Here is a 53,323-nt window from a genome sequence, read left to right on the forward strand (position 1 = left end):
CTGTCTCCTCGCACGTCAGCCAGGCGCCCCAGGGGGTGTGGCCGCCGCAGCAGTTGGTCGAGGTCCCGGCCAGCGACAGGTGCTGGCGGACTGTTTTGCGGGTCTCGAGGTCATAGACAAGGGTCGTCGTGCCGCCGGGCAGGGGGCGCCCGTCCTTGTAGGTGTCGTAGGCTTTTGACGCGTCCAGCAGGCCGAGGCGCTCATGATGGAAGCCGCCCGGCCCCATGTTGCGGTGAAGCGCCCGCCCGCCCTTCAGTTCGTGGTTGCGCACCAGGGCGACCGTGGTGGGGCTCAGCGCGAAACAGCCCATGCCGTCGGGCTGGCCGGGGACCAGCAGGCCGTCGTCCATGGTTTCGCCGCTCTGGGAGATGACCTGGTAGGAAAAGCCCTCGGGCAGGTCGAGCAGGCCGTTGGGATCGGTCTTCAGCGGGCCATAGCCCTCGACCTGATTGACGTAGGTCTCCTCGCCCGCCGATTGGGCGTGGACGTTGCGGGCGAAGCCGGCGAAGGCGAAGGCCGCAGCCCCGGTTGAGATCAGTTGGCGGCGTTGCAGGCGCATGAGGGACTCCGTTTGACGGCCGAGCTTAGACCGTTTGCGGACGACAGGGGCGATACGATCCTGTGACGGTTGCGTGGCGTATCCTTCTCCCCTTGCGGGAGAAGGTGGCCGAGCGCAGCGAGGTCGGATGAGGGGTTGCGCCGCTCTTCACCCGACTGCCTTGCTCAACTGTAGAGAGACCCCTCATCCGTCAGCCTCCGGCTGCCACCTTCTCCCGCAAGGGGAGAAGGAACAAGTCTATCCGCCTCGCGTGAACGCGGGCGGTGGAGAGCTGGGCGGGGCGCCGGGACCTCGCCCGGAGTGATTGAGTAATACCGTTTCGACGAAGGCCGACGCCCCGCGCGAAGAGTTGTTCATGAGCTCGGGCAGGCGCCGTTCTTTGCGGCTACCCCCGGCGCCCATGACGGGCAGGCTGCACCGGCGTGCAGTCCTGGAACGGTCCGCGTAACCCCCGCGACCCTGACCGGGACCTCTATGGCGGACAGGTCGAACGCCCCGTCGCTAGGCCCCTGCGGCGTCTCATCTGAAGTGTGGCCTACCGCGCTTCGCGCTACTTGAGGCCACGATTGGAGGAAGCGCGTTCGCGCCGCCTCGCTTCTCACTCCTGAACCCTCGCCCCGGCCTGTCGCCGCCTTCCGCTGGGTGCTCCCTTGCCCGGCGCGCGCGACAGGAGGCCGACGGTCCGACAAGACCCCCGTTCTCTTCGCCCCCGCCGCCGCTTCGGTTCGCCGGCCGAGCGAGCCCTCCCTTGCGACGGGACAGGGTAAGCATGGGGCAGGTTGCGGGTGGGGCGAGGAGATGGGGGATGGCGGGGCGCAATCCCGCTGATTTTCAGGGATTGGCGGGGCGAGTTGTGATGGCGCGCGCATTTTCCTTCTCCCACAAGGGGAGAAGGAAGATCAGGCTTACCCCACCTTCACCCGCGTGGCGGCTTCGGGCAGGTCCTCGCCGAAGGCGCGCTGATAGAACTCGGCGATGGTGGGGCGTTCCAGTTCGTCGCACTTGTTCAGGAAGGTCAGGCGGAAGCTGAGGGCCAGGTCGCCGCCGAAGATGATGGCGTTCTGGGCCCAGGTGATGACCGTGCGCGGCGACATGACGGTCGAGATGTCGCCGTTCATGAAGGCGTTTCGGGTCATGTCGGCGACGCGGACCATGGCGGCGATGCGGCGTTTGCCCTCGGCGTCGTTCCACTCGGGGATCTTGGCGGCGACGATCTCGGCTTCGACGTCGTGGTCGAGGTAGTTGAGCGTCGTCACGATGTTCCAGCGGTCCATCTGGCCCTGGTTGATCTGCTGGGTGCCGTGATAGAGGCCCGAGGTGTCGCCCAGACCGATGGTGTTGGTGGTCGAGAACAGGCGGAACCAGCGGTTCGGGCGGATGACGCGGTTCTGATCCAGCAGGGTCAGGCGGCCTTGCGCCTCCAGCACGCGCTGGATGACGAACATGACGTCGGGACGGCCGGCGTCGTATTCGTCGAAGACCAGGGCGACCGGGCGTTGCAGCGACCAGGGCAGGATGCCCTCGCGGAACTCGGTGATCTGCTTGCCGTCCTTCAGGACGATGGCGTCCTTGCCGATCAGGTCGATGCGGCTGATGTGACTGTCCAGGTTCACGCGCACCAGCGGCCAGTTCAGGCGGGCGGCGACCTGTTCGATATGGGTCGACTTGCCGGTGCCGTGATAGCCCTGAACCATGACGCGGCGGTCAAAGGCGAAGCCGGCGCAGATAGCCAGGGTGGTCTGCGGATCGAAGCGGTAGCTGTCGTCGATCTCGGGCACATGGCTGTCGCGCGTATCGAAGGCGGGCACGACCATGTCGGAATCGACGCCGAACGCCTCCCTGACCGTCACCTTGCGGTGCGGCTCCAGCGTGACCAAGGGATCGGGCGAGGCGTCGAGGGGGGAGGTCATGACAGGTCGATTAGCGCAGCACGACCGGGTGGTCGAGACCCAGACCGATACGGGCGACGCGTTCGATCAGGAAGGGCAGGCGGGTGACGACGGGAATAGCCGTGCGACGGGCCAGATCCGCCCCGGCGCCGGTGTTACGCACGAAGCTGGTCAGGGCGCGGACGCGGCGGACAACGGCCTTGTCCACCGGGCGACGCAGGCGGTCGTAGTCCTCGATTCGCTCAAGCTGGCCGCTGAGGAAGTCGGCGGCGCAGTCGGCGAAGACGTAGGCGTCCTCGATCCCCAGGTTCATGCCGCGCGCGCCGATGGGCGAATGGATGTGGGCTGCGTCTCCGCCCAGGGCGACGCGGCCCAGGCTCATGGCGGAGGCCATGCGGTGCGAGATGTGAAAGTCCGAGCGCCACAGCACGGCGCCGGCGCGCCAGCCCTCGGGCAGATTGTCCAGCATGGGCGGGCCAAAGCCGATCAGGCGAAAGCGCGTGCCGGAATAGGGCAGGCAGACGAAGACCGCGTCGTCGCGGAAGTCGATCCAGGCCTCGTCGGCTGGAGGGCCGTCCAACTCGACGTCGATCAACTGCCAGGGCTCGGCCCAGGCGTCGCCGGGGAAGTCGAGGTTCAGCGCCTTGCGCACGGTGGAATGGGCGCCGTCGGCGGCGAACAGCAGGGGCGTCCGCACCCGCTCGCCGGAAGACAGGGTCGTGATGACGGCCTCGGCGTCCTGCGACAGGCTGCTCAGGGCCTGGCCGCGTTCGACCGCTACGCCGCGCGCCGCCAGGGCCTCGGTCAGCAGGACCTCGGTGCGGGCCTGGGGCAGGATGGCCAGGGGGAAGCGGGCGCCGAGGTCGATCTGGTCCAGATGGACGGCGGCCAGGGTCTCACCGTGCCGGTGGATATGCAGGCGGGCGACGGTTCCGGCCTCGGCGAGGATGCGGGCGGTCACGCCGGTCGGCTCCAGCAGGTCGAGGGTGCGCGGATTGACGCCGAGCGCCTTGGAGGTGGCGGTCGGCGTCTCGGCCGCGTCGATGATCCGAACCGGAACGCCGCGCCGCGACAGGAAGAGGGCCGCCGCCAGTCCCGTGGGACCGGCGCCGACGATCAGGACCTGGGGCGCGGCGCTCATGGCCGCAGGCTCAGCCGGCGCTCAGCGCCACGTCGACGTTGCCGCGCGTGGCGTTGGAATAGGGGCAGACCTGATGCGCCTTGTGGATCAGATCGTCGATCACGGCCTGATCGAGGCCGTGATCGGTGACGTGGAGCGTGACATCCAGGTTGAAGCCTTCGCCGCGCGTATTCTTGCCGAAGCCGACGCCGGCGGCGACCTTGGTGTCCGGGCCGACCGGGGTTCCCGCCTTGCCCGAGACCAGACGCAGGGCGCCCAGGTAGCAGGCGGCGTAGCCGGTGGCGAAAAGCTGCTCAGGGTTGGTGCCGTCGCCGCCCTTGCCGCCCATTTCCGTGGGGACAGACAGGCGCACGTCGATCTTGCCGTCGTCGGTAGCGGAGCGGCCTTCGTCGCGGCCGCCTCCCGAGGCGGTGGCGTGGGCGCGGTACAGGACTTCCATGAGGCGACTCCTTTGTGGATCGAAGGACTCGAATATGGGGCTCAGTCGTTCAGAAACAACGGTTCTGTGATTCGTGTAATCCGCAAGGAGCGTGTTAACAATTTGGCCATCACTTCCGTCGGGGAAGAGGCCATGCAGACGCACGCGCAGTTCTTTTGCTATGTCTATGACGCGCCCGAAGGCACGCCGAACATGTATGCTCTGGATGCGGACAGTTGGCCCGAAGCCGTCAGCGAGACACGGCGCATGATGCTGGACGACGCCCGTAGCGCCTATGCCGAAATCTGGGACGGGGCGGGCGAGAGCGTCACGCGCATCGACGGGCCGCTGAAGCCGGGCGGGCTGCTGCGAAGCCTCAGGCGTGCCCGGCCTTTTTCAAGACTTTCCAGGCCTTGATGACGCTCTGAAGCTTGGCCTCCGCGCCCCGGTCGCCGCCGTTGGTGTCGGGGTGGAAGCGTTTGAGCATCTCGTGATAGCGGGCCTTGATCGCGGCCTTGTCCGCGCCAGGCTTGAGGCCGAGGTCGGTCAGGGCCGCCAGCTCGATCTTGCCGATGCGGTGGACCTCGGCGGCGGCCGGGCCGGCCTGTTCCTGGGTGCGGCGACCGAACAGGCCGAAGCTGTCGCGCCAGGAGCCGGCGCCCTCGGTGTTGGCTGTGCCCATCTTGGCGGCGAAGGCGGCGGCCTCGCGCGTGTTCTTGCCGGCCTTCATCTCCCAGGTCGGGCGCCCGCCGGTCATGGCCTCGTTTTCCTGAGCCGCGCGGATCTGGCCCTCGCTCATGCCCGCGTAGAAGTTCCAGCCCTTGTTATATTGGCCGGCGTGCGCCTGGCAGAATTCATAGAAGTCGGCCAGTTGCTCGCGCGACTTCGGCGCCTTGGCCGTAGCCGGCCGCGAGCAGTCCGGCCACTCGCAGGTCTTCTCGCCCTGTTTCCGATGGAGGACGTCGGCCTCGGCCTTTTCCTCGTCGGGCTTGGGCGGCTTCACGCGGATGTCGGTGAAGCGAGGCTTGTATTCAAATGACGCGGACATCGCCCCCAGTGTAAGCTCGAATTGGACAGCTTCAAGGAACGACCGATGTCTGATGGCCCCGTGGCGGCACTTATCCGCGAAAAACTGACGGCGGCCTTTGCGCCGCATCGGATTGAGCTGGAGGACGACAGCTGGAAGCACGCCGGCCACCATCACGAAGGCGGCATGGACGCCAAGGATGGCGGCGAGAGCCATTTTCAGCTGATGATCGTGTCCGATGCGTTTGAAGGACAGGGCCGTGTGGCGCGTCAAAGAGCGATCAACGCGGTCCTGAAGGATGAACTGGCGGGTCCCGTTCATGCCCTGGCGGTGCGCGCCATGACGGCGGCGGAGGCGGGGTAGAGACTGTTCGTGTCAATTTGATACGTACAAAGTCGTATTCACTTCGTCTTAGAACCTTCAACCTAGCGTTCGCCCCGACTGATTTGCAAAGGCGGGGGCTAGCGAATGGTAGGGTCTGACGGGATCAAGGGGTTGGACGGGCAGGCGCCTGGCGAAGCTGCCCAGGCGCTGACCGCGATCCTGCAAACCCACTACCTGCGCTATATGATCATCGTCAGCTGGGCCGTCGGCGTGGTGGCGACGGTTGGTCTGGTCCCCGGACTGCTCTGGTTCGCCGCCACCTTGGCGGCGGGCGCCTTGCGCGGCGAGGTCGAAAAGCGCGTCAGCCAGAGGGTCGGCGCAGGATGGGGCATGGTCTTTCCTGCCGTCGCGACCGCAACGACGGCGGTCTGGGCCGTGGCGCCTCTGCTGGCCTGGTATTCGCCGTCGCCGTTCGGACATGAGCTGGCCATCGCCTTGCTGGTGTCCGGCTATGTGCTGGTTTTCGCCCAACTGCGTAGTTCGCCGCGTCAGGCGATCATGATTTCGTCCCCCTATGGTCTGGCGGCGGCGATTATCGCCGTCAGCCTGATCGGCGGGCCGCTGTTCTGGCCGTTTGTGGCCCTGGTGCCGTTTACGGCGGCCAGCCTGTTCGTTCTGGTGACCATGACCATGCTGCGCGAGGATCGCATTCGCGCCTTCCAGGATCATCAGGCCCATCTGATCGAGGAACTGGAGGCGGCGCGCGACAAGGCGGACGCGGCCAACGAGGCCAAGTCCAGCTTCCTTGGGGTCATTTCGCATGAACTGCGCACGCCGATGAACGGGGTGCTGGGCGCGGCGCAATTGCTGAGCGCGACGCGGCTGGAAGGGACCCAGCGCGAATATCTGTCGATCATCCGCAACTCGGGCGACAATCTGCTGAGCCTGCTGAACGACATCCTCGACATGACCAAGATTGAAGCCGGCAAGATGAGTTTCGATGTGGTCGATGTGCAGGTGGACGACTTGCACCGCCGGATCACCGGGCCGTTCGAGGCCCAGGCCGAAGCCAAGGGGCTGACTCTGGTGTCGACCTTTGAGGGTGAACTGCCAGCGGTTGTGCGCGGCGATCCGCTGCGGGTCTGCCAGGTGGTGCAAAATCTGCTGTCGAACGCGGTCAAGTTCACTGACCAGGGCGAGATCCGCTACACTGTGCGCGGTCGGCGGATTTCGGATCGGCGGGTCGGCTTCGAGTTCTCGGTCAAGGACTGCGGGTCGGGCATTTCGCGCGACGATCTGGAGCGCCTTTTCCAGCCCTTTACCCAGGTCGACAACTCCTCGACGCGCAAGTTCGGCGGCACAGGCCTGGGTCTGACCATCGCCCAGCGCATGGCGCACATCATGGGCGGCGACATCGCCGTGACCTCTCGTCTGGGCGAGGGCTCGACCTTCACCTTGTCGATCGAGGGCGAGGTGGTCGAATGGAGCCGCGCCGAAGCCGTCGAGGCCGTCGATGCGGATGTCGAGGACGCTGATCATCTGGACGTGCTGGTGGTCGAGGACCATCCGGTCAACCGCATGATCCTGGAGGCCTGGATGGGGTCGGCCGGGCATCGCACCAGCACCGCCGAGAACGGCCAGCTGGCAGTCGATCTGGCCAGGAATCAGCGGTTTGACCTGATCATCATGGACGTGAACATGCCGGTGATGGACGGCCTGACCGCGACGCGTCTGATCCGCGAGGGCGGGGGCGTGAACAATGACACGCCCATCGTCGTCCTGTCGGCCTCGGCCCGGCATGAGGACCATGAAGCGGGTCTGGCGGCGGGAGCCGACGCCTATCTGAACAAGCCTATCGATTTCCGCAGTCTGGCCGGTCTGATGGTTCAGGTCCCCGGCGGACGCATGGCCTTGCGCCAGGCCGCCGCTTCGGGCGAGGAGGCGGCGGTCGCGGCCTGACCCGCCGCTATGAACTGATCGCCTGGCGCGCTTTGAGGCGCGTGGCTCCCCGTGGCGGAAAAAGCCTGCCCGCCGGGGCTTCCATTCCCGGGGGCAGACGCTAGACCCAAGGGCATGTCTATCCTGCACGAGACCCTGACCCAGACGGTCGCAGCCGGCGAAAAACGGCTGACCGTCGACGCCGCCATTCTGGCCAAGCTGGCCGACATGGCCGGCGATCTGGCGATCAACCTGACGATCGCCGCGCTGATCTTCGCCATCACCCTGTTCATCGCCCGCTGGGCGTCGGGCGTGACGCGGCGGGTGTTGGGCCGGTTGCGGGCCTTCCGTCACGACCAGACGGTGCTCAGCTTCGCCGCCCAGGTCGTGCGGGTGGTCATCATCATCATCGGCCTGATCGCCGTGCTGCAACGCCTGGGCGTGCAGACGACCTCGATCATCGCGGTTTTGGGCGCCGCCTCGCTGGCCGTGGGCCTGGCCTTGCAGGGCACGCTGTCGAACGTGGCGGCGGGGGTCATGCTGCTGATGCTGCGGCCCTATCGCGTTGGCGAGGTGATCGACGTCGGCGGCGCCTCGGGCACGGTGCAGAAGCTGGATCTGTTCACCACCCAGCTGTCGAACGCCAACAACCACAAGATCGTCATTCCCAATTCCAAGGTTCTGAGCGACGTCATCATCAATCTGACGGGGCAGAAGACGCGGCGCATCGAGATCAAGTTCACCGTCGGTTATGGCGAGAACCTGAAGGACGCCTGCGACGTGATCGCCGGCGTGGCCAAGGCGCACGTCAAGGTGCTGAAGGACCCGACGCCCTGGACCGGGGTGACGGCCCTGCTGGACAGTTCGGTCGAGGTCACCTTGCACGCCTGGGTCAATGTCGCCGACTGGTGGCAGAGCCAGGCCGATCTGATGCAGGGCGGCAAGGAAGCCCTGGACGCAGCCGGAATCGAGATACCCTTCCCGCACCAGGTCGAAGTGCCGGCCAAGGACGCCCAATTCGCCCGCATCGTCATGGCGCCGGCAGAACAACAGGAAGACTGACGCGTGCGTTACGACTTCGGATCGGACAATACGGCGGGGATGGCGCCCGCCGCGCTGGAAGCCCTGGCGAAGGCCAATGGCGGTTTCGCGCGGGCCTATGGCGCCGACGAGGTCACGGCGCGGGCGGCCGATCAGATCCGCCAGCGGCTGGACGCCGACGCCGAGGTGCGCTTCGTCTTCAGCGGAACGGCGGCCAACGCCATCGCCGTCTCCATGCTGGCTCGACCCTATGAGGCGGTGCTGACGCATCATGCGGCCCACATCTGCACCGACGAGACGGGGGCGCCGGGCTTCTTCGGCCAGGGCGTCGGCCTGATCGGTCTGCCGGGCTATTCGGGCAAGATCGACGGCATGGCGCTGCGGGCGGCGCTGGAGGAGCCGGTGGTCGGCCATCGCCAACCCGCAGCGGCGCTGAGCGTCACCCAGGCGACCGAGTATGGGGCGGTCTATTCCGAAGAAGAACTGCGCCACCTGATCGAGCCCGCCAAGCTGGCCGGGCTGGGCGTCCATATGGATGGGGCGCGGTTGGCCAATGCTGTGGCGGCCGGGTTCGAACTGAAGGACATTCCGCGCCTTGGCGTGGATGTTCTGGTGTTCGGCGGGGCCAAGGCCGGCGCGAACTGCGCCGAGGCCCTGGTCATCTTCGACAAGAGCCTGACGCGGCGGATCGACAACCGGCTGAAGCAGGCCGGGCAGACCGCGTCCAAGGGGCGGTTCCTGGCGGCGCCGATCCTGGGTCTGCTGGAATCGGGCGCCTGGGAGACGGGGGCGGCCCACGCCAATCTGATGGCTCAGCGCCTGGCCGAGGGCATCGAGGAGCGCTCGCCCTTTGTCCTGGCCCATCCGGTCGAGTCCAACGCCGTCTTCGTGCGCATGCCGGACGAGGCGCATCAGCGCCTGAACGCCCTGGGCTGGGCCTGTTACCAGTTCGACGACGGGTCCGTGCGGTTCGTCTGTTCCTGGGCGACGACCAAGGGCGCGGTCGATGAACTGCTCGAAGCCATCGCGAGCCTGAACTGAATGTCGGTCTCGCTCCGGCAAGGCGCCGACCCTAGGCTGGAGCATGACCATGCGCGGTGAACGATCGGGCCGACGGGGCGACTCCACGGTCAAGGCCATGGCCGCCGGGCAGGCCGAGGTGAAGCATGAGGCACCGCCGACCCTTCAGGCGCTGACCGACCTCTTGCGCGTGGTGGGCCGTTCGGGCGCGCCGCAATTGCCGTGGCGCATCACCGGAGCCATCGGCCTGACGCTGGCGGGCAAGGGGCTGGGCGTGCTGGCGCCTCTGATCCTGGGCGCTGCGGTCAACCATTTGGCGGCGGGACAGGGCGCGGCGGCGGCCGTGGGCTGGGGCTTCGCCGCCTTCGCCGTGGGCTGGGCCCTGGTGCGTTTCCTGTCAGCGGCGACGCCGCAGTTGTCGGACGTGGTCTTCGCGCCCGTGCGGGCGGCGGCCCAGCGCCGGACGGCGGCCGAGACCTTCGCCCACGCCCTCAGCCTGTCGCTGGACTTCCACCAGACCAAGCGGTCGGGCGCCCTGTCGCGCACCATGGATCGCGGCTCGCGGGCCGTGGACTTCCTGCTGCGGATTCTGGTGTTCAATCTCGGGCCGACCGTGGTCGAGCTGGTGCTGGCGGCGGCGGTGCTGAGCGGCAAGTACGACTGGCGTTTCGGCGCGGTGGCGATCGGGGTGGTGGCGGTCTATGCGGTCGCGACCTTCGCCATGGCCAACTGGCGGCTGGAGCATCGGCGGGCGATGAACGCCGCCGACAGTGAGGCGGCGGGCCTGAGCGTCGACGCCCTGCTGAACTATGAGACGGTCAAGTCGTTCGGGGCCGAGGGGCGGGCGGCCGAAGCCTATGACCGCTCGCTGTCGACCTATGTGGATGCGGCGCTGAAGGCCAATACGTCGCTGGCGACGCTGAACCTTGTCCAGGGCCTGATCATGAACGTCGGCCTCGGGATCATGGCCGTCATGGCCGGGTTCGAGGCGGCGGCCGGGCGGATGGGGCCGGGCGATGTGACGGCGGCGGTGCTGATCATGATTTCCCTGTATGCGCCGCTGAACATTCTGGGCTTCGCCTATCGGGAAATCCGCCAATCTTTCATCGACATGGAAGAAATGTTGAAGGTGACGCGACAGGCGCCGCAGGTGGCCGATGCGCCCGACGCCGTCGCCTTGCCGCGTCCCGCTGGCGCGTGCGGAGCCGAGATCGTGTTCGACCATGTGGGCTTCCGGCACGATGCCCGGGCGGCTGGGCTGGATGACGTCAGCTTCGTCACGCCGGCCGGGACGACCACGGCCCTGGTCGGGCCGTCGGGGGCGGGCAAGTCCACCATCGTCAAGTTGGCCCTGCGTCTGCTGGACCCGCAAGAGGGCCGCGTGCTGATCGACGGTCGGGACGCGCGGTCGGTGACGCAGGCTTCGCTGCGGGCGGCGGTGGCCCTGGTGCCGCAGGACGTGGCCCTGTTCAACGACAGCATCCGCGCCAACATCGCCTTCGCCCGGCCGGACGCCGACGAGGCGGCCATCTGGGCGGCGGCCGAGTCGGCGGAACTGGCTGACTTCATCCGCAACCTGCCGGAGGGCATGGAGACGCGGGTGGGCGAGCGGGGCCTGAAGCTTTCAGGCGGCGAGCGGCAGCGCGTAGGCATCGCCCGCGCCTTGCTGGCTGATCCCTGCATCCTGATCCTGGACGAGGCGACCAGCGCGCTCGACAGCCGCACCGAGGCCGCGATCCAGAAGACGCTGCGCAAGGCGCGGGCGGGCCGCACGACCCTGGTGGTGGCGCACCGCCTGTCCACCGTGGCCGACGCCGAGCAGATCCTGGTGCTGAAGGCCGGGCGTATCGTCGAGCGTGGCGCGCACCACGAATTGGTGGCGCGTCAGGGCGGGGAATACGCCAGCCTGTGGCGTAAGCAGACGCGCGGCGCGAAAAGCCAGGTTCAGTCGGACTGAGACGCGCCCGGAACCTTGGCCTTCAGCACGTCCTTGAGGCTGGCCAGGACTTGGGTCCGGGCCTCGGCGGCTTCGGCGGGCAAGGTCAGCAACAGGCGCAGGGCCTGGGCGTGGACGGTGACGATGCGCCAGTCGAAGGGCTTGTCTTCGGGCGCGGCGTCGATCAGGTCGCACAGATTGGCGGCGGCGGCGCACAGGTCCTTGAGCTCAAAGGGACCGGCGGCGTCGATCACGGCGCTGGAATGGTCATAGGCCCGATCGAGGACGCGAGCGGCTTCCTCGAGCGTACCGGCGGGTTGAAGCATGGCCAGGGCCGTGACCTGTTCCTCGATCACCGCCCGGCTGCGCGCCTCCATCTCGGCCAGATTGGCCTTGGCCTGGGCCAGGGCGACGCCGGCGCTGACGCCGCCAGGCTGGTCGATCAGGGTCGACAGGCGAGAGCGGCGGCGGTTGTGCGTGATGACGGTCATAGTTCGATCGACGCTCTGCGTTGAGATTCGAATTCCGCCTTGCGGATTTCCTCGGCGCGACGCTCGGGGCCGTCCCAGGGAACCGCATGGAAGCGACGATCAGGCCCGAAATAGTCGCCGACTTCAAGGAAGGGGCGGGCGTCGCGCGCGACCCAGACGATGCGCTCCAGAAGCACGCCCGCGCTGAAGGGCTTGGTGATCAGGAAGTTGGCGCCGCAGTCGCGGGCCTCGGACACCTTGGAGCGGCGCACGTGGGCGGCGGTCATGATGACGGGGGCGAAGGCGTTGGGCTCCAAACCCGAGCGGCGCAGCCAGCGCACGAACTCATAGCCGCTCATGCCGGGCATTTCGCAGTCGACCAGGATCAGATCGACTGGATGATCGCGCAGGATGGCGATGGCCTCGGCGGCGCTGGCGCAGGCGTGACGCACCTTGATGCCGAAGCCGAGAATGGCCTGGGCTGTCAGTTCCAGCGCGAAGGGCGAATCGTCGATGACCATGGTCACCGCGCCGGCAAAGTTGAACACTGCGCTTTCACGCAGGGATTCGCCGACCCCGTTCATGCCGCGCATGAAGAGGCCCCGAGCTTCAGGAGGGGCGAGAAACCGATTCGCATCGTGTCAGCTTCGGCGGCGCGACGCCGCCGTGCAATGCGTGATCAGCCCAGACGGCCGATGGCGTAAAAGCGATCGGCGCGGGCCTTGCGGATCTGGTCCGCCGACAGCGACGACAGCGCCTTCAACTCATCTTCCAGCACGTCGCCGACGGATTGGATGGCCGTTTCGCGCGCCGTGTGGGCGCCGCCCAGGGGCTCGGGGATGACGCGATCGACGATCTTCATCGCCAGCAGGTCCGGGCCGGTGATCTTCATGGCGTTGGCGGCGTCCTTGGCGCGGGTGCCGTCGCGCCACAGGATGCCGGCCGCGCCCTCGGGCGAGATGACCGAATAGATGGAGTGCTCCAGCATCAGCACGCGGCTGGCGGCGGCGATGGCGATGGCTCCGCCCGAACCGCCTTCGCCCGTCACGGTGGCGATGGAGGGGACGCCCAGGGTCAGGCCGCGCTCGGTCGAGCGGGCGATGGCCTCGGCTTGACCGCGCTCCTCGGCGCCCAGGCCCGGATAGGCGCCGGCGGTGTCGACGAAGGTCAGGACCGGCAGGCCGAACTGCTCGGCCATGTCCATCAGGCGGACGGCCTTGCGGTAGCCCTCGGGGCGAGCCATGCCGAAATTGTGGGTGATGCGGGTCTGGGTGTCGTGACCCTTTTCGTGGCCCATGACCACGACCGGCTGGCCGCGGAAGCGAGCCAGGCCACCCAGGATGGCCTGGTCGTCGCCGAACTGACGGTCGCCGTGCAGTTCGACGAAGTCGGTGAACAGGCCGTCGATGTAGTCGACGAAGTGCGGGCGCTGCGGGTGGCGCGCGACCTGGGTGCGCATCCACGGGTCAAGGCTGGCGTAGGTCTTCACCCGTAGGGCGTCGGCCTTCTTGCGCAGGGCGGCGATCTCGGTCTCGAACGAGCCGCTGGTCGGGGCCAGATGCGACAGCTCCGCGATCTTGGCTTCCAGCTCGGCGATGGGCTTTTCGAATTCGAGATAGTGCGTGGCCATAAGGCGTCCGTGAGGAGGAAGCGCGGTTGGCGCTACGGAAAGCGGCGGAAACTAGTGCGGGGAACGCCGTGGGGCAAGCGGGGTTCAGTCGTCCTTCGCCAAGGGGTGCTTGGAATGGACGACCTGGGCCAGGCGGTCGGTGGCGACGTGGGTGTAGATCTGGGTCGTCGAGATGTCGGCGTGGCCGAGCAGGGTCTGGACCACGCGCAGGTCGGCGCCGCCTTCCAGCAGATGGGTGGCGAAGGCGTGGCGCAGGACGTGGGGGCTGACGCGGGCTGGATCGATATTGGCCGCCAGCGCCGCCTGATCCAGCAGTTGGGCGAAGCGGCGAGGGGTCAGGTGGCCGGTCTTGCCGTGGGAGGGAAAGAGCCAGGGGCTGTCGGGCGTGTTCGGCTTGCGCGCGGCGTCGCGGGCGTCGAGCCAGGCCTTGATGGATTCGCGAGCGGCGGCGTTGAGCGGAGCCAGCCGTTCCTTGCCGCCCTTGCCGCGCACGATCAGATAGGCGGGATCGCGACGCACCGCCTCGACCTTGAGGCCTAGAAGTTCCGAGACACGCAGACCCGAGGCGTAAGCCATCTCGACCAGAGCGACGAGCCGCAAGCCAGCCGCGCTGTCGGCGGCTCCGGCGGCGGTCAGCAGGGCTTCGATCTCGTCGCGGCTGAGGGTCTTGGGCAGGCTGCGGCCCTGTTTGGGGGCGTCGATGCGGCGGGACGGGTCGTCGGTCCGCCAGCCTTCGCCCAAGGCGAAGCGATAGAACTGGCGCACGGAGGAGCGACGTCGGGCCGCCGTGGCCGCCGACAGGCCGCGCCGCGACAGGTCGGCGAACCATGCCTCCAGCGCGCCTTCGTCGGCGCCCATCAGGCCGCCCGCATCACTCAGCCAGACCTCGGCGTCGGCTAGGTCGCGGCCATAGGCGGACAGGGTGTGGGGCGAGGCGTCGCGCTCGACCGCCATCATTTCCAGAAAGGCCTCGACCTGGGGCGTCATGGGGCGCGCTCAACACAGGTGTGGAGCGAACGGCCGGGTCGTGTAGAGAATAACGGAACCATGCCTGCCGACGCCTCGCCCGATTCCTCGCCCTTGTCGCCGTCCTTGACGCCTGACCGCACCATAACCCTGGTGGGGCTGATGGGCGTGGGCAAATCGACGGTGGGGCGCAGACTGGCGCAGCGGTTGGGCTGGCCCTTCCACGACGGCGACCACGAGATCGAAGCCGCCGCCGGCATGAGCGTCAGTGAAATCTTCGCCAGCCGGGGCGAAGCCGAGTTCCGGGCGGGCGAGGTGCGAATCATGCGCCGCCTGCTGGAAGGCCCGCCCATCGTCCTGGCCACTGGCGGCGGGGCCATGCTGAACCCCGAGACGCGGGCCCTGATGAAGAAGCACTCGGTCAGCGTCTGGATGCGCGCCGATCTGAAGGTCATCGCCGAGCGGGTGCAGCGACGCGACACCCGGCCCTTGCTGCGCGGACGCGATCCGCTGGAGGCCCTGAGCCAGCTGGCCGAGGCCCGCTATCCCATCTACGCCGAGGCCGATGTGACGGTGGACGTTGGCGGCGGCTCGCACGGCCAGGCGGTCGAGGCGATTATTCGAGAACTGCGGCGTCACGCCCGCGAGGAGAGCCAGAAATGACGACGACGATCCCGGTCGGGGGCGAGGGCTTCGCCGCCTATGAGGTCGTGGTCGGACGCGGACTTCTGCAAGAGGCAGGGACGCGGGTCGCGGCCTTGAAGCCGACGCGGGCCTATATCGTCAGCGACGAGACGGTGGCGGCGATCCACGGCGAAACCGTGCGCGCCTCGCTGGAGGCGGCGGGCCTGGCGACCGGGATCGTGACGGTTCCGGCAGGCGAGACGTCCAAGTCGTTCGAGCAGTTGGAGGCGGTGCTGGACCGACTGCTGGCCGACGGGCTGGATCGCAAGAGCCTGGTCGTGGCCCTGGGCGGCGGGGTCGTGGGCGATCTGGCCGGACTGACGGCGGCCCTGTTCATGCGCGGCATCGACTTTGTGCAGGTCCCGACGACCCTGCTGGCCCAGGTGGATTCCTCGGTGGGCGGCAAGACGGCCATCGACACGCCGCGCGGCAAGAATCTGATCGGGGCCTTCCATCAGCCGAAGCTGGTGCTGGCCGACATCGAGGCCTTGGCCACCCTGCCGGTGCGGCAGGTGCGCTCGGGTTGGGCCGAGGTGCTGAAGCACGGTCTGATCTGCGACGCGGCCTTCTTTGACTGGCTGGGCGGCGAGGGGGCTGCGGGCGCCGAGGGCGACCCGGATGCGCTGGAGCGGGCGGTGATCCGCTCGGTCGAGATCAAGGCCCAGATCGTCGGCGAGGACGAGAAGGAGGCCGGGCGGCGCGCCTTGCTGAACCTGGGCCACACCTTTGGTCACGCGCTGGAGGCCGAGCTGGGCTTTGGTGACGCCCTGACCCACGGCGAGGCGGTGGCCCTGGGCTGCGCCATGGCGTTCCGATACTCGGCGCGTCAGGGGCTGTGCGCGGCGGCGGACGCGGAGAAGACGGAGGCCGGGATCAAGGCGGCGGGCCTGCCGACGCGGCTGGCCGACGTGGATCAGGTCTTCAACGCCGAGGCCCTGATCGGGCGGATGGCCGGGGACAAGAAGGCCGAGGGCGGGCGACTGACCCTGATCCTGGCGCGGGCTGTCGGCGACGCCTTCACCGACAAGGACGTGGACGCCGACGCCGTGCGGGCCTTCCTGATCGAGGAAGGCGCAGCGGCGTGAAGCTGAGCCCCGTCGTCCTCGAAGACCGTTTCGTCCGGCTGGAGCCGTTCACGGCGGCGCTGGAGGGCGAGGTGAGGGCGGCGCTGGACTGCGATCCCGAGGCCTGGAGCGGCATGGTCAGCGCCGCTTGCGGCCCGCATTTCGACAACTGGTGGGCGGCGGCGCTGAAGGCGATGGCCGGCGGTTCGCGCATCGCCTTCGCCGTGCGGCGGATCAGCGACGGGGCGGTGGTCGGCACGACCAGTCTCTATGAAATCAAGCCCGAGCATCGGCGCTGCGAGGTCGGCTCGACCTTCTATCGGCCGGATGCGCGGGGCGGGCCGGTCAATCCGGCGTGCAAGCGCCTGTTGCTGGACTACGCCTTTTCCAACGGCGCGGTGCGGGTCGAGATCATCACCGACGCGCTGAACGCCGCCAGCGCCGCCGCCATCCGCAAGCTGGGCGCGCGAGACGAGGGCGTGTTGAGAAAGCACAAGATCACCTGGACTGGTCGGGTGCGCGATACGGCCCAATTTGCGGTTCTGGATGAGGACTGGCCTGAAGTGCGGGCTCGACTGGACGCGCGACTGGCGGTTTTCGCCTAGTCCACCGCCCGGCATTCGGTCGGTTCACGACCGTCGGCGGTCCATGTCGCCTGGACGCCTTGGCCGCGCAGTTCATAGCCGCTGGCACGATACCAGATGCCGTCGGCGGCGCGTTCCTGGAACAGGTCGACGGCCTCGCCGGAAGAGTTGCGCACGGTCGCCATCTGGCGCGGATTGTCGAAGTCGACCGACAGGCGTTCGCTGTTGTTGCATAGATAGACGGTGCGGATGACCCGGTTCAGGGCGCGGTCCTGAACCTCGGCGCCGGTTCGGCGGCGGGCGGTCTGAGCCTCGACGGCGCGTTCGCGCACCGCATCGCCGTCGGTAGGGGCTTCGCGGGGCTCGGGGCCGCAGGCGGCGAGGAGGGCAGTGAGAGCGAGGAAGGGCGCGGCGCGAAGGATCAGGTGCGGCAAGCGAAGCGCCTCCAAGGTCAAGCTTGGGTTTTCAACGCCCCACGGCGGCGCGTGTTCCGCGACGCGCCCGGAAGAAGGCTCGCAGGGTCTCGGCGGCCGGTTCGGCCAGGACGCCGCTCTCAGTCGCGGGCCGCCAATGGCAGGTCGGTTGATCGAAGAAGCGGCCGCCGTGGATCACCGCGCCGCCCTTGGGATCGTCGGCTCCCCAGACCACGCGACCGATCCGAGCGTGGCTGATCGCGCCCGCGCACATGGCGCAGGGTTCCAGCGTGACATAAAGCGTGAGGTCGGTAAGGCGATAATTCTGCAACGTCGCCGCAGCATCGCGCAAAGCCACGATCTCGGCATGGGCCGTCGGATCGTGGGCGGTTATGGGGCCGTTTTGCCCACGGCCAACCACTTTGCCGGTCGTTTCATCGACAATTACCGCGCCCACGGGCACTTCGCCCGCTTGCGCCGCCGCTTGCGCCAAGTCGAGCGCCATGCTCATGAACCGCTCATCATGGATCGCCATCCCAAAGACAACGACAAGAAGCCCCGCTCCCGTCAAGACGACGGCCCGCGCGGCCCCCGTAAATTCGCCGACGCGCGCCCGGACAAGGGCGGCTTCGCAGACCGCAAAGGCCCGCCGCGCGGCGATCGCAAGGACGATCGCGGCGCCAAGCCTTTTGCCAAGGGCGCCGGCAAGGGCGGCCCGAAAACGGCTAAGGAACCGGCGGCGCCGCTGCGCAGCGAGCGAATCGCCAAGGCGATGGCCCGCGCAGGCATCGCCTCGCGCCGTGAGGTCGAGCGCCTGATCGGTCTGGGCAAGGTGGCGGTCAACGGCCGCATCCTGGACACGCCCGCGACCCTGGTGACGCGCGACGACGTGATCACCGTCAACGGCAAGCCTATGGGCGCGGCCCAGGCGACGCGCGTCTGGCGCTATCACAAGCCGGCCGGCCTGATCACCAGCCACAACGATCCGGCGGGCCGCCCGACCGTGTTCGACGCCCTGCCCAGCGGACTGCCGCGCGTAATCTCGGTCGGACGCCTCGACCTGAACACCGAGGGTCTGCTGCTGCTGACCAACGACGGCGAACTGAGCCGGGCGCTGGAAATGCCTGACACGGCCCTGGTGCGTCACTATCGCGCCCGCGCCCGTGGCCGCATCACCCAGGCCGAGCTGGACAAGCTGAAGACCGGCTGCACCATCGAGGGCGTTCACTACGGCCCGATGGAAGCGACCATCGACAAGGCCAAGGAAAAAGAGGACGGCGAGCGCAGCTCGGCCAACCTGTGGATCAGCGTCTCGATCACCGAGGGCAAGAACCGCGAGGTCCGCAAGGTCCTGGAGTCGGTCGGCCTGACCGTGAACCGCCTGATCCGTCTGGCCTACGGCCCGTTCCAACTCGGCACCCTGCCGGTCGGAGCAGTCGAGGAAATCGGTCCGCGCGTGATCCGCGAGATGCTCGCCGACCACATCCGGCCCGAGAACCTGCCGACCGGCAACAGCGTCTCGACCCCCGCGCCCATCCCCGGCCGCCGCACCTCGTCGCCGATCGTGACGGGCAAGTCGGGTTCGGCCATGTCGGACCCCTCGCGCAAGCCGAGCCGCGTCCGCGCGGCGACCGAGGCCCAGGCCGATGCGGTCGACCGTCGCGAGCGCCCGGCCAAGAAGGAGGGCTGGGCCAAGACTGGGCCGCGTTTCGAGCACACCAAGACCTTCAAGCCGCGTGCCCGGCCCGAAGCCGCCCAAGGCGGCGAGTGGTCGGAACGTCCGCGCAGGCCCTTCAATCGCTCCGAGCCGCAACTCATCGACGACCGCCGCGCACCCCGCGATGGCGCCAAGGGCGGCTTCAAACCGCGTGAAGGCGGCTTCAGCGACCGACCGAAGCGGGACTTCAAGCCGCGTGACGGCGCGCGCTCGGACGGCGACCGTCCGCAACGCGACTTCAAACCGCGTGAAGGCGGGTTCGGTGATCGACCCAAGCGTGACTTCCAACCCCGCGACGGCGCACCGCGTTCGGGCGGTGACCGTCCTCAGCGCGATTTCAAGCCGCGTGAAGGTGGTTCCAGCGACCGTCCCCAGCGTGACTTCAAACCGCGCTCAGGCGGCAAGCCCGGCGGCTTTGGCGGCAAACCGGGCGGCGGTTCGCGTCCCGGCGGCGGCAAACCGTTTGGCGGCAAGCCCGGCGGTCCGCGCGGCCGCAGCTAAGGTCTGGATGGGGGACTGACGATGGCCGAGGTCAAGGACGGCGCGCGTCTGGCGGGCCGTTGCCTGTGCGGCGCGGTGACATTCACCGCCGTGCCGCAGGGCGGGATGCACGCCTGCCATTGCGAAAGCTGTCGGCGGATCTCGGGCGGGGTCTCGTTGAGCGTCAACGCCGGCGATAGTGTCGAGGTCGCCGGCGCCATCGCCACCTACAAGTCGTCAGAGTGGGCGGAGCGTCAGTTCTGCCCGACCTGCGGCTCGGGCCTGTTCTGGCGGTTGAAGCCGGGTGGCATGACCATGGTGTCGGTCCAGGCCTTCGACGACCCGAGCGTCTTTGCGTTCGAGGACGAGATCTACATCGACTCCAAGCCCGCCAACTATGACTTCGCTGGCGACCGCCCGCGCCTGACCGGCGCTGAGGTCGAGGCCCTGTACGCGCCCGGAGCAGACTGAAAATGCGCATCGTCGCCGGCAGCCTGAAGGGGCGCGCCATCCTCGCGCCCGAGGGCCAGAACACGCGTCCGACCTCGGATCGGGCGCGTCAGGCCATCTTCAACGTGCTGGAACACGCCGCCTGGGCCGAAGGCCTGCACGAGGCGCGGGTCATGGACATCTACGCCGGCTCGGGCGCCTTGGGGTTCGAGGCGATCTCGCGCGGGGCGGCCTTCGCCCTGTTCGTCGAGATCGACGACGGCGCGCGCGGCGTGATCCGCGAGAACATGGACGCCTATGGCCTGTTCGGGCGGGCGCGCGTGCATCGTCGCAGCGCCATCGATCTGGGCGAGCGCCCCGGTTCGGTGGGCGAGGCCTTCGACCTGGCCTTCCTTGATCCGCCCTACGCCAAGGGCCTGGGCGAACAGACGCTGCAGCGGCTGCGTGAAGGCCAGTGGCTGAAGCCGCGCGCCATCGTGGTGTTCGAGCGCGGCTCGGACGAACCCGACATCGACACGCCGGGCTATGAGCGTCTGGATACGCGCGACTATGGCGCTGCGCGTGTCCTGTTCCTGAGAAGCGAACGCTGATACTTAAGGCGTCTGTCTCTGGGCGGACGCGGAGGGTGTCGTGTTTGGAACTGTCGCAAGACGCGCGGTGATCGGCGCGGCCTTGGCTATCGGACTAGCCCCCGGCGTCGGATGGGCCCAGGTCGCGTCTTCGGCCATTCCCGGCTTCCCTCACGCCCAGCTCTATGTCGAGGCGGGCGAAGGTCCGAGGCCGGTCGTGGTCATCCTGCATGGGGCGGACGGCGGGACCGAGGCGGGCGACCGGTTCGGCCCCATACTGGCCGGCATGGGCTATGCGGCGGTAGGGCTGCCCTATTATTCGCCGGACTGGGGTCAATATGGCCCGCCCAAGGCTCTGCCCGAGATCGCGGGCAGCTTTGTCGACATTCGGGTGGATCAACTGGCGGAGTTGCGCGACGCTCTGCGCGGGATGCCGGGCGTTGATGTCGAGCGGTTCGGCCTGTTCGGAGCTTCCAAGGGGGCGGAGTTCGCCCTGATCGCGGCCAGCCGCTACGACTGGATCGACGCTGTCGTCGCCTATGCGCCCACGGATGTCGTCTGGGAAGGCTGGGGGCTGGAGACGGTCGAGGCCGAGGGCACGCGGTCCTCGTTCTCGTTCGATGGCAAGCCGCTGCCCTTCATGCCTTATCGCGGCTTCGTTGAGGGGCTTCTGGCCGGTCCGGGCAAGGCCGATCTGCGCGCCATCCACGCCAACGGACGCGCGGACCATCCCGAGAAGGAGGCCGAGGCGCGCATTCCGGTGGAGGCCTACGCCGGGCCGCTGATCCTGATCGCGGGCGAGCGGGACGCCCAGTGGGATGCGGCGACGGCGGTGCGCGCCATCGTCGCCTCGCGTCAGGCGGCGGGGCGGGTAACGACGGCTCTGATCTATCCCGAGGCCGGTCATGATCTGGTCGGCGACGGCGGGCCGCGCGAAAGCCCGCGCAGCGGCGGCTCGCCCGAGGCCGATGCGGCGGCGCGTCAGGACGCCTGGTCGAAGGTGACGGCCTTTTTGGCGGCGGGCCTGAAGCCCTGACGGACGCGCGCGACGGGGATGTCGCGCGCGTCCTTTGAGGTCAGAAACCGCGGCCTGAGGTGCGGTTGTCCAACTGGCTGCGCATACGGGTCAGGCCGTCACGATTGACGACATAGGGGCCGCCGTTTCGCGACCTGATGACGCCCTTGCGCTTCAGGCTGCGCCATTGCTCGAGATTACAGCCGTCCAGCACCCAGCCTTCGCGGGTGAAGCAGCGGGCGGCGATGATGCGGCCTTGTTCGTCGCGCTCCAGCAGGATGCGACCGCCCTGGGCCAGGGCGTGGAGCGTGCGTTGTTCCGCACGGGAGATGTTCATTTCGGATTGTCCGGACAGGCGTCAGCGTGCGCCCTGCGTCGATCATTCAGACGCGGGGCGTTGCGTGCGGCCTCGGACGGGTTTCAGCGTCCGGGCCTCAGGCCGTGAACACATTCTCAGACATAAACAGTCCCAACAGGTGAGAGACGACAGATAGAGAGGGCGGGCGACGGTTTCAATCGCCCCGGCGCAGCTTGCGGGCCAGGCCGCGCGCGCCAGCGGTGACGTCGGCCCAGGTGAGGTCGAAACCGTCGTCCTCGCCGAAATAGGGATCAGCCACGGGCTGACCCTCGCGGCCCTCGACGTGATCCAGCAGCAGGCTGAGCTCGGCCGTGGCGTCGGCGGGGGCTAGGCGGCGCAGGTTGGCGAGGTTGTCCTCGTCCAGAGCGACGATGTGGGTGAAGCGACGGAAGTCGGCGGGCTTCACCTGACGGCCGCGCAGGGCGGAGATATCGACACCGTTCTTGCGGGCCACGGCCTGGGCGCGGGGATCAGGCGGGGAGCCGACGTGCCAGGCGCCGGTGCCGGCGGAATCGATCACTACGTCCAGTTTTAGGCGGCGGGCCTCTTCGCGAAAGGCGGCCTCGGCCAGCGGCGAGCGACAGATGTTGCCGAGGCAGACGAAGAGGACGGAGGGCGTCATCACCTGCGCCCGAACAGCTTCTCTAGGTCGTTGAGCTTTAGCTCCACATAGGTCGGGCGGCCGTGATTGCACTGACCGGAGTGGGGCGTGGCCTCCATCTGACGGAGTAGGGCGTTCATTTCGGGGGCCGAGAGGACGCGGCCGGCGCGGACGCTGCCGTGGCAGGCCATGGTGCCGCAGACCTCGGCCATGCGTTCCTTCAGCGACAGGGCGGCGCCGTGTTCGGACAGGTCGTCGGCGATGTCGCGGATCAGGCCCTGAACATCGGTGTCGCCGAGCAGGGCCGGGGTTTCGCGGACCAGAACCGCGCCGACCCCGAAGGCTTCGACGATCAGGCCCATCTCGGCTAGTTCCTCGGCCTTGGCGGCGACACGGTCGGCCTCGGCGGGGTCCAGTTCGACCACCTCGGGCGTCAGCAGGGCCTGACGGGTGACGGCGCCGGTCGCCATCTGGATCTTCATCCGCTCGTAAACGAGCCGTTCGTGGGCGGCGTGTTGATCGACCACGACCAGGCCGTCGCGGGTCTGGGCGACGATATAGGTGCCATGAAGTTGGGCGCGGGCGGCGCCGAGGGGGTAGTCGATCAGGTCCGGCGGCGTCTGGGCGCCGGGCGCGATCTGACCGGCGTGTTCGGCCTGGATCTGGCCCAGGGCGCGGAAGTCGGGGGCGGCGGCCTGTCCGTTCCAGGTGTGCTCGACGCGGGCTGAGCGTTCGTTCAGGCCCGGCAGGTTTTGGGCGGCGGCGGCCGGTTGCGACCAGCCCTGCCAGCCGCTCCAGCCCGGCGCGGCTTGGCCGAACGACTGGGCCGACGGCGAGGTGGGGCTGTAGAGGGCCTCGCCCGTGTGCGGGCGGAAACCCGACAGGGCGTCGGCGGCGACCGTGGTGGAGGCGCGGTGTCCGGCGGCGTGCAGGGCGTGACGCAGGGCCCCGACGATCAGGCCGCGCACCAGGGCCGGGTCGCGGAAGCGGACTTCTGCTTTTGCTGGATGGACGTTCACATCGACATAGAGCGGGTCGATGTCGAGGAACAAGGCCGCCGCCGGGTGGCGGTCGCGGGCCAGGAAGTCGGCATAGGCGCCGCGCAAGGCGCCTTGCAGCAGGCGGTCGCGCACCGGACGGCCGTTGACGAACAGGAACTGGTGCGCCGCATTGCCGCGCGAATAGGTGGGCAGGCCCGCATAGCCGGACAGGCGCACGCCGTCGCGCTCCTGATCGATCAGCAGGGCGTTGGCTTCGAAGTCGCGACCCAGCAGGGCGCCGAGGCGTTTCAGGCGGCCTTCGAAGCCGGGATGTTCGGCGGGCAGGCGCAGTGTCACCTTGCCGTCCAGCGACAGGGTGAAGGCCACGGCTTCGTGGGCCATGGCCTGACGCTTGATTTCCTCCGAGATGGCCATGGCCTCCGACCGCTCGGACTTCATGAACTTGAGGCGGGCGGGGGTGGCGTAGAAGAGGTCGCGGACCTCGACCCGGGCGCCGTGCGGACCGGGGAAGCCGGCGGGGGTGACCGGGCGCTGATCGCCGCCATCGACCGTGACCGCCCAGGCGTCGGCCTCTTCCCTAGCCCGCGTCGTGATGGTCAGGCGGGCGACTGAGCCGATGGAGGGCAGGGCCTCGCCGCGGAAGCCGAGGGTGTGGATCCGCAACAGGTCCACGTCGCCCGCATCGTCGGGCTCCAGCTTGGACGTGGCGTGGCGTTCAACCGCCAGCGGCAGTTCGTCCTTGGGGATGCCCTTGCCGTCGTCGGCGATCAGGATGCGGGTCAGGCCGCCGCCGTCCGCCTGGATCTCGACGCGCGAAGCCCCCGCGTCCAGCGCGTTCTCGACCAGTTCCTTGATGGCGCTGGCGGGGCGTTCGACCACCTCGCCGGCGGCGATGCGGTTGACGGTTTCGGGAGGGAGGCGACGAATGGGCATGTGAGTCGCAAGATAGGCGGGTGACGCGCAGGGCGCACCTCAATCCGCATTTTTGAGCGAACGGGGCTTGAAGCGCCGTAATCGCAACTTATACTGTTGCAGTCCGGGCGGCGCGCCGACGGACAGAGCAACCGTTTCTGGACCTCGTGTCCAGCCCTGAACATTCAACGAGGTCCTTCCATGAAGATCAAAGCCGCCATTCTGGCCGTTTCCGCCGCCGCCCTGCTGGCCGCCTGCAGCCCCGCCGCCGACAAGTCGGGCGCGCCCGCCGCCGACGCCGTCTCGACCGCCCCGGTCGAGCTGAAGGCCCCGGCTGGCGTCTATGTCATGGACCCGACCCACGCCTCGCTGCAGTGGTCGATCGGTCACAACACGATCTCGAACTACACGGCCCGCTTCAACAAGTTTGACGCCAAGATCACCTTGGACCCGGCCAACCTGGCCAACAGCACCGTCGAGGTCAGCATCGACCCGGCCTCGGTCGACGCCAACTATCCGGGCGATTACACCGGCACCCACGCTGGCTCGGGCTTCAAGAGCTGGAGCGAAGACATTGCGAAGAACAAGAACTTCCTGAACGCTGGCGCCTTCCCGCAGATCACCTTCAAGTCGACCAAGGTTGAGCTGACTGGCACGCGCACGGCCAAGGTGACGGGCGACCTGACCTTCCTGGGCGTGACCAAGCCGGTGACGCTGGACGCCACCTTCGGCGGCGAGATCGAGAAGCACCCCTTCATGCAGGTCCCGACCCTCGGCTTCGCGGCTGAAGGCAAGTTCAAGCGCTCGGACTTCGGCATGCCGGTCGGTCCGGTGGGCGACGAAACCACCATCCGCTTCGACGGCGAGTTCCTGCAGCAGGTGGCGCCGGTCGCCGCCGCGCCGGCCGCCTAAGTCAGCGTGAATGGACGGGCGGGGCCGGACGGTCCCGCCCGTTTTTCTTTGAGCATTTTGCGAGTTTCGCCATGACTTCGGTCGCCAGCCGCTACACCCCCGTCGCCATCGCCCTGCACTGGGCCATCGCGGTCGCCATCATCGCCATGATCCCGATGGGCTGGTGGATGAGCGATGCGATCAATGAGCCGGGCAGTCAGGCGCTGGCCTATCGCGTGTTCCAGATTCACAAGTCGATCGGCTTTTTGATCCTGGCGCTGACGGTCCTGCGGCTGGTCTGGCGACTGACGCACCGGACGCCGGGGATGCCGGCCGAGATGAAGACCTGGGAGACGTTCGCGGCGCGGGCGACCCATGCGGCCTTCTATGGCCTGATGCTGGCCCTGCCTTTGACCGGCTGGCTCTACGTCTCGGCGGGCTGGGCCGTGGCGACGGATACGCCGCTGGCCGTGGCGACCAGTTGGTTCGGCCTGTTCAGCGTGCCGCACCTGCCCTTCATTGGCGAAGCGGCGGCGGGCGTTCGCCGGGCCGTGGCCTATCAGGCCATGGGGGCGCACAGCCTGATGGCCTGGGGCGCGGTGGTGCTGATCGTGCTGCACGTCGGGGCGGCGCTGAAGCATCAGTTCATCAATCGCGACGGGGTTCTGGCCCACATGATCCCGGCGCTGAAGCACGGCGAGGGCCGGACGGCGCCGGAACCCAGGCCGCTGTTGCGTCGCACCGAACGTCTGGCGGGCCTTGGCTTCATCGCGGCCCTGGCCGTGGCGGGCGGCATTGCGGCCAAGCCCGCGCCTCTGGCCGAAGGGGCGGCGAGCGAAGCTCATGTCGCAGCGGCCCCCGCTCAGGCCGAGGCTGCGGTCACGCCGGGCACGGCGACGGCCTGGACCATCGACAAGGCGGCCTCCAGCATCGCCTTTACCGGGACCCACGCGGGCAAGGGCTTCATAGGGCGGTTCGAGCAGTGGGAGGGCCAGGTCTGGTTCGATCCGGCCGATCTGGCGGGCTCCAAGGCCGTGGTTCTGGTCCAGACCGGCACGGCCAAGACCGGCGACGCGACGCAGGAAGGCAGCCTGACCGGGGCCGAATGGTTCGATCCGAGCGCCTATCCGACCGCACGGTTCGAGGCGACGGCGTTCAAGGCCCTGGGCGGCAACCGCTATGAGGCGACCGGGACGCTGCGGATCAAGACGACGACGGTTCCCGTGGTCCTGCCCTTCACCTTTGACGAGGTGAATGGCGTGGCGACGGTGGCCGGCAAGCTGGAGTTGGACCGCGCGGCGCTGGATCTGGGCATGATGTCCGACGCGGGCGGTGACTGGGTGTCCAAGGCGATCGGGGTGGAGATCAAGGTGACGGCGAGGCGCTGACGCCTGCTCCCACCCGCCGTCATCCCGGAAGCGGCGCAGCCGCTATCCGGGACCCAGACGTCAAAGACATACAGGGCCTGTCGTGTTTGAGATCCGCCGCCTGGGTCCCGGATCGCCTCTGCGAGGCGTCCGGGATGACGGCATCAGGGGCCGGATGAGCGCTTAGGGGTTTGCTCGACTCCGCGCGGGGCGTTACAGCCTTCGGCTTCTTCCCGAACGTCCGAAGATTGACGCCATGCACGACATCAGAGCCATCCGCGACAACCCCGAAGCCTTCGTCGCCGGCTGGTCGTCGCGCGGGGTGGATGACGCCGCCGAGGTGGTGGCCCGCATTCTGGCGCTGGACGTGGACCTGCGCGCCGCCCAGACGACGGGGCAGGAAGCCCTGGCCAAGCGCAACGCCGCCTCCAAGGCCATCGGCGCCGCCATGGGCAAGAAGGACATGGCCGAGGCCGACCGGCTGAAGGCCGAGGTCGAGACCCTGAAAACCGACATCGCCGAGGCAGGCGAGGCCGAAGCCGCCAAGGGCGCCGAACTGCGCGACCTGCTGGCGGGGCTGAAGAACCTGGCGGCTGACAATGTTCCGGACGGCGAAGACGAGAACGACAATGTCGAGGTCCTGAAGTGGGGCGAGCCGCGCACGACCGGCCCGGCCAAGGACCACTCGGACCTGGGCGAAGCCCTGGGCCTGCTGGACTTTGAAGCCGCAGCGAAGATGTCCGGCTCGCGTTTCGCCGTGTTGAAGGGCCAACTGGCGCGTCTGGAACGCGCCATCGGTCAGTTCATGCTGGACCTGCAGACGGACACGCACGGGTATCTGGAAGTGAACCCGCCGCTTCTCGTCAAAGACGATGCGATGTTCGGCACGGGGCAGTTGCCGAAGTTCGAGGAAGATCTGTTCAAGATTCCCGACGTGGATCGCGAACTGTGGGACTCGATGCTTACCACGGATGCAATTTTCGATGCTGTCTCTGGCGACTGGCATCCGGGCTACGAAGACGCGATCCAGAGCAAGCAGCAGGCTGCAGTTTTTGTGCGCCAGCGGTTTGAAGAAGCGATGGCGACGCTTGCCCATGACGATCGCTTGATGAAACCGGCTGGGCGCTACCTCATCCCCACCGCCGAAGTCTCCCTGACCAACCTCGTGCGCGAGCAGATCCTGTCCGAAGACGAGGTGGCGACGCCACTGCGGATGACGGCGCTGACGCCCTGCTTCCGGGCCGAGGCCGGTTCGGCGGGGCGCGATACGCGCGGCCTGATCCGCCAGCATCAGTTTTCCAAGGTCGAGATGGTCTCCATCTGCCGTCCGGAGGATTCCGAGGCCGAGCACGAGCGCATGACGGGCTGCGCCGAGGCCGTGTTGCAGGCGCTGGAGCTGCCCTATCGCAAGGTGCTGCTGTGCAAGGGCGACATGGGCTTCTCGGCGCAGAAGACCTATGACCTTGAGGTCTGGCTGCCGTCGCAGAACACCTATCGCGAGATCAGCTCCTGCTCGAACTGCGGCGACTTCCAGGCCCGGCGCATGGACGCCCGGTTCAAGCGCGCGGGCGAGAAGAAGACTGAGTTCCTGCACACCCTGAACGGCTCGGGCCTGGCGGTCGGCCGCACCCTGGTCGCGGTGATGGAGAACTATCAGCAGGAGGACGGCTCGATCGCCGTGCCGAACGCGCTGCTGCCCTATATGGGCGGATTGAAACAGGTTGGCTGATCCTTCTCCCCTTGTGGGAGAAGGTGGGCCGCGTAGCGGCTCGGATGAGGGGTTGCTCAGACAGAAGATGATAGTGGCGAGTTCAGACGACATGATTTTCGGCCGGGGTGCGACCCCTCATCCGTCTGGCTGCGCCAGCCACCTTCTCCCGCAAGGGGAGAAGGACATTTTTGGCGCGCTATCGTCCTTCGGACTACTTGGGCGCGGCCTATGAGAATCCTCCTCACCAACGACGATGGCATCGAGGCGGAAGGCCTTGAATGTCTTGAGAAGATTGCTCGCACCCTGTCGGACGACGTCTGGGTTGTCGCGCCCCAGACCGAGCAATCGGCCAAGGGGCGGGGGATCACCCTGACCGAGCCGCTGCGGGTCAACAAGCTGGGCGACAAGCGCTTCGCCGTGACCGGCACGCCGACCGACTGCGTCATCCTGGCGGTCAACGACCTGATGCCCGAGAGGCCCGATCTTGTGCTGTCGGGCGTCAATCGCGGCCACAACGTCGGCGAGGACGTCAGCTATTCCGGCACCGTGGCGGGCGCGCTGCAGGGCATGGCCTTCGGCATTCGCTCCATCGCCCTGTCGCAGTCGCTGGAACGCTTCCACGACGACGTGGTGGCGCACTGGGAGACGGCTGAGGCCTTCGCGCCCGGCATCATCGCCAAGCTGCTGGAGCAGAAGTGGGAGGACGGCGTGGTCATGAACGTCAACTTCCCCAACCTGCCGCCGGAACTGGTCAAGGCGGTCGAGGTGACCAAGCAGGGCTTCCGCGACATCGGCGAGATGCACGCCATCCGTCGCACCGACCTGCGCGGTCGCGACTACTACTGGATGGCCTTCCGCGGCGCGCCGCAGGAGCACGCCGAGGGAACCGACCTGAGGGCCATGGACGAGGGTCGCATCTCGGTCACGCCGCTGCATATCGACCTGACGCATATGCGCAGCGTCAATGACCTGAAGAAGGTTCTGGGCGGCGCGCCCCCCAAAGGTCCCGCCGGATGAGCCTGTCGGACGACCGTGCGGGCCGGTTGATCCTGTCGCTGCGGCGCCAGGGCGTCACCGACGCGCGGGTGCTGAAGGCGATGGAGTCCATCGACCGCTCGCTGTTCGTCCACGAGAAGTTCCTGGATCAGGCCTGGGAAGATCAGGCCCTGCCGATCGACTGCGCCCAGACGATCAGCCAGCCCTATATCGTCGGTCTGATGACCCAGGCGTTGGAGGTAGGGCCGCGCCATCGCGTGCTCGAGATCGGCACCGGCAGCGGCTATCAGTGCGCGGTGCTCAGCCGCCTGGCGCGGTTCGTCTATTCGGTGGAACGCTACAAGAGCCTGCTGACCGAGGCGGAGGCCAAGCTGAAGGTGCTGGGCGTGGACAATGTCTTCACTCGCCACGGCGACGGCGGGCAGGGCTGGCTGGAACAGTCGCCTTTTGACCGGATCATGGTCACGGCGGCGTCTCCGCACGAGCCGACGGAACTGTTGAAACAACTGAAGCCCGGCGGGGTTCTGGTCGCGCCGGTCGGGCGCAGCTCGGTGCAGATGCTGAACCGCTACACCGGCCAGGAAGATGGCAGCTTCCGCCGCGAAAGCCTGTGCGAAGTGCGCTTCGTGCCTCTGGTCGAGGGCACGGCCAAGGAGGGGTAGGCACGCGCGTTTCGGCGCGCGGTTAACCTTTCCGCCCCACTTTGGCGCCGTTTGACGGGTTGGCTTGGCGGCGCTTCCGGGGCACACCGGGGGCAGACGCAATTCAAGGTTAAGAAGGAGGGGCGCATGGGCGGCTTCACGGGCTGGATCAGGGCGGCGGTCGTTGTCGGCGGGGCGCTGACGGTCACGGCGTGTTCGACCTATCCGAACGAGCCGCGCTATTCGACGCGCCCCATGCCGACGGGGCAGGGCGCCTATCCGGCGCAGCCGCAACAGCCGGGCGCCTATCCGAACAACAACCCCTACTACAGTCAGCCTACGCAGCCGCAGACGCCGCCCGCGTCGCGTCCCTATGAGGAGCAGGGGCCCCGCGCGCCGGCCGGCAGCATCGACGGGGGCGGTCTGCCGCCCGCTGGAGGGCCGGCCTATCCCTCGACAGGCGCGCCGGTCACGGTGACGCCCCCGCCGCCCGCAGGCTCGACCAGCATGCCGGGCGCGACCTATGTGATTCAGCAGGGCGACACCATTTCGGGCGTCGGTCGTCGCTTCCAGACTCCGGTGCAGATTCTGATCGACCTGAACGGCCTGGGGCCGCGCGGCGCCATCAGTTCGGGTCAGCGTATCATTCTGCCGGACAGCGCGGTGGACACCGGCTCCGACCCCTATGCGACCGGAGCCTCGCCCGTCGGCGTGAGGACGCCGAATAACGGCGTGGCGCCGCCGCCGCCGCCGCCGCCCAGCGGCAACGCCGCCCTGCCGCCGGCGCGCGCGCCAGCTGTGGCCGCCTCGACGCCGGCTTCGCCGGTTCAGGGGGCGGCCGTGGGTCAGGCCCTGGCGATGCAATGGCCAGTGCGTGGGGACATCCTGCGTCGCTTCGGTCCGGTGGGCATGGGCGAGCGCAACAATGGCATCAACATCGGCGCCTCGGCCGGAGCCGAGGTCAAGGCCGCCGCCGCCGGGCGCGTGGCCTATGTCGGCGATGATCTGGTGGGCCAAGGGCTGACGGTGCTGATCGTTCACCGTGACGGTTGGCGCACGGTTTACGGCCACCTGGGTTCGGCCACGGTGCGCGACGGCGCCGAGGTTCGCGCCGGTCAGGCCATAGGCACGGTCGGCCTGACGGCGGGCGACGGTCGGCCCTCCATCCACTTCGAGACGCGCCAGATGCGGGGCGATGATCCGGTCGCGGTTGATCCGTTGAGCGTCCTGCCGCGCTGAAACCGAGCCGCCCGGCGTGTCCGGGCGGCATCGCCTAGGATCAGAGACGTCAGGCCGCGTTGCAAATCGGCACGGCGCGCCCTAGGTTCCGCGCCTCATTTTAATGGGGCCCCCGTTTCGAGGTTGGCCCGGTTCGGGGAGTTTCCATGCCTACTGGTTCCGAAGGCGGCCTGATGGCCATCGTGGTGCAGATCGCGCCGATCGTCGCGATCTTCATCCTGTTCTACTTCCTCATGATCCGCCCGCAGCAAAAGCGGATGAAGGCTCACCAGGCCCTGATCGCCGGCGTCAAGCGCGGCGACGAAGTCGTTCTTTCGAACGGCATGGTCGGCAAGGTGACGCGCGTTGAAGACGCCGAGGCCATGGTCGAGATCTCGCAGGGCGTGAACGTCCGCGTGGTCAAGTCGATGATCGCCGAAGTGCGCAACCGCACCGCCATCGCCGCCAACGACAAGGGCTGAGCGGCTCTCGCCGCTGACGCCCGCCCGAAAAGAGCCCTGACATGATTCAGCTTGCGCGCTGGAAAGTCACCCTGGTCGTGCTGTCGCTCGTTGTCGGGCTGCTGCTGGCCTTCCCGAGCATGCTCAGCCAGGCGCAGCGCGACGCGCTGCCCGGCTGGCTGCCCAAGAACGGTCTGAACCTGGGCCTTGACCTGCAAGGGGGCTCCTACCTCCTGCTGGAGGTCGATGTGCCGGAGATGCGCAACAAGCGCGTCACCAACCTGATGGAAGATGTGCGGGTCGCCCTGCGCGAACAGCAGGTCAATATCGGCGCCCTGCAGCGCGAGGCCAGCGGCGTGGTCGTGACCATCGCTGATCCCGGTCAATTCGATACGGCGCTGACTGAGTTGCGCAAACTGGCCCAGACCGGCATTGCGGCCAATGGCCAGCCGGATCGCACGGTTTCGCGCCTGAGCGGCAATCGTATCCGGTTCGCCTATACTGACGCTGCAGTGAACGGCATGGGCGCGACGGCGGTGGATCAGTCCATCGAGGTCGTGCGTCGTCGCCTGGACAGCTCGGGCACCAAGGAAATCGCCATCACCCGTCAGGGCGCGGACCGCATCGTGGTCCAGGCTCCGGGTCAGAGCGATCCGGCTGAACTGGAGCGTCTGGTCGGCCGCACGGCCCAGCTGACCTTCCAGATGGTCGATACCTCGAGCACGGGCTTGCAGGACGCTATGGCCGGCCGCGTGCCGCCGGACGCTGAACTGCTGACCGACGATCAGGGCACGCCCTTCCTGGTGAAGAAGCGCATCCTGGTTTCGGGTGAAAACCTGACCCGCGCCGGCGTCGGCTCGGACCAGAACGGCCGCCCGGCCATCGACTTCCGCTTTGACGGCCAGGGCGCGCGTCGCTTCGGCGAAGCCACCGCCCAGAACATCGGCAAGCCCTTCGCCATCATCCTGGACGGCAAGGTCATTTCCGCCCCGACGATCCAGGGCGCCATCACCGGCGGCACCGGTCAGATCACCGGCAGCTTCTCGATCCAGTCGGCTTCGGAACTGGTGAACCTGCTGAACGGGGGCGCCCTGCCGGCGCCGCTGAAGGTTGAGGAACGCCGCGTCGTCACCGCCGAGCTGGGGGCTGATGCGGTTCAGGCCGGCATGGTCTCGACCATCATCGGCTTCATCCTGATCTGCGTTTTCATGATCGGCGCCTACGGCTTCCTGTTCGGCGGCGTGTCGGTGCTGGGTCTGATGCTGAACGGCATCCTGATCATCGCCGCCATGTCCCTGTTCGGCGCGACCCTGACCCTGCCCGGCATCGCCGGTCTGGTGCTGACCTTCGCCGTGGCCGTGGACGCCAATGTGCTGATCTTTGAGCGGATGCGTGACGAGGCGCGGGCCGGACGGTCGGTCATCGCTTCGATGGACGCCGGCTTCAACAAGGCCATGGGCACGATCGTCGACGCCAACCTGACCACCCTGGTGGCGGCGCTGATCATGTTCATGTTCGGCGCGGGCCCCGTGCGCGGCTTCGCCTGGACGCTGACCATCGGCGTCTTCACCTCCATGTTCTCCTCGGTGATGGTCGCCCAGGTCCTGCTTGGGTATTGGCTCAAAGTCGCCAAGCCCAAAAAACTGCCGATCGCGGAGTGATGGCGATGCGTGGATGGCCCCTCATCAAACTGCTTCCGCAGAAGACGAACTTCCGCTTCGTCAAATATGCGCCCGCCGCAGGCGTGATTTCGATCATTCTGTGCGTGGCCTCGATCGTCGGCTGCTTCTATCCCGGCCTGAACATGGGCATCGACTTCCGGGGCGGCGCCTCGATGGAAGTGTCCAAGCCCGCCGGTCAGGTGCTGGAACTGGACAAGGTTCGCGGCGCCGTCAGCGAACTGGGCCTGGGCGATGTCCAGGTTCAGGGCATCGACAGCGCCGCCAGCGCCATCGTTCGCTTCCAGATTCCCGAGGATGAAGGCCAGAGCGCCGTCGTCGCTCGGGTCGAGAAGGCGATCGACGAGGCTGTCGGCGAGGTGAAATACTCGGGCGTCAGCGTCGTGGGCTCCAAGGTCTCGGGCGAGCTGTTCACCAGCGGCCTTCTGGCCCTGGGCGCAGCCATCGTGCTGATGTTCATCTACATCTGGTTCCGGTTCGAGCCTCAGTTCGGCTTCGGCGCCGTGGCAGGGCTGGTGCACGACATGATCCTGACCTTTGGTCTGATCGTCCTGTTCCGGTTCGAGTTCAGCCTGAACACCGTGGCGGCCATTCTGACCGTCATCGGCTATTCGATGAACGACACCGTCGTGGTCTTCGACCGCCTTCGCGAGAACCTGCGCAAGTACAAGACCATGCCCCTGCGCGAGGTCATCGACCTGTCGCTGAACGAGACCCTGTCGCGCACCATCATCACCGGCGTCACGGCTGTGGGCGTTCTGGCGGTTCTGGCTCTGTATGGCGGCGAGGCCCTGTTCGGCTTCTCCATCGTGCTGATGATCGGCATCGTGATCGGCACCTATTCGTCGATCTATGTCGGCGCGCCGATCATCCTGCTGTGGGGCGTCAAGCGCGGCGGCTCCATCGACGAAGACGCCAAGCCGATCAAACTCGGCATGGCCAGCCGGCCCTAGGGTCTGGCTTCTACCTGAAATGGCTCCTCCTTCCCCCGGACGGGGAGGGAGGAGTAAGGTCACGCTTCCTGATTCCGACCCGGGGAGGGGCGCATGGCCAAACTGCTTTCAAACTTCAGAACGACTTTCCTGCTCAGCATCCTGCTGGCGGGCGTCATGATCTTCGCCTTCGGCCGCATCGCGCCGGGCGGTTTCGATCTCGGCTTCGCCCAGGCGGCCTTCCGCTGGGTCCACGTCGTGGCCGGCATCCTGTGGATCGGCCTGCTTTACTATTTCAACTTCGTACAGATCCGAGTCATGCCCGCGATCCCGGCCGAGCTGAAGCCCGCCGTCAGCAAGCATGTCGCGCCTGAGGCCCTGTTCTGGTTCCGCTGGTCGGCCCTGGTGACGGTGCTGGCGGGCATCGCCGTCCTGTTCACGCGCGGCCACGTCTATGCCCATGAAGTCCTGACCTTCGGCCTGGCCGGCGGTCTGAATGCGGGCGACCAGCAGTTCACCCTGATGGGGATCGGCGTCTGGCTGGCCATCGTCATGTTCCTGAACGTCTGGGGCGTGATCTGGCCGAACCAGAAGCGCGCCCTCGGCATCATCGCCGTGGACGACGACAAGAAGGCCAAGGCCGCGCGCATCGCCATGCTGGGCAGCCGCACCAACCTGTTGCTGTCGCTGCCGATGCTGACCTCGATGGCCATGTATCAGACCCTGTTCGGCTGAGACTTGCGCCGTTGCGCGCAATGGCCGATGGCCTTGCGTAATGACTGTTGATCTTGATGCCCAGGTCCGCGCCGCCGACCCCGACCGCTGGCTGTCCAGCCGGTTTGTGGCGGACATTCAGGCGCGCGCGGACCTGATCGCCCTCTACGCCTTCGAGGCGGAGTTGCTGACCATTCCCACCCGCGTCACCCAGCCCATGCTGGCCGAGATGCGCTATACGTGGTGGGCCGAGCAGATGGAGGGCGTCTTCGCCAACACCCCGCGCGTCGGCCATCCTGTGCTGGAGGCTCTGACCGCCGCTGTCGCCCGTCACGGGCTGGACCGCGCGCCCTTCGACGCCCTGATCGAGGCCCACATCGGCCGGGTGCATGGCGAACCGCACGATCTGGACGCCTTCTATGTCGGCCCCATGCAGGTCGCGGCGCGGATGCTGGCGGGCGAAGGGTATGACGCCGCCGTGGCCGAGGCCGGGCGTCTATGGGCGCTGTCGCAGACCGGCCGGGCGGATGAGGCGAGGGCCCAGCGGTCCTCCGCCAACGCTGCGCTCAAGGATCTGCCCCCCGCCGCCTTCCCGGCGACGGCTCATGCCGCCCTGGCGGGCTTTGACCACCCTGAGCCGGTCAAGCGGTTGCGCCTGCTTTGGGCGGTGCTGCGCGGACGCGTCTAGTCGCAGAGGCCGCCGATCAGGCGAGCCAGCAGGGCGTTCAAGGTCTTCTGTTCATCGAGCGACAGCGGCGCGAGGATGTCTCGCGCCGCTTCTTCGTGTTCGGGCATGATGGTTTCGATCAGGCCGAAACCCTTGTCAGTCAGCCGGACCAGGGTGGCACGACGGTCGGTCGGGTGAGGGCCGCGCGCGACCAGACCCGCCTTTTCCAGCCGGTCGATACGGGCCGTCATGCCGCCGGACGACATCATCGCCGCCTCGAACAGGGCGGTGGGCGTCAAGCCCTCAGGCGCGCCCGAGCGACGTAGCGTCGCCAGGGCGTCGAACTCGCCCTGTTGCAGGCCGTAGCGGGCGTAGAGCGGCGCCTGACGTTCCCGCGCGACCACGATGGACGCCTCGTGCAGGCGGCCCAGCGCCTCCATCGGCAGCATGTCCATTTCTGGGCGCTGGACGGCCCATTGGGCGGCGGCGCGGGAGGCTCTGTCGGGCATGAGTTATCTTGACATCGAGATACTTGAGGTCGAGAGACTAGCGCGAATTCTCAGTGGAGTCCCCTGTCATGACCGCACGGTCCGATGCCGAAGCGGCGCGCGGCGCGTCCTTGCTGCTGCTGGCGGCTATCTTCGCCCTGGCGCTGAACCTGCGCCCGGCGATGGCGGCGGTCGGGCCGCTGCTGGACCTGATCGAGGGCGCGACGGGGATGGATTCCACCGCCGCCAGCCTGTTGACGACCCTGCCGGTGCTGATGATCGGCCTGGGCGCCCTGTCGATCCGACCGCTGCGGCGGCGACTGGGCGAGCGACGCGGCATTCTGCTGGGCGCGCTGCTGATCGGCGGGGCCTGTCTGGTGCGGGCGGTGCTGAAGGATACGGCGGGCCTGATCGCCAGCGCGGCGGTCGTCGGCGTCGGCGTGGCCCTGATCCAGGCTTTGGCGCCGGTCGTGATCAAGCGGGCGTTTCCGACGCGGTTCGGCACGGTCATGGCCGTCTATACGACGGGCATCATGGGCGGGGCGGCCATCGCGGCGGCGACGGCGGCGGGGCTGGCCGAGGCGGTCGGCTGGGCCTGGACCCTGGCGCTGTGGAGCGCGCCGGCCTTTGTCGCGGCGGTCGTCTGGCTGACCGCCGCGCGCGATCCGGTGACGGAAGAGCCCGATCGGGCGGCCGTGGCGGAGGCGACGCACCCGGAAGTCCCCTTCTGGAAGCAGGGCCGGGCGTGGAGCCTGATCCTGATCATGGGGCTGGGGACCTCGGCCTATACGCTGGTTCTGGCCTGGCTGCCGCCCTTCTATGTCGATCTGGGGCAGGCGAGGGCGACGGCGGGCTATCTGCTCAGCGGCATGACCGGGGCCGAGGTGGCGGCGGGGATCATCGTATCCCTGGTGATCGCGCGTTTCCCGGACCGGCGTGTGCCGATCCTGACGGCCCTGGTGCTGGCCCTGATCGGTCTGGCGGGGATGGTGGTCGCGCCGGTGGCTCTGGCGGTTCCGGTCGTCGTGGTCATGGGGCTGGGCATCGGGGCCATCTTCCCCCTGACCCTGATCCTGGCCATGGATCAGATCGACGATCCGAGCCGATCCGGCGACCTGCTCGCCTTCGTTCAGGGCGGCGGCTACATCATCGCCAGCCTGTCGCCGCTGGCCGCTGGATTGCTGCGCGACCACATGGCCGACCTGACCGGCGCCTGGGTCCTGATGGGCGTCGGCGTCGTGGTTCTGGGCGTGATGACCCTGGCCTTCCGGCCGGGCCTGCCCAAGCTGCGCTGAGCCGACCCGGCCTTGCCGTCGGCTTTAGTATACAACGGCCTGATACGTTTGCAGCTTGCTCGGGGCGCGTGCTGCGTCTCAGTATGTGGCAGTCGTGACGCGGGTCGGGGATGCTCATGCTGCTGCTGGTCTATTTCGCGACCTTCGCCATCTTCTCGTTTATCTTCACGCGCGAGGTCATCGCACCCGCGTCCGGGGCATCGTGCGACAAGCGGTGGCGGCTCTATGCGGGAGGGCTAAACGTCGCCAATCTTGTCGTAGTCGTTTCGGCTGGGTTTCTTTTTAGGGGCTGGATCGACGGCCATTCGCTGTTGGCGCTTGGGGATCGCCTGGGCGTGGGATGGGGGAGCCTGGCCACCTTCCTGTGTGCGAGCCTCGTGGCCTATGGCTATCATCGCGCCGTGCACAGGTCAGACCGCCTCTGGCGCTGGGTCCATCAACTCCACCATAGCCCGACGCGGATCGAGGCGTTGACGGCCTTCTACGTCCATCCGTTCGATGCCTTGCTGGCGAGTTTGCTCAACGCCTTCGTCGCCTATGTGGTGCTGGGCGTTCATGCCCCAGCGGCGGGGTTGGCCCTGCTCTACGTGACCCTGTTCAACCTGATCGCCCACGCTGACCTGCGGACGCCGCGGTGGCTGGGCTTCTTCGTGCAACGCCCGGAGATGCATCGATTGCATCATGAACGGGGCGTGCACGCCAGTAACTATGGTCTGCCGATCATCGACATGATGTTCGGCACCTGGCGCAACCCAGGGATCGTCGACGTCGAGTGCGGCTTTCCAGACGACAAGGAGAGGTTGATCGGCCAGATGCTAATGCTCAAGGACGTCGACGGCTGAAGTCGATCAGCCCGCGTCGCGCCAGGCCTTGAGGGCGTCCATGGCGCGGATGCTCTGCAGGCGTTTCTTGGCGCGGCCGCGTTCCTTGGGATGGATGCGCTTGCCCTCTTCGTCGACCTTGGGCGCTTCCAGCGGCGGCAGCAGGCCGTAGTTGATGTTCATGGGCTGGAACTTGGAGCCAGCCAGGTGGCCCCCGGTGATGTGCTCGACCAGAGCGCCCATGGCCGTTTCCGGCGGCGGGGCCGACAGGTCGCGGCCCAAAGCCTGAGCGGCGGCCAGACGGCCGGTCAGCAGGCCCATGGCGGCGCTTTCGACATAGCCTTCGACGCCCGTGACCTGACCGGCGAAGCGCAGACGCGGCATGGCGTTCATCCGCAGTTGCTTGTCCAGCAACTGGGGGCTGTTGAGATAGGTGTTGCGGTGCAGGCCGCCCAGACGCGCGAACTGGGCGTTCTGTAGGCCCGGGATCATGCGGAAGGTCTCGGCCTGGGCGCCGTGCTTCAGCTTGGTCTGGAAGCCGACCATGTTGAATAGGGTGCCCAGGGCGTTGTCCTGGCGCAGTTGGACGATGGCGTAGGACTTGACCTTGGGGTCGCGCGGATTGGTCAGGCCGACGGGCTTCATCGGGCCGTGACGCAGGGTCTCGCGGCCGCGCTCGGCCATGACCTCGATGGGCAGGCAGCCGTCGAAGTAGGGGACGTTCTCCCACTCCTTGAACTCGGCCTTGGGGCCGCCCAGCAGGGCGTCGATGAAGGCCTCGTACTGCTCCTTGTTCATCGGGCAGTTGACGTAGGCGGCGGCGTCGCCGCCCGGGCCTTCCTTGTCATAGCGCGACTGACGCCAGGCGATGTCGAAGTCGATCGAGTCAGCGTGGATGATGGGGGCGATGGCGTCGAAGAAGCTGAGGCTTTCCTCGCCCGTCATCGTCAGAATGGCTTCGGCCAGGGCGGGCGAGGTCAACGGGCCGGTGGCGACGATGACATTGTCCCAGTCCTCGGGCGGCAGGCCGGCGATTTCCTCGCGCACGATGGTCACCAGCGGGTGGGCTTCCAGCTTGGCCGTCACAGCCTCGGAGAAGCCGTCGCGGTCGACCGCCAGGGCGCCGCCAGCCGGGACCTGATGAGCGTCGCCGCATTCCATGATGATGGAGCCGAGCGCACGCATTTCCGCGTGGAGGAGGCCGACGGCGTTGAACTCCCAGTCGTCCGAACGGAAGGAGTTGGAGCAGACCAGTTCGGCCAGACCGTCCGTCTGGTGGGCGTCGGTCTTGATGCCCGGCACGCCGCGCATTTCGTGCAGGATGACGGGCACGCCGGCCTGGGCGATCTGCCAGGCTGCTTCGGAACCGGCAAGGCCGCCGCCAATGACGTGCACAGGGGTGAGAATGGGCTGGGGAGTGGAAGCTGCGTTCGACATGGCGGCCTTCTAGCCGTCCGGAAGGCTTCCGTCAGCCTGTCATTGCGATGGGGTGGCGGACTGCCTGCAGTCTGGCTTATGACGGCGGCCAAGAGGAGCAGTCATGACCACGGCGTTTTCCATTGGCGAGGCTCTGGCCTCCGGTTTCAAGTTGACGCGGCGCCGGCCTTTGCGGGTGTGGGCCTGGGGCGTTCTGGCGGCGGCGCCGTCGCTGCTGTTCGGGGCGCTGACGCTGCGGTTTTTCGGCGCGATCTCCATTGAGGAGCTGGCGGCGCGCGAGCCTTCGGCGACCGTGATGGCGCAGATCGTCCAGTTTCAGGCCTGGTCCGGCCTGTTGAACCTCCTGCAGGCCCTGATCGCCGTGGTCATCGCAGCCGCCGTATTCCGGGCTGTCTTCTTTCCCGAACGTCCGGTGCGTTTCGCCGGGTTGAAGGTCGGGATGGACGAGGTGCGTCTCGCTATTATCGGGGTGGCGATGGTCGCCGGCCTCTATGCCGCGGCGATCGTGATTGGCCTGATCGCTTTTGCTATCGGGGTGTCGCTGTGGTTCGTGTCCGAGGCGGCTGCGGTGGCCCTCGGGCTGCTGGTGGCGGTTGCGGCGGGTCTGGCCATCTGGGGCGTGGCGCTGCGGGCCTGTCTGATCGTGCCGGCCAGCGTGGGGTTGAACGACTTCGCCTTTGTCGCCGGCTGGCGACTGGGTAAGGGGCAGGTCCTGCGGCTTCTGGGGTTGAGCCTCGCCATCATCACTGTTGTGATCGCAATTGAGTTGGTGCTGATGGCCCTGGTTGCCGTGGTCCTGTTCCTGGCGGCGGGCGTCAATGTCTTCACTATAGCCGCGATGCTGCAACATGGCGCGCCGCCGGAGGTGGACTGGCCCGCCTTTGTCGGCTGGGGGCTGGCGGCCTTTGTGCCCCTGTCCTGGCTGCAGGGCTTTCTGGGGACGGTGATGCTGGCGCCCTATGCCGAGGCCTGCCGGTCGCTGCTGGCGCAAGCGCAGCAGGACGAAGCGCGTCCGGTTGCGCTAGGCTGAGCAGGAATCGAGGACGACCGCATGACCTTTTCCGCCACTGACTGCGCCTTTGAAGGCTTCCGCCTGACGCGTCGCGCCCCTGTCGCCGTCCTGCTGTGGGCGGCGGCCTACGCTGTCTTCTTCAGCTTGATGTTCCTGCTGGTTGGGCCGCACTTCGTCACCGTCCTGGCCGTGATCACGGAAATCCAGGCGCAAGCGCGGAGCGAGCCGTCCTTGGAGGAGATGGAACGGCTGGGGCAGGCCTATCTCGCCATCGTCGCCTGGGGCGCGCCGTTGGGATTGCTGTTCGGCTCTGTGATCAGCACGGCTATCGCTCGCTCGGTCGTTCGTCCTGACGATAGCAAGTTCGGCTATCTGCGCCTGGGCAAGGACGAACTGCGGGTGCTGGGGGCCAGTCTGATCGTCTCCCTGATCATGTTCGTCGTCTTCATGGCGGGTTTTGCGGTCATCACCCTTGTCGTCGCTGGGGCGGTGGCTGTTCCAGCGCTGTGGCTGGCCGTGGTGCTGGTGTCGTTGGCTCTGGTCGCCCTGATGGCCTGGCTGTCGGTGCGCTTCAGTCTGGTCGTTCCGGCTACCTTGGCGGAAGGCCGGATCGCGGTGAAGTCGGCCTTCGCCATGACCGCCAAGAAGGTCTTCTGGCCGTTGTTCGGGATGGCGATCATCGCCTGGGTCATGGCTATGCTGGTGGGCCTGCTGGGCTCGGCCGTGGCGGCGCCGTTCACTCTGATGGTCGGCGGGAGCGAGCGCCTGATCGCGATGCAGGGCGCCGGCGTCCCCAGCCTGCTCAGCGCCCTGGGACCCATGCTGGCCGTGTCGTTGGTGGTCAACGCCGTCATGACGGCGGCCCAGGTCGTCATCATGTATGCGCCGTTCTCGGCGGTTTATCTGCAACTGAAGGGCGCGCCGCGCGGCTGACGAGGCGAGACGCCTGACCGGATCGGTCAGGCGCTCTTGCGGGCGCGGGGCTTCTTCTCAGTCTTCTGCACTTCAGGCAGGGCGGCCACGCGCGCCTTGCGGCGCTCTTCGTGGCGGTCCAGCACCTCCTTGAGGTATTTGCCGGTCCAACTGGCGGGGTTGTCGGCCACCTGCTCGGGCGTGCCGAAGGCCACGATCTCGCCGCCGCCGTCGCCGCCCTCGGGACCGAAGTCCAGCAGGTAGTCGGCGACCTTGATGACATCCAGATTGTGCTCGATGACGACGATGGTGTTGCCGTTGTCGACCAACTCCTGAAGCACCTCCAGCAGCTTGCGCGTGTCCTCGAAATGCAGGCCGGTCGTCGGCTCGTCGAGGATGTAGAGGGTCTTGCCGGTGGCGCGGCGGGCCAGTTCCTTGGACAGCTTGACCCGCTGGGCCTCGCCGCCCGACAGGGTGGTGGCCGGCTGACCGACCTTGACGTAGCCCAGGCCCACGCGTTCCAGCGTCAGCATCTTGTCGCGGATCGAGGGCACGGCGTTGAAGAAACGCGCGGCCTCTTCAACCGTCATGTCCAGAACGTCGGATATGCTCTTGCCTTTGAAGACAATTTCCAAGGTTTCGCGGTTGTAGCGCTTGCCCTTGCAGACGTCGCAGGTGACATAGACGTCGGGCAGGAAGTGCATCTCGATCTTGATGACGCCGTCGCCCTGACAGGCCTCGCAGCGGCCGCCCTTGACGTTGAAGCTGAAGCGGCCGGGACCATAGCCGCGTGCCTTGGATTCCGGCAGGCCCGCATACCAGTCGCGGATCGGGTTGAAGGCGCCGGTATAGGTCGCCGGGTTCGAGCGCGGGGTACGGCCGATGGGCGACTGGTCGATGTCGATGACCTTGTCGAACTGCTCCAGTCCCTCGATCCGGTCGAAGTTGGCCGGGGCGTCCGAGGCGTTGTGCAGGCGACGCGCGGCGGCCTTGTAGAGGGTCTCGATGGTGAAGGTGGACTTGCCGCCGCCGGACACCCCGGTGACGCAGGTGAACAGGCCGACGGGGATCTCGCCGGTGACGTTCTTCAGGTTGTTGCCGGTGGCGCCGCTGATCTTCAGCATCCGCTTGCGGTCGACCGGACGACGCCCCTCAGGCGGCAGTTCGATCTCGCGTGCACCGGTCAGATACTGGCCGGTCAGGGAGTTGGGGTTGGCCATGACCTCGGCGGGGGTGCCCTGGGCACAGATCTCGCCGCCGTGGACGCCGGCGGCCGGACCCATGTCGATGACGTAGTCGGCGGTCAGGATGGCCTCCTCGTCATGCTCGACCACCAGGACCGAATTGCCGAGGTCGCGCAGGCCCATCAGGCTTTCCAGCAGACGGGTGTTGTCGCGCTGGTGCAGGCCGATCGAGGGTTCGTCCAGCACATAGAGGACGCCGGTCAGGCCCGAGCCGATCTGCGAGGCCAGGCGGATGCGCTGGCTCTCGCCGCCGGACAGAGTGCCGGAACTGCGCGACAGGCTGAGGTAATCGAGACCGACGTTGTTGAGGAAGCGCAACCGGTCGGTGATCTCCTTGAGGATGCGGCGGCCGATCTCGCGTTGTTTGTCCGACAGGTGCTCATCCAGGGTTGAGAACCAGAGATAAGCTTTTGAAATTGAAAGCCAGCTGATGTCAGCGATGTCAGACCCGCCGACCTTGACCGCCAGGGCCTCGGGCTTCAGGCGCTTGCCGCCGCAGACCTCGCAGGGGGTCTCGGACTGATAACGGCCCAGTTCCTCGCGGACCCAGGCGCTGTCGGTCTCGCGCCAGCGGCGTTCCAGATTGGGCAGGACGCCTTCGAAGGCCTTGGCGACCTCGTACTTGCGGGCGTTGTCGTCATAGACGAACTTGATCTTCTCGCCGCCCGAGCCGTGCAGGATGACCTTCTGGGCCTGTTCCGGCAGATCGCGCCAGGCCTTGTCCATCGAGAAGTCGTAGTGCTGGGCCAGCGACTGCAGGGTCTGGGTGTAGAGGGGCGAAGGGCCGCGCGCCCAGGGGGCCACCGCGCCCTTGTGCAGGGTCTTGTCGCGGTCCGGGATGACCAGATCGGCGTCGAATGCCAGCTTGACCCCCAGACCGTCGCAGGTCGGGCAGGCGCCGAAGGGGTTGTTGAACGAGAACAGCCGGGGCTCGATCTCGCTGATGGTGAAGCCCGACACGGGGCAGGCGAACTTCTCGGAGAAGACGATGCGGCGCGGCTCTTCGCCCTCCGCCGCATTGGCCCATTCCGCCGTGGCGATGCCGTCGGCCAGGTTCAGCGCGGTCTGGATGCTGTCGGCGTAACGCGGCTCAAGACCTTCTTTGGTTACAATGCGATCCACGACAATATCGATGTCATGCTTGAACTTCTTGTCGAGCGCCGGGGCGTCCTCGATGGCGTAGAATTCGCCGTCGATCTTGAGCCGCTGGAAGCCCTGACGCTGCCACTCGGCCATTTCCTTTTTGTACTCGCCCTTGCGGCCGCGAACGACCGGGGCCAGCAGCAGGATGCGCTCGCCATCGGGCAGGGCGGTCAGCTTGTCGACCATCTGGCTGACGGTCTGGCTTTCGATCGGCAGACCGGTGGCGGGCGAATAGGGCACGCCGACACGCGCCCACAGGAGGCGCATATAGTCGTGGATTTCCGTGACCGTGCCGACGGTCGAGCGCGGGTTTTTGGACGTCGTCTTCTGTTCGATGGAGATGGCCGGCGACAGGCCCTCGATCAGGTCCACGTCCGGCTTGCCCATCAGCTCCAGGAACTGACGCGCATAGGCGGACAGGCTCTCGACGTAGCGGCGCTGGCCCTCGGCGTAGATGGTGTCGAACGCCAGCGAAGACTTGCCCGACCCCGACAGCCCGGTCATCACGACCAGCTTCTCACGCGGGATATCGACGTCCACGCCCTTGAGATTGTGCTCGCGGGCGCCGCGAACGCGGATGAAGTTGTGCTTTTCGGTCATGGGCCCGGAAACGGTAAGCGGGAACGCGGGAGACCCCGAAAACGGTTCGGGGCGACGACGCTATATGGGGATCAATTCGTCCGAAACAGCAAGAACAATATGAGAACTTTTCTCGCGAGGCTTGTGTGGGACCTGCGCGGCCGTAAGGTTCCGTCATCCAGGGAGGTAGGCCATGCGTATTCTGAAATGGGGGGCGGTGATCGTCGGCGTCGTCACTCTGGGCGGCTGCAACTTCCACACGACCATGCCGACGTCCGATCCCGCGCTGAACGCCGAGGCTGACGCCCTGTTTGAAGATCTCGTGCTCGGCCGTGACGATGCGCTGATCGCCCGTATGTCGTCGGCCAACAAGGCGGAGGAAATCCGAGCTCAGTTGCCGATGCTTCGTAACATGGTCGGCGAGGCCACTCCGCCTGAACCCACGGTGGCTGGGACGCGAAAGACAAGCGGCACGAGCGGCGAGATCTACGAGGTGCAGCAGGACTACGCCTATCCCGATCGTGTGGTTCACGCCTACACGACCTTGGTCAAGGAAGGCGGCGCCTGGAAGGTTCAGGGCTTCAACGTCAATGCGCAGATGAAGCCGTTGAGCGCCGAGCCGTCCACCTAATCGGTTGGCGTCCAGGCGGGTTCGTGGCGGCGGTAGCGCTCTCCGGGGCCGACGAGGACGCCGTTGGCGTTGGCGACGCCCAGTTCCAGGCTCTCGGCGATGCGGCGGGCGCGGACGATGAAGTGGTCGGCGGCGACGGGCGGGCACAGGTCACGCGCGGTCGCCTCGAATATCTGCAGCCAGCGGTCGAAGTGGCGGGCGTCGATGGGCAGGGGCAGGTGCTTGGGCATGGGGCGGCCCTGATAAACGCCGGTGGACAGGGCGACCGAGGACCAGAAGAGCTTCATCTGTTCCAGATGCGGCCCCCAGTCCTCGATGCGTTCGGCGAAGACGGGGCCGATGAAGTCGTCCTCGCGGACGCGGGCGTAGAAGCCCTCGACCAGGGCGTCGATCAGGGCCTCGTCGATGCCGGTCTCGTCCCGGATTCGCTGGACGGCTTCGGCGCGGCGGGCGGCGGCCTCGGCGCGCTCGGGGGCGGGGCGGTCGATGCGGAAGGCGACGGTTCGGTCGGGCGCGGTCATGGCCTGAAGATAGGGGCTCGGCGCCGCATCGCAAAAGCGCTGCAGGAGAATTGGGGTTGCGCTGCGAAAGATCAGCACCCATCCTTCTATTCAGCCAACGTATTTGACGAGGAGGCACGACGATCATGATCAGCGCTCTGGAAATCGGTTTCGCCCTTTCCGCTCCGCTCTTCGTGCTCGCCTATGTCCTCGCTCAACCCAAGCCCAAGCCCGTCCGCATCCGCACTCGTAACGCTCACCAGCGTCGCGGCCCGCACGCCTGACGGTCACACCCTATTCGATAATCTGAGCCTCGCCTTCGGGCGCGAGCGCACGGCCGTTGTCGGCCGCAACGGCGTGGGCAAGACCACGCTGCTGCGCCTTGTCGCCGGTCTGGCCGAACCCGCCGAGGGGGCGGTGGCGCGCGCCGGAAGCGTCGGCTGGCTGGCCCAGACCTATGAGCCGGCGTCCAGTGAGACCGTGGCGGATACGCTGGGTGCGGCAGAGTCCCTGGCCACTCTGGCGCGGGTGCTGGCGGGCGAGGGTTCGGTCGAGGACATGGCCGAGGCGGACTGGACGCTGGAGACGCGGCTGGACGAGGCGCTGGCCCAGGTCGGGCTGAGCGGGCTGGCGCTGGATCGGCTGACGAACAGCCTGAGCGGCGGCGAGCAGACGCGTCTGCGGCTGGCGGGGCTGATGCTGGCGGCGCCCGAGCTGATCGTGCTGGACGAGCCGACCAACCATCTGGACGCCGAGGCGCGGGCCCTGGTGGCCGAGGTCGTCGGGCGTTGGCCGGGCGGGGTGCTGACGGTCAGCCACGACCGGGGCCTGCTGCGACGGATGGATCGGATCGTCGAGCTGTCGAGCCTGGGGGCGCGGACCTATGGCGGAGGCTGGGACCTCTATGTCGAGCGGCGGGACGCCGAGCGGGCCGCGGCGGAGCGCGATCTGGAAACGGCGGAGCGCGAGGTCGGGCGCGCCGCCCGTGAGGCGCAGGCGGCGCTGGAGAAGAAGGCCAAGCGCGACAAGGCGGGTAGGGCGCATCGGGCGGGGACGTCCGATCCCAAGATCCTGCTCGACGCCAAGGCGCAGCGGGCCGAGGAAAGCGGGGCGCGCGAGGGGCGGCTGGCGGAACGTCGTCGCGCCGAGGTCGAGGGGCGACTGGTCGAGGCGCGCGAGCGGGTCGAGCGGGCGCGGCTGCTGTCCGTGCCGATGCCGTCGACGGGGCTGGCGGCGGGCAAGGTCGTGCTGGCGTTGGACGCGGTCGAGTGGCGCAGTCCCGAGGGGCGGCTGATCGTTGGGCCGCTGTCGCTGCGGCTGACCGGGCCGGAGCGGGTGGCGATCACCGGGCCGAACGGGGCGGGCAAGACGACCTTGCTGAAGCTGATCTCGGGAGAACTGCAGCCGACGGCGGGGCGGATCGACCGGCCCGTGACGGCGGCGCTGCTGGACCAGGCGGCGGCGATCCTGAAGCCGGAGGAGACCCTGATCGAGGCCTGGCGCCGGTTGAACCCGGAAGGGACGCCGAACGACGCCCATGCGGCCCTGGCGCGGTTCCTGTTCCGCAACGCGGCGGCGCACCGGAAGGTGGGGACCCTGTCAGGCGGGGAGCGCCTGAGGGCGGCGCTGGCCTGCGTGATGACAGGGAGGAGCCCGCCGCAACTGCTAATCCTGGATGAGCCGACCAACCATCTGGATCTGGATTCCATCGCCGCGATCGAGGCGGCGCTGGCGGCCTATGACGGGGCGTTGGTGATCGTCAGCCATGATCGGGACTTTATGGACAATGTGGGGGTCGATCGGGAAGTGCGGCTGGCGCCGGCAAGGGGCTGAGTCTTCAAAAATCGCTTCAAGCGCCCTCAATGCATACAGATCACGGGCGTTGAGACCCGGATGCGTCGATTTTGCTTCAGCCCCAGGCTTCGACCACGCCCTGGCGGCGGGCGCGCGCGGCGATGGGGCCGGTCGTGACAGGTTCGGCCTCGGCGCGGCCGAAGAGCCATCCCTGGCCGAAGTTGACGCCGAGGTCCTGGACGGCGCGGGCGGCGTCTTCGGTCTCGATCATTTCGGCGATGGTGGTCATGCCCAGCGAGCCGCACAGTTCGACCAGGTGGCCGATCAGGGTGCGAGTGCGGGCGTCGCTGTCGATGCCGCGCACAAAGGCGCCGTCTATCTTGACCGCATCGACCGAGAGCCCGCGCAGGTAGTCGAAGGCGGCGGACCCGGCGCCGAAGTCGTCGATGCAGACCTTGATCCCGGCATCGCGCAGGGCGCTGAGGCGACGGTTGGCGGCGGCGATGTCAGCCAGGGCGGCGGTTTCTGTGACTTCCACGATCAGGCGACGGCGGTTGTCGGGCTCGGACGCGGTCATGCGCAGCAGGGCGGCCACATAGGCGTCATTGGCCAGGGAGGCGCCGGAGACATTGATGGCGATCTTGAGCAGGCCCGAGCCGGGCTGACGCAGCCGATGGACGATCTTTTCCGCCACGGCCAGGTCGAAGCTCTCGATCAGGGCCAGTTCCTCGGCCATGCGAATGGCGGATGCCGGGCCGCCGCTCTGGCCGAAACGAGCCAGAGCCTCGAAGTGGTGAACGGCGCGCGTCTTCAGGTCGACGATGGGTTGATAGAAGAGGGCGAACTCGCGGTCGCGGACGATGCCGCGAAAGCGGTCGGCGTCCTTGAGGGTCCGAGACAGGGAGTCAGCGAAGCTGAGTTCAGGCTGCGCGCTATTGTCTTTCAGGCAACCCTCGATGGCGAAACGCATGGCGCGCAGGGCGCACAGGGCGTCGGAACCGACGGCGACTTCGTTGGTGCGGGAGGTTAGGGTCAGGCCCTCGGCCAGACCGGCTTCGCGAACCTCTGCCTCCAGGTCGCGACCGTCGTCGGCCGTCTTGATCAGAGCATAGCGGCTGGCGGTCAACTGACCGGCGCTGGCGCCGTCGTGAGAGGCCTGTTGCAGGCGCGCGCCGATGCGCGCGGCGACGCGTTCGTTGGCGGCGTCATTGGCGGCGCTGAGACCCTGAACCTCGATAAAGGCCATAGCCAGACGTTGCAGGGCGGCGCCGGTCTTGCCGTTCAGGCCTTCGCGGGCGAGAGCCAGGAAGCCCTCGGCATCGGCTAGGGGGAGCGGGCCGGCCTCTTCGAGCACAAAGGGCTCGCCTTGCCAGGTCAGGGCGCAGGATACGGACGGGGCCAGATCTGGCAGGACGAAGGCGCGAAACAGGGCCCGCCGCACGCGCCCATCGCCGCAGTCGGCAAGAATTTCCAGTGGCAGGCTGCGCGCGCCGCCGCTCAGGCCGCCAAGCGCCGACTGGACCGCCGCGCGGCTGGAGTAGGACAGAAGCTCAACGAAGGGGCGGCCGATCCAGGACGCTGTCGACTGGTTGGCCGTCGCTCCTGCGCCCAGGGCGAAGGTGATCTGAGCCTTGTCATCCACCTCGATCAGGGCGTCGGCGGCGGCAAAGGCCAGACCAAGGAGACGGGATTTCAGGCTCATGCGACGACCATGCGGGTCAGGCCGTTAAGAAAGGGCTTTTGCCGCATCAGGGAAGGGGTCGGGTTCTAGGCCTTGCGATTCAGGGCTACGGCGCGGCCGTCGCCCTCGGTGGCGCGGCCCGAGGCGCCGTAGCCGACGCCTTGGGCGCGGGCGCCCGCGACTTCGGCGGCGATGGTGCGGACCAGGCCCTCAGAGACCTGGCGAGCGGCGTCGACGGTCGATGCGTGCTCGGCTAGAACAGCCTCAAACGCCTGCGTCGCGGAAATCAGAGTGTCGCGAAGGTCAACGGGAATAACTGTCAGGAAAGCGGGCGCGGCCTTGGCCTGGGCCGACTCGCGGCGATAGAGGTTGGCCAGTTCCTGGGTCTCGGCCATGCCAGCGGCGACATCCTGGGCGCGATGGGCGCGGAAGGCGTCGCGCTCGGCTCCGAGGCGCTCGGTCAGAGCCTGGGTCAGGTTGATGAGCTGTTGAGCGCGCAGGGTGGAGGTTTCGACGTCGGCGGTCACGCGGACTGCTCCTGCATCTTGAGCATTTCGGACATGACGGTGTCGGCCAGGCCGATGCCGCCGGCCTTGACGGTCTGCTTGGCCATGGCGTCGAGCAGGAAGCTGCGCCAGGTGGCCTCGCTGCTGCCGCCCCCGAAGGCGCCGTCGGTCTCCAGGCCCTCGAACATGGGCTTGAACATCTGAGACAGGAAGCTGGCCTCGAAGTCCTGGGCGGTCTTGCGCATCTGTTCCGGCGACTGGCCGCGATGGAGCGTCGGGTTGATCGGGTTCATGGCGTTGGCGGCGACGGGCAGGGTGTCCATTACATGACCTCGATGTCGGCTTGCAGGGCGCCGGCGGCCTTGATGGCCTGCAGGATGCTGATCATGTCGCGCGGGCTGACGCCGAGGGCGTTGAGGCCGTTGACCAGGGTCGAGAGCGAGGCTCCGCCGTTGACGATCCGCATCTGGCGGCCGGTCTCTTCCTCGATCGAGACGTTGGACTGCGGCACCACGACGGTCTGGCCGCCGCGGCTGAAGGGCTCGGGCTGGCTGACCATGGGGTTCTCCTGAACCGAGACGGTCAGGTTGCCCTGGGCGATGGCGACGGTGGAGATACGCACCGCGTCGCCCATGACGATGACACCGTTGACCTCGTCGATGATGACCTTGGCGGGGGCGTCGACGCGCACCGGCAGGTTCTCGACCTGGCTGACGAAGCCGGCCATGCCCATGGTCTGGGGCGCGCGGATGGCGACCACGGTGCCGTTCTCGGCGAAGGCGCTGTTGGGATAGGACTGGTTGATGGCGGCGGCGACGCGCTGGGCCGTGGTGAAGTCGGGGTTGCGCAGGGTCAGGCGCACGATCGGCATGGCCGACAGGTCAAAGCCGGTCTCACGCTCGACCACCCCGCCCGAGGCGATGCGGCCGGCGGTCGGCACGCCGCGCGTCACCGAGGAGCCGGAACCGCCCGAGGCCGAGACGGCGCCGGTCTGGACCGAGCCTTGCGCCACCGCATAGATCTCGCCGTCGGCGCCCTGCAGGGCCGTGACCAGAAGCGTGCCGCCCAGCAGGCTCTTGGCGTCGCCCATGGCCGAGACGGCCACGTCCAGGCGCGAGCCCGGCGTGGCGAAGGGGGGCAGGTCGGCGGTGATCATGACCGCCGCGACGTTCTTGGTGTTCAGGTTGGCGCCGCGGATGTTGACGCCCTGGCGCTCCATCATCCCTTCCAGCGACTGGCGAGTGAAGGGCGAGTTGCGAAGGCTGTCGCCCGTGCCGTTCAGGCCGACCACCAGGCCGTAGCCGACCAACTGGTTGGTGCGGACGCCTTCGACAGAGACGATGTCCTTGATGCGCGACTGGGCCTCGGCCGCGTTCGGCGTCGCCGCCAGAATCAGGGCGGTGGAAGCGGAGGCGAGGAGGGCGGTGAGCAACTTCTGCATACGACAGACGTCCTGTTGAGGCGTTCGCGATTAACCATGCGAAGTTCGTGCCGGCGTAAATGTCCTTTGAATTCAATCGGCCGTCTAGGTGGCCTGGAGTGGTGGCGGCAGATTCTGCCGAGACGTTAACCAAGCGGTGACCCTCATGGCCGATGGTTCAGACTGATCGGGAGCATGGATCATGAAGGTCACCGGCCCCTCGGGCGCTACATCGACGCAAGGCTCGCGCCCCACGAAGGCTGCGGGCGGTTTCAGCCTGCCGGCTAGCGGTGCGGCGTCGGGGCCCGCTTCGGCCGCCGCGACCGCTTCCGCGTCGAGCGTGGCGGGGGTTTCGGCGCTGATGGCCCTGCAGGGGGTCGAGGACGCCACCGAGCGGCGGCGCCGGGCGATTCGACGCGGCGGGGGTCTGCTGGACCGCCTGGACGAGCTGAAGCTGGCCATGTTGAACGGCCAGGACGGCGCCCCGGCGCTGGAGCGGCTGGCGCGCAGCCTGCGCGAGGAGCGGCCCGATGACGCCGATCCCGGCCTGAAGGGCGTTCTGGATCAGATCGACCTGCGCGCGGCCGTGGAAATGGCCAAGGCGGAAACGGCCAGGGCGCGCGTCTAGAAGGCCCTGGAAATGCTGGCGAAATGTCAGGTTTCCAGCGGTAAGTGAGGGCAATTTGCCACACTGACCCGACGTTAATGCAGCTTAACAAGAACGCAGACTCGCGAACGCCATTGCCGCGACTCTTCGCCTTGCCTATACGGCCCATGCGCCGCAGGGGGGCGCAGACAACTTGAGCGTGAGTGCGATGAACGCATTAGCGTCTGTGATCGAGGAGGGTTCGGTCATGTACCGTCCCACCGATGACGAGCCGTTTATGAACGAGCGGCAGCTGGCCTATTTCAAGGCCAAGCTCCTGGCGTGGAAGGATGACATCCTCCGCGAATCCAAGGGCACTGTCGTAAATCTGAAAGCCGAAACCGAGAACCATCCGGATCTGGTGGACCGGGCCTCGTCGGAATCCGACCGGGCGCTGGAACTTCGGACCCGCGACCGGCAACGCAAGCTGATCTCCAAGATCGAGGATGCGCTGCGCCGGATCGAGGACGGTTCCTACGGTTATTGTGAGGACACCGGCGAACCGATCGGCCTGGGCCGTCTGGAAGCCCGTCCGACAGCAACCCTGTCGGTCGAGGCCCAGGAGCGGCACGAGCGCCGCGAACGGGTCCATCGGGACGACTGATCTGCACTGATTGGGCGGATCGACTTGACTTGAGCGGACGGCGGCGCGACCAAGCCGCCTTCCTATCGAGGTCGTTGATCCCCCATGTCCGTCAAGGTTCGTTTCGCCCCGTCGCCTACGGGTAAGCTGCACGTCGGCAATGTCCGCACCGCTCTGGTGAACTGGCTGTTCGCCAAGGGGCAGGGCGGCTCGTTCGTCCTGCGCATCGACGACACCGATCTGGCCCGTTCGACTCAGGAGTTCGAGGACGGGATCGAGACCGACCTGACGTGGCTGGGCCTGGTCTGGGACGAGCGCTACAACCAGTCCAAGCGGTTCGACCGCTATGAGGAGGCCGCCGAGCGCCTGAAGGCCTCAGGCCGTCTCTACGCCTGTTATGAAACCGCCGACGAGTTGGACCGCCGCCGCAAAGTGCAACTGTCGCGCGGCCTGCCGCCGATCTATGATCGCGCCGCCCTGCTGCTGACCGACGCCGAGAAGGCCGCCTTCGAAGCCGAAGGCCGCCGTCCGCACTGGCGCTTCAAGCTGGAAGGCAAGCGCGTCGCCTGGGAAGATCTGGCGCGCGGCCACGCCGAGGTGGACACCGCCTCGATGTCGGACCCGGTGCTGATCCGCGAAGACGGCCTGTTCCTCTATACCCTGCCGTCGGTTGTCGACGACATCGACATGGACATCACCCACATCATCCGGGGTGAGGACCACGTCACGAATACCGGCGCGCAGATCGAGATCTTCGAAGCGCTGGACGCCAAGGTGCCCGGTTTCGCCCACATGCCGCTGCTGGTCGGCGCCGACGGCGCGGCCCTGTCCAAGCGTCTGGGCTCGCTGTCGATCAGCGATATGCGCGACCAGGGCTATGAGCCGATCGCCATCACCAGCCACCTGGGCAAGATCGGCACCTCGGACAATCTGGAGATCGCGGCTTCGGTCGAGGCCCTGGGCCAGTCCTTCGCCTTCTCCAAGATGGGGCGTTCGCCGGCGCGCTATGACACCGCCGACCTGGACCGTCTGAACGCCCAGGCCTTGCATGGTCTGACCTATGCTGAGGCGCAGCCGCGTTTGACGGCGTTGGGCGTCGATCTGGGCGAGGGCTTCTGGGAAGCTGTGAAGCCCAACCTGAACAAGT

At 67.5% G+C, this 53,323-nt stretch carries 56 protein-coding genes (2 of these 56 cut by a window edge); 34 read left to right on the plus strand and 22 right to left on the minus strand.

The features are described 5' to 3' along the window. The 4 genes from CQ039_RS01860 to CQ039_RS01875 form a co-directional block, all read right to left on the minus strand. Positions 1-559 carry the 5' portion of an alkaline phosphatase PhoX gene (locus tag CQ039_RS01860; protein WP_105562182.1) on the minus strand. It extends 851 nt beyond the left edge of the window, so the window shows 559 of its 1,410 coding nt (coding positions 1-559); its start codon is at positions 557-559; the stop codon falls past the left edge of the window. Between the two features lie 905 nt (positions 560-1,464). Then, positions 1,465-2,469: a cobaltochelatase subunit CobS gene (gene cobS / locus CQ039_RS01865; protein WP_105562378.1), complete on the minus strand. Its 1,005-nt coding sequence runs from the start codon at positions 2,467-2,469 to the stop codon at positions 1,465-1,467. A gap of 10 nt (positions 2,470-2,479) precedes the next feature. Beyond that, positions 2,480-3,589 (minus strand): NAD(P)/FAD-dependent oxidoreductase, encoded by a 1,110-nt coding sequence (locus CQ039_RS01870; RefSeq protein WP_105562377.1) that lies wholly within the window; start codon positions 3,587-3,589, stop codon positions 2,480-2,482. A gap of 10 nt (positions 3,590-3,599) precedes the next feature. Continuing rightward, the gene (locus tag CQ039_RS01875; RefSeq protein WP_105562376.1) at positions 3,600-4,028 is read right to left on the minus strand and encodes an organic hydroperoxide resistance protein; all 429 of its coding nucleotides are present in this window, start codon (positions 4,026-4,028) and stop codon (positions 3,600-3,602) included. 132 nt (positions 4,029-4,160) lie between these two features. Here CQ039_RS01875 and CQ039_RS01880 point away from each other — a divergent pair, with 132 nt between their 5' ends. Further along, complete coding sequence (locus CQ039_RS01880) at positions 4,161-4,424, plus strand: hypothetical protein (protein WP_146112364.1); 264 nt, start codon at positions 4,161-4,163, stop codon at positions 4,422-4,424. Here CQ039_RS01880 and CQ039_RS01885 read toward each other — a convergent pair. Next, a complete protein-coding gene (locus CQ039_RS01885; protein ID WP_105562375.1) occupies positions 4,384-5,055 on the minus strand; it encodes a J domain-containing protein in 672 nt (223 codons plus the stop codon). The two genes, CQ039_RS01880 and CQ039_RS01885, sit on opposite strands and share 41 nt — an antisense overlap. A gap of 45 nt (positions 5,056-5,100) precedes the next feature. On the opposite strand from CQ039_RS01885, the gene CQ039_RS01890 reads away from it, so the two are divergent. The 5 genes from CQ039_RS01890 (at position 5,101) to CQ039_RS01910 (ending at position 11,314) form a co-directional block, all read left to right on the plus strand. Beyond that, a complete protein-coding gene (locus tag CQ039_RS01890; RefSeq protein ID WP_105562374.1) occupies positions 5,101-5,397 on the plus strand; it encodes a BolA family transcriptional regulator in 297 nt (98 codons plus the stop codon). Between the two features lie 105 nt (positions 5,398-5,502). Further along, positions 5,503-7,317: an ATP-binding protein gene (locus tag CQ039_RS01895; RefSeq protein WP_105562373.1), complete on the plus strand. Its 1,815-nt coding sequence runs from the start codon at positions 5,503-5,505 to the stop codon at positions 7,315-7,317. Positions 7,318-7,431: 114 nt separating this feature from the next. Further along, positions 7,432-8,358: a mechanosensitive ion channel family protein gene (locus CQ039_RS01900; protein ID WP_105562372.1), complete on the plus strand. Its 927-nt coding sequence runs from the start codon at positions 7,432-7,434 to the stop codon at positions 8,356-8,358. Between the two features lie 3 nt (positions 8,359-8,361). Next, on the plus strand, positions 8,362-9,378 hold the full coding sequence (locus tag CQ039_RS01905) for a low specificity L-threonine aldolase (protein WP_105562371.1): 1,017 nt from the start codon (positions 8,362-8,364) through the stop codon (positions 9,376-9,378). Positions 9,379-9,427: 49 nt separating this feature from the next. After that, positions 9,428-11,314: an ABC transporter ATP-binding protein/permease gene (locus CQ039_RS01910; RefSeq protein WP_105562400.1), complete on the plus strand. Its 1,887-nt coding sequence runs from the start codon at positions 9,428-9,430 to the stop codon at positions 11,312-11,314. Here CQ039_RS01910 and CQ039_RS01915 read toward each other — a convergent pair. From CQ039_RS01915 to CQ039_RS01930, 4 genes are all read right to left on the minus strand, one after another. Continuing rightward, positions 11,302-11,784, minus strand: a complete 483-nt coding sequence (locus tag CQ039_RS01915; protein ID WP_105562370.1) for a chemotaxis protein CheE — start codon at positions 11,782-11,784, stop codon at positions 11,302-11,304. The genes CQ039_RS01910 and CQ039_RS01915 overlap by 13 nt on opposite strands. Continuing rightward, positions 11,781-12,356, minus strand: coding sequence for a PleD family two-component system response regulator (locus CQ039_RS01920; protein WP_105562369.1), 576 nt, complete (start codon positions 12,354-12,356; stop codon positions 11,781-11,783). Before CQ039_RS01920 ends, CQ039_RS01915 begins: the two co-directional genes overlap by 4 nt. Positions 12,357-12,442: 86 nt before the next feature. Continuing rightward, complete coding sequence (locus CQ039_RS01925; protein WP_105562368.1) at positions 12,443-13,393, minus strand: acetyl-CoA carboxylase carboxyltransferase subunit alpha; 951 nt, start codon at positions 13,391-13,393, stop codon at positions 12,443-12,445. 84 nt (positions 13,394-13,477) lie between these two features. Continuing rightward, positions 13,478-14,380 carry a site-specific tyrosine recombinase XerD gene (locus CQ039_RS01930; protein ID WP_105562367.1) on the minus strand — a complete coding sequence of 301 codons (903 nt, stop codon included), beginning with the start codon at positions 14,378-14,380 and terminating at the stop codon, positions 13,478-13,480. Positions 14,381-14,440: 60 nt separating this feature from the next. Between CQ039_RS01930 and CQ039_RS01935 the strand changes: the two genes are divergently transcribed. Genes CQ039_RS01935 through CQ039_RS01945 form a run of 3 tightly spaced genes read left to right on the plus strand, consistent with a single transcriptional unit; the run spans position 14,441 to position 16,712 of the window. Continuing rightward, positions 14,441-15,022 carry a shikimate kinase gene (locus CQ039_RS01935; protein ID WP_105562366.1) on the plus strand — a complete coding sequence of 194 codons (582 nt, stop codon included), beginning with the start codon at positions 14,441-14,443 and terminating at the stop codon, positions 15,020-15,022. Continuing rightward, entirely contained in the window at positions 15,019-16,128 is a 1,110-nt protein-coding gene (gene aroB / locus CQ039_RS01940; RefSeq protein ID WP_105562365.1) for a 3-dehydroquinate synthase, read from the plus strand. Before CQ039_RS01935 ends, aroB begins: the two co-directional genes overlap by 4 nt. After that, a complete protein-coding gene (locus CQ039_RS01945) occupies positions 16,125-16,712 on the plus strand; it encodes a GNAT family N-acetyltransferase (protein WP_105562364.1) in 588 nt (195 codons plus the stop codon). The genes aroB and CQ039_RS01945 overlap by 4 nt, the downstream gene beginning before the upstream one ends. On the opposite strand, the gene CQ039_RS01950 is transcribed toward CQ039_RS01945, so the two are convergent. Both CQ039_RS01950 and tadA read right to left on the minus strand, forming a co-directional pair. Continuing rightward, complete coding sequence (locus CQ039_RS01950) at positions 16,709-17,125, minus strand: MliC family protein (RefSeq protein ID WP_233190132.1); 417 nt, start codon at positions 17,123-17,125, stop codon at positions 16,709-16,711. The genes CQ039_RS01945 and CQ039_RS01950 overlap by 4 nt on opposite strands. Positions 17,126-17,156: 31 nt before the next feature. Next, positions 17,157-17,615 carry a tRNA adenosine(34) deaminase TadA gene (gene tadA, locus CQ039_RS01955; protein WP_105562398.1) on the minus strand — a complete coding sequence of 153 codons (459 nt, stop codon included), beginning with the start codon at positions 17,613-17,615 and terminating at the stop codon, positions 17,157-17,159. A 12-nt stretch (positions 17,616-17,627) separates the two neighbouring features. Here tadA and CQ039_RS01960 point away from each other — a divergent pair, with 12 nt between their 5' ends. From CQ039_RS01960 to CQ039_RS01975, 4 genes are all read left to right on the plus strand, one after another. Next, positions 17,628-19,322, plus strand: coding sequence for a pseudouridine synthase (locus tag CQ039_RS01960; protein ID WP_105562363.1), 1,695 nt, complete (start codon positions 17,628-17,630; stop codon positions 19,320-19,322). 21 nt (positions 19,323-19,343) lie between these two features. Beyond that, complete coding sequence (locus CQ039_RS01965) at positions 19,344-19,772, plus strand: GFA family protein (protein WP_105562362.1); 429 nt, start codon at positions 19,344-19,346, stop codon at positions 19,770-19,772. A 2-nt stretch (positions 19,773-19,774) separates the two neighbouring features. Beyond that, positions 19,775-20,341: a 16S rRNA (guanine(966)-N(2))-methyltransferase RsmD gene (rsmD, locus tag CQ039_RS01970; RefSeq protein WP_105562361.1), complete on the plus strand. Its 567-nt coding sequence runs from the start codon at positions 19,775-19,777 to the stop codon at positions 20,339-20,341. 82 nt (positions 20,342-20,423) lie between these two features. Further along, positions 20,424-21,356: a dienelactone hydrolase family protein gene (locus CQ039_RS01975; RefSeq protein WP_158255980.1), complete on the plus strand. Its 933-nt coding sequence runs from the start codon at positions 20,424-20,426 to the stop codon at positions 21,354-21,356. Positions 21,357-21,396: 40 nt separating this feature from the next. On the opposite strand, the gene CQ039_RS01980 is transcribed toward CQ039_RS01975, so the two are convergent. The 3 genes from CQ039_RS01980 to mutL all read right to left on the minus strand — a co-directional run bounded on the left by CQ039_RS01980 (position 21,397) and on the right by mutL (position 24,228). After that, the gene (locus CQ039_RS01980) at positions 21,397-21,672 is read right to left on the minus strand and encodes a YjhX family toxin (protein ID WP_105562359.1); all 276 of its coding nucleotides are present in this window, start codon (positions 21,670-21,672) and stop codon (positions 21,397-21,399) included. 175 nt (positions 21,673-21,847) lie between these two features. Next, positions 21,848-22,315: a low molecular weight protein-tyrosine-phosphatase gene (locus tag CQ039_RS01985; RefSeq protein ID WP_105562358.1), complete on the minus strand. Its 468-nt coding sequence runs from the start codon at positions 22,313-22,315 to the stop codon at positions 21,848-21,850. Then, positions 22,315-24,228 (minus strand): DNA mismatch repair endonuclease MutL, encoded by a 1,914-nt coding sequence (mutL, locus tag CQ039_RS01990; RefSeq protein ID WP_105562357.1) that lies wholly within the window; start codon positions 24,226-24,228, stop codon positions 22,315-22,317. The genes CQ039_RS01985 and mutL overlap by 1 nt, the downstream gene beginning before the upstream one ends. 180 nt (positions 24,229-24,408) lie before the next feature. On the opposite strand from mutL, the gene CQ039_RS01995 reads away from it, so the two are divergent. From CQ039_RS01995 to CQ039_RS02045, 11 genes are all read left to right on the plus strand, one after another. Then, positions 24,409-25,119, plus strand: coding sequence for a YceI family protein (locus CQ039_RS01995; protein WP_105562356.1), 711 nt, complete (start codon positions 24,409-24,411; stop codon positions 25,117-25,119). A gap of 71 nt (positions 25,120-25,190) precedes the next feature. After that, positions 25,191-26,486 (plus strand): cytochrome b/b6 domain-containing protein, encoded by a 1,296-nt coding sequence (locus CQ039_RS02000; protein WP_105562355.1) that lies wholly within the window; start codon positions 25,191-25,193, stop codon positions 26,484-26,486. 235 nt (positions 26,487-26,721) lie between these two features. After that, positions 26,722-28,194, plus strand: coding sequence for a serine--tRNA ligase (gene serS / locus CQ039_RS02005; protein ID WP_105562354.1), 1,473 nt, complete (start codon positions 26,722-26,724; stop codon positions 28,192-28,194). Positions 28,195-28,404: 210 nt separating this feature from the next. Further along, the gene (surE, locus tag CQ039_RS02010; RefSeq protein ID WP_105562353.1) at positions 28,405-29,193 is read left to right on the plus strand and encodes a 5'/3'-nucleotidase SurE; all 789 of its coding nucleotides are present in this window, start codon (positions 28,405-28,407) and stop codon (positions 29,191-29,193) included. Continuing rightward, the gene (locus CQ039_RS02015; RefSeq protein ID WP_105562352.1) at positions 29,190-29,834 is read left to right on the plus strand and encodes a protein-L-isoaspartate(D-aspartate) O-methyltransferase; all 645 of its coding nucleotides are present in this window, start codon (positions 29,190-29,192) and stop codon (positions 29,832-29,834) included. Before surE ends, CQ039_RS02015 begins: the two co-directional genes overlap by 4 nt. A gap of 126 nt (positions 29,835-29,960) precedes the next feature. Further along, a complete protein-coding gene (locus tag CQ039_RS02020; RefSeq protein ID WP_105562351.1) occupies positions 29,961-31,052 on the plus strand; it encodes a peptidoglycan DD-metalloendopeptidase family protein in 1,092 nt (363 codons plus the stop codon). 146 nt (positions 31,053-31,198) lie between these two features. After that, positions 31,199-31,513, plus strand: coding sequence for a preprotein translocase subunit YajC (yajC, locus tag CQ039_RS02025; protein WP_105562350.1), 315 nt, complete (start codon positions 31,199-31,201; stop codon positions 31,511-31,513). Between the two features lie 41 nt (positions 31,514-31,554). Further along, complete coding sequence (gene secD, locus CQ039_RS02030; protein WP_105562349.1) at positions 31,555-33,153, plus strand: protein translocase subunit SecD; 1,599 nt, start codon at positions 31,555-31,557, stop codon at positions 33,151-33,153. Continuing rightward, a complete protein-coding gene (gene secF / locus CQ039_RS02035) occupies positions 33,153-34,124 on the plus strand; it encodes a protein translocase subunit SecF (protein WP_105562348.1) in 972 nt (323 codons plus the stop codon). Before secD ends, secF begins: the two co-directional genes overlap by 1 nt. Positions 34,125-34,217: 93 nt before the next feature. Next, complete coding sequence (locus CQ039_RS02040) at positions 34,218-34,838, plus strand: hypothetical protein (RefSeq protein WP_105562347.1); 621 nt, start codon at positions 34,218-34,220, stop codon at positions 34,836-34,838. Between the two features lie 40 nt (positions 34,839-34,878). Beyond that, entirely contained in the window at positions 34,879-35,505 is a 627-nt protein-coding gene (locus tag CQ039_RS02045; RefSeq protein WP_105562346.1) for a squalene/phytoene synthase family protein, read from the plus strand. On the opposite strand, the gene CQ039_RS02050 is transcribed toward CQ039_RS02045, so the two are convergent. Beyond that, positions 35,502-35,993 carry a MarR family winged helix-turn-helix transcriptional regulator gene (locus tag CQ039_RS02050; RefSeq protein ID WP_105562345.1) on the minus strand — a complete coding sequence of 164 codons (492 nt, stop codon included), beginning with the start codon at positions 35,991-35,993 and terminating at the stop codon, positions 35,502-35,504. The two genes, CQ039_RS02045 and CQ039_RS02050, sit on opposite strands and share 4 nt — an antisense overlap. A 68-nt stretch (positions 35,994-36,061) precedes the next feature. Here CQ039_RS02050 and CQ039_RS02055 point away from each other — a divergent pair, with 68 nt between their 5' ends. Continuing rightward, positions 36,062-37,267, plus strand: a complete 1,206-nt coding sequence (locus tag CQ039_RS02055) for an MFS transporter (protein WP_105562344.1) — start codon at positions 36,062-36,064, stop codon at positions 37,265-37,267. Between the two features lie 116 nt (positions 37,268-37,383). Further along, positions 37,384-38,109, plus strand: coding sequence for a sterol desaturase family protein (locus CQ039_RS02060; protein ID WP_158255979.1), 726 nt, complete (start codon positions 37,384-37,386; stop codon positions 38,107-38,109). 6 nt (positions 38,110-38,115) lie between these two features. Here CQ039_RS02060 and trmFO read toward each other — a convergent pair whose 3' ends face one another. Beyond that, the gene (gene trmFO, locus CQ039_RS02065) at positions 38,116-39,525 is read right to left on the minus strand and encodes a methylenetetrahydrofolate--tRNA-(uracil(54)-C(5))-methyltransferase (FADH(2)-oxidizing) TrmFO (protein ID WP_105562342.1); all 1,410 of its coding nucleotides are present in this window, start codon (positions 39,523-39,525) and stop codon (positions 38,116-38,118) included. 103 nt (positions 39,526-39,628) lie between these two features. Here trmFO and CQ039_RS02070 point away from each other — a divergent pair, with 103 nt between their 5' ends. Both CQ039_RS02070 and CQ039_RS02075 read left to right on the plus strand, forming a co-directional pair. After that, complete coding sequence (locus CQ039_RS02070; RefSeq protein ID WP_105562341.1) at positions 39,629-40,555, plus strand: hypothetical protein; 927 nt, start codon at positions 39,629-39,631, stop codon at positions 40,553-40,555. A gap of 21 nt (positions 40,556-40,576) precedes the next feature. Further along, positions 40,577-41,470, plus strand: coding sequence for a hypothetical protein (locus CQ039_RS02075; protein WP_105562340.1), 894 nt, complete (start codon positions 40,577-40,579; stop codon positions 41,468-41,470). A 26-nt stretch (positions 41,471-41,496) separates the two neighbouring features. Here the strand turns inward: CQ039_RS02075 and uvrA are convergent, their stop codons facing one another. Then, positions 41,497-44,436: an excinuclease ABC subunit UvrA gene (gene uvrA / locus CQ039_RS02080; protein ID WP_105562339.1), complete on the minus strand. Its 2,940-nt coding sequence runs from the start codon at positions 44,434-44,436 to the stop codon at positions 41,497-41,499. Between the two features lie 172 nt (positions 44,437-44,608). Here uvrA and CQ039_RS02085 point away from each other — a divergent pair, with 172 nt between their 5' ends. Further along, positions 44,609-45,046, plus strand: a complete 438-nt coding sequence (locus tag CQ039_RS02085) for a hypothetical protein (RefSeq protein ID WP_105562338.1) — start codon at positions 44,609-44,611, stop codon at positions 45,044-45,046. Here CQ039_RS02085 and CQ039_RS02090 read toward each other — a convergent pair. Beyond that, positions 45,043-45,567 carry a group III truncated hemoglobin gene (locus CQ039_RS02090; protein ID WP_146112087.1) on the minus strand — a complete coding sequence of 175 codons (525 nt, stop codon included), beginning with the start codon at positions 45,565-45,567 and terminating at the stop codon, positions 45,043-45,045. The genes CQ039_RS02085 and CQ039_RS02090 overlap by 4 nt on opposite strands. A 125-nt stretch (positions 45,568-45,692) precedes the next feature. On the opposite strand from CQ039_RS02090, the gene CQ039_RS16760 reads away from it, so the two are divergent. Next, the gene (locus CQ039_RS16760; RefSeq protein WP_233190131.1) at positions 45,693-45,830 is read left to right on the plus strand and encodes a hypothetical protein; all 138 of its coding nucleotides are present in this window, start codon (positions 45,693-45,695) and stop codon (positions 45,828-45,830) included. Between the two features lie 22 nt (positions 45,831-45,852). Next, positions 45,853-47,379 (plus strand): ABC-F family ATP-binding cassette domain-containing protein, encoded by a 1,527-nt coding sequence (locus CQ039_RS02095; RefSeq protein ID WP_255413085.1) that lies wholly within the window; start codon positions 45,853-45,855, stop codon positions 47,377-47,379. Positions 47,380-47,455: 76 nt separating this feature from the next. On the opposite strand, the gene CQ039_RS02100 is transcribed toward CQ039_RS02095, so the two are convergent. The 4 genes from CQ039_RS02100 to CQ039_RS02115 form a co-directional block, all read right to left on the minus strand. Further along, on the minus strand, positions 47,456-49,042 hold the full coding sequence (locus tag CQ039_RS02100) for an EAL domain-containing protein (RefSeq protein ID WP_105562336.1): 1,587 nt from the start codon (positions 49,040-49,042) through the stop codon (positions 47,456-47,458). 65 nt (positions 49,043-49,107) lie between these two features. Next, positions 49,108-49,548, minus strand: coding sequence for a flagellar basal-body protein FlbY (locus CQ039_RS02105; protein WP_105562335.1), 441 nt, complete (start codon positions 49,546-49,548; stop codon positions 49,108-49,110). Next, positions 49,545-49,850 carry a rod-binding protein gene (locus CQ039_RS02110; RefSeq protein ID WP_105562334.1) on the minus strand — a complete coding sequence of 102 codons (306 nt, stop codon included), beginning with the start codon at positions 49,848-49,850 and terminating at the stop codon, positions 49,545-49,547. Before CQ039_RS02110 ends, CQ039_RS02105 begins: the two co-directional genes overlap by 4 nt. After that, positions 49,850-50,968 carry a flagellar basal body P-ring protein FlgI gene (locus tag CQ039_RS02115; protein ID WP_105562333.1) on the minus strand — a complete coding sequence of 373 codons (1,119 nt, stop codon included), beginning with the start codon at positions 50,966-50,968 and terminating at the stop codon, positions 49,850-49,852. Before CQ039_RS02115 ends, CQ039_RS02110 begins: the two co-directional genes overlap by 1 nt. A 181-nt stretch (positions 50,969-51,149) precedes the next feature. On the opposite strand from CQ039_RS02115, the gene CQ039_RS02120 reads away from it, so the two are divergent. From CQ039_RS02120 to gltX, 3 genes are all read left to right on the plus strand, one after another. Further along, the gene (locus CQ039_RS02120) at positions 51,150-51,575 is read left to right on the plus strand and encodes a flagellar assembly protein FliX (protein ID WP_105562332.1); all 426 of its coding nucleotides are present in this window, start codon (positions 51,150-51,152) and stop codon (positions 51,573-51,575) included. A gap of 226 nt (positions 51,576-51,801) precedes the next feature. After that, positions 51,802-52,197: an RNA polymerase-binding protein DksA gene (dksA, locus tag CQ039_RS02125; RefSeq protein ID WP_369831535.1), complete on the plus strand. Its 396-nt coding sequence runs from the start codon at positions 51,802-51,804 to the stop codon at positions 52,195-52,197. Between the two features lie 84 nt (positions 52,198-52,281). Beyond that, positions 52,282-53,323 carry the 5' portion of a glutamate--tRNA ligase gene (gene gltX, locus CQ039_RS02130; RefSeq protein ID WP_105562330.1) on the plus strand. The gene runs 293 nt beyond the window's last position, so the window shows 1,042 of its 1,335 coding nt (coding positions 1-1,042); it begins with the start codon at positions 52,282-52,284; its stop codon lies beyond the right edge, outside the window.

It is taken from the genome of Brevundimonas sp. MYb52 (assembly GCF_002979535.1).
Lineage (GTDB): Bacteria > Pseudomonadota > Alphaproteobacteria > Caulobacterales > Caulobacteraceae > Brevundimonas.

What these genes read in the sequence shown, in the direction of transcription:
- CQ039_RS01895 (WP_105562373.1), top strand. Translation starts at nt 5,503, where the DNA reads ATGGTAGGGTCTGACGGGATCAAGGGGTTGGACGGGCAGGCGCCTGGC.
- CQ039_RS01920 (WP_105562369.1), bottom strand. Translation starts at nt 12,356, where the DNA reads ATGCGCGGCATGAACGGGGTCGGCGAATCCCTGCGTGAAAGCGCAGTG.
- dksA (WP_369831535.1), top strand. Translation starts at nt 51,802, where the DNA reads ATGTACCGTCCCACCGATGACGAGCCGTTTATGAACGAGCGGCAGCTG.
- mutL (WP_105562357.1), bottom strand. Translation starts at nt 24,228, where the DNA reads ATGCCCATTCGTCGCCTCCCTCCCGAAACCGTCAACCGCATCGCCGCC.
- cobS (WP_105562378.1), bottom strand. Translation starts at nt 2,469, where the DNA reads ATGACCTCCCCCCTCGACGCCTCGCCCGATCCCTTGGTCACGCTGGAG.
- CQ039_RS01870 (WP_105562377.1), bottom strand. Translation starts at nt 3,589, where the DNA reads ATGAGCGCCGCGCCCCAGGTCCTGATCGTCGGCGCCGGTCCCACGGGA.
- CQ039_RS01900 (WP_105562372.1), top strand. Translation starts at nt 7,432, where the DNA reads ATGTCTATCCTGCACGAGACCCTGACCCAGACGGTCGCAGCCGGCGAA.
- CQ039_RS16760 (WP_233190131.1), top strand. Translation starts at nt 45,693, where the DNA reads ATGATCAGCGCTCTGGAAATCGGTTTCGCCCTTTCCGCTCCGCTCTTC.
- tadA (WP_105562398.1), bottom strand. Translation starts at nt 17,615, where the DNA reads ATGAGCATGGCGCTCGACTTGGCGCAAGCGGCGGCGCAAGCGGGCGAA.
- CQ039_RS02115 (WP_105562333.1), bottom strand. Translation starts at nt 50,968, where the DNA reads ATGCAGAAGTTGCTCACCGCCCTCCTCGCCTCCGCTTCCACCGCCCTG.
- CQ039_RS01875 (WP_105562376.1), bottom strand. Translation starts at nt 4,028, where the DNA reads ATGGAAGTCCTGTACCGCGCCCACGCCACCGCCTCGGGAGGCGGCCGC.
- CQ039_RS02075 (WP_105562340.1), top strand. Translation starts at nt 40,577, where the DNA reads ATGACCTTTTCCGCCACTGACTGCGCCTTTGAAGGCTTCCGCCTGACG.
- CQ039_RS02100 (WP_105562336.1), bottom strand. Translation starts at nt 49,042, where the DNA reads ATGAGCCTGAAATCCCGTCTCCTTGGTCTGGCCTTTGCCGCCGCCGAC.
- CQ039_RS01965 (WP_105562362.1), top strand. Translation starts at nt 19,344, where the DNA reads ATGGCCGAGGTCAAGGACGGCGCGCGTCTGGCGGGCCGTTGCCTGTGC.
- CQ039_RS02020 (WP_105562351.1), top strand. Translation starts at nt 29,961, where the DNA reads ATGGGCGGCTTCACGGGCTGGATCAGGGCGGCGGTCGTTGTCGGCGGG.
- CQ039_RS02060 (WP_158255979.1), top strand. Translation starts at nt 37,384, where the DNA reads ATGCTGCTGCTGGTCTATTTCGCGACCTTCGCCATCTTCTCGTTTATC.
- secF (WP_105562348.1), top strand. Translation starts at nt 33,153, where the DNA reads ATGGCGATGCGTGGATGGCCCCTCATCAAACTGCTTCCGCAGAAGACG.
- CQ039_RS01995 (WP_105562356.1), top strand. Translation starts at nt 24,409, where the DNA reads ATGAAGATCAAAGCCGCCATTCTGGCCGTTTCCGCCGCCGCCCTGCTG.
- rsmD (WP_105562361.1), top strand. Translation starts at nt 19,775, where the DNA reads ATGCGCATCGTCGCCGGCAGCCTGAAGGGGCGCGCCATCCTCGCGCCC.
- CQ039_RS02015 (WP_105562352.1), top strand. Translation starts at nt 29,190, where the DNA reads ATGAGCCTGTCGGACGACCGTGCGGGCCGGTTGATCCTGTCGCTGCGG.
- aroB (WP_105562365.1), top strand. Translation starts at nt 15,019, where the DNA reads ATGACGACGACGATCCCGGTCGGGGGCGAGGGCTTCGCCGCCTATGAG.
- uvrA (WP_105562339.1), bottom strand. Translation starts at nt 44,436, where the DNA reads ATGACCGAAAAGCACAACTTCATCCGCGTTCGCGGCGCCCGCGAGCAC.
- CQ039_RS02090 (WP_146112087.1), bottom strand. Translation starts at nt 45,567, where the DNA reads ATGACCGCGCCCGACCGAACCGTCGCCTTCCGCATCGACCGCCCCGCC.
- surE (WP_105562353.1), top strand. Translation starts at nt 28,405, where the DNA reads ATGAGAATCCTCCTCACCAACGACGATGGCATCGAGGCGGAAGGCCTT.
- yajC (WP_105562350.1), top strand. Translation starts at nt 31,199, where the DNA reads ATGCCTACTGGTTCCGAAGGCGGCCTGATGGCCATCGTGGTGCAGATC.
- CQ039_RS01980 (WP_105562359.1), bottom strand. Translation starts at nt 21,672, where the DNA reads ATGAACATCTCCCGTGCGGAACAACGCACGCTCCACGCCCTGGCCCAG.
- CQ039_RS02110 (WP_105562334.1), bottom strand. Translation starts at nt 49,850, where the DNA reads ATGGACACCCTGCCCGTCGCCGCCAACGCCATGAACCCGATCAACCCG.
- CQ039_RS01925 (WP_105562368.1), bottom strand. Translation starts at nt 13,393, where the DNA reads ATGGCCACGCACTATCTCGAATTCGAAAAGCCCATCGCCGAGCTGGAA.
- CQ039_RS02085 (WP_105562338.1), top strand. Translation starts at nt 44,609, where the DNA reads ATGCGTATTCTGAAATGGGGGGCGGTGATCGTCGGCGTCGTCACTCTG.
- CQ039_RS02050 (WP_105562345.1), bottom strand. Translation starts at nt 35,993, where the DNA reads ATGCCCGACAGAGCCTCCCGCGCCGCCGCCCAATGGGCCGTCCAGCGC.
- CQ039_RS01930 (WP_105562367.1), bottom strand. Translation starts at nt 14,380, where the DNA reads ATGACGCCCCAGGTCGAGGCCTTTCTGGAAATGATGGCGGTCGAGCGC.
- CQ039_RS01935 (WP_105562366.1), top strand. Translation starts at nt 14,441, where the DNA reads ATGCCTGCCGACGCCTCGCCCGATTCCTCGCCCTTGTCGCCGTCCTTG.
- CQ039_RS02000 (WP_105562355.1), top strand. Translation starts at nt 25,191, where the DNA reads ATGACTTCGGTCGCCAGCCGCTACACCCCCGTCGCCATCGCCCTGCAC.
- trmFO (WP_105562342.1), bottom strand. Translation starts at nt 39,525, where the DNA reads ATGTCGAACGCAGCTTCCACTCCCCAGCCCATTCTCACCCCTGTGCAC.
- CQ039_RS02045 (WP_105562346.1), top strand. Translation starts at nt 34,879, where the DNA reads ATGACTGTTGATCTTGATGCCCAGGTCCGCGCCGCCGACCCCGACCGC.
- CQ039_RS01915 (WP_105562370.1), bottom strand. Translation starts at nt 11,784, where the DNA reads ATGACCGTCATCACGCACAACCGCCGCCGCTCTCGCCTGTCGACCCTG.
- serS (WP_105562354.1), top strand. Translation starts at nt 26,722, where the DNA reads ATGCACGACATCAGAGCCATCCGCGACAACCCCGAAGCCTTCGTCGCC.
- CQ039_RS02040 (WP_105562347.1), top strand. Translation starts at nt 34,218, where the DNA reads ATGGCCAAACTGCTTTCAAACTTCAGAACGACTTTCCTGCTCAGCATC.
- CQ039_RS01985 (WP_105562358.1), bottom strand. Translation starts at nt 22,315, where the DNA reads ATGACGCCCTCCGTCCTCTTCGTCTGCCTCGGCAACATCTGTCGCTCG.
- secD (WP_105562349.1), top strand. Translation starts at nt 31,555, where the DNA reads ATGATTCAGCTTGCGCGCTGGAAAGTCACCCTGGTCGTGCTGTCGCTC.
- CQ039_RS01885 (WP_105562375.1), bottom strand. Translation starts at nt 5,055, where the DNA reads ATGTCCGCGTCATTTGAATACAAGCCTCGCTTCACCGACATCCGCGTG.
- CQ039_RS02055 (WP_105562344.1), top strand. Translation starts at nt 36,062, where the DNA reads ATGACCGCACGGTCCGATGCCGAAGCGGCGCGCGGCGCGTCCTTGCTG.
- CQ039_RS01960 (WP_105562363.1), top strand. Translation starts at nt 17,628, where the DNA reads ATGGATCGCCATCCCAAAGACAACGACAAGAAGCCCCGCTCCCGTCAA.
- CQ039_RS01890 (WP_105562374.1), top strand. Translation starts at nt 5,101, where the DNA reads ATGTCTGATGGCCCCGTGGCGGCACTTATCCGCGAAAAACTGACGGCG.
- CQ039_RS01880 (WP_146112364.1), top strand. Translation starts at nt 4,161, where the DNA reads ATGCAGACGCACGCGCAGTTCTTTTGCTATGTCTATGACGCGCCCGAA.
- CQ039_RS01910 (WP_105562400.1), top strand. Translation starts at nt 9,428, where the DNA reads ATGCGCGGTGAACGATCGGGCCGACGGGGCGACTCCACGGTCAAGGCC.
- CQ039_RS02070 (WP_105562341.1), top strand. Translation starts at nt 39,629, where the DNA reads ATGACCACGGCGTTTTCCATTGGCGAGGCTCTGGCCTCCGGTTTCAAG.
- CQ039_RS02120 (WP_105562332.1), top strand. Translation starts at nt 51,150, where the DNA reads ATGAAGGTCACCGGCCCCTCGGGCGCTACATCGACGCAAGGCTCGCGC.